Origin of the sequence: Phocaeicola dorei (assembly GCF_013009555.1) — a bacterium.
Classification (GTDB): Bacteria; Bacteroidota; Bacteroidia; order Bacteroidales; family Bacteroidaceae; genus Phocaeicola; species Phocaeicola dorei.
Genome location: NZ_CP046176.1, coordinates 346,028 through 403,698, shown reverse-complemented (window position 1 = coordinate 403,698; position 57,671 = coordinate 346,028). Strand labels below are relative to the sequence as shown.

Annotated in this window: 58 protein-coding genes and 3 pseudogenes (2 of these 61 running past the window's edge); 21 read left to right on the top strand and 40 right to left on the bottom strand. The window is 41.0% G+C overall.

Annotation, left to right across the window (positions count from 1 at the left end):
- The 4 genes from GKD17_RS01630 to gltX form a co-directional block, all read right to left on the bottom strand.
- Positions 1-81, bottom strand: partial view of a helix-turn-helix domain-containing protein gene (locus tag GKD17_RS01630; protein ID WP_007834935.1) — the beginning only. Its footprint begins 408 nt before the window's first position; only the first 81 of its 489 coding nucleotides appear in the window; it begins with the start codon at positions 79-81; the stop codon falls past the left edge of the window.
- Positions 82-624: 543 nt separating this feature from the next.
- Positions 625-702, bottom strand: coding sequence for a hypothetical protein (locus tag GKD17_RS23120; protein ID WP_227414158.1), 78 nt, complete (start codon positions 700-702; stop codon positions 625-627).
- 582 nt (positions 703-1,284) lie between these two features.
- Complete coding sequence (locus GKD17_RS01620; protein ID WP_007834932.1) at positions 1,285-2,505, bottom strand: 3-deoxy-D-manno-octulosonic acid transferase; 1,221 nt, start codon at positions 2,503-2,505, stop codon at positions 1,285-1,287.
- Between the two features lie 12 nt (positions 2,506-2,517).
- Positions 2,518-4,035 carry a glutamate--tRNA ligase gene (gene gltX / locus GKD17_RS01615; RefSeq protein WP_007834930.1) on the bottom strand — a complete coding sequence of 506 codons (1,518 nt, stop codon included), beginning with the start codon at positions 4,033-4,035 and terminating at the stop codon, positions 2,518-2,520.
- A gap of 81 nt (positions 4,036-4,116) precedes the next feature.
- On the opposite strand from gltX, the gene GKD17_RS01610 reads away from it, so the two are divergent.
- Positions 4,117-6,174, top strand: a complete 2,058-nt coding sequence (locus GKD17_RS01610) for an HD family phosphohydrolase (protein WP_007834928.1) — start codon at positions 4,117-4,119, stop codon at positions 6,172-6,174.
- On the opposite strand, the gene GKD17_RS01605 is transcribed toward GKD17_RS01610, so the two are convergent.
- From GKD17_RS01605 to GKD17_RS01550, 12 genes are all read right to left on the bottom strand, one after another.
- Entirely contained in the window at positions 6,149-6,619 is a 471-nt protein-coding gene (locus GKD17_RS01605; protein WP_007834926.1) for a low molecular weight protein-tyrosine-phosphatase, read from the bottom strand. The two genes, GKD17_RS01610 and GKD17_RS01605, sit on opposite strands and share 26 nt — an antisense overlap.
- Before the next feature lie 7 nt (positions 6,620-6,626).
- The gene (locus tag GKD17_RS01600) at positions 6,627-7,337 is read right to left on the bottom strand and encodes a phosphatase (RefSeq protein WP_007834924.1); all 711 of its coding nucleotides are present in this window, start codon (positions 7,335-7,337) and stop codon (positions 6,627-6,629) included.
- A gap of 47 nt (positions 7,338-7,384) precedes the next feature.
- Positions 7,385-9,847, bottom strand: coding sequence for a replication restart helicase PriA (gene priA, locus GKD17_RS01595; protein ID WP_007834922.1), 2,463 nt, complete (start codon positions 9,845-9,847; stop codon positions 7,385-7,387).
- A gap of 72 nt (positions 9,848-9,919) precedes the next feature.
- Positions 9,920-10,528: a porin family protein gene (locus GKD17_RS01590; protein WP_007834921.1), complete on the bottom strand. Its 609-nt coding sequence runs from the start codon at positions 10,526-10,528 to the stop codon at positions 9,920-9,922.
- A gap of 499 nt (positions 10,529-11,027) precedes the next feature.
- Positions 11,028-12,032 carry an AAA family ATPase gene (locus GKD17_RS01585; protein WP_007834919.1) on the bottom strand — a complete coding sequence of 335 codons (1,005 nt, stop codon included), beginning with the start codon at positions 12,030-12,032 and terminating at the stop codon, positions 11,028-11,030.
- 616 nt (positions 12,033-12,648) lie between these two features.
- The gene (locus GKD17_RS01580; protein WP_007834917.1) at positions 12,649-13,524 is read right to left on the bottom strand and encodes a hypothetical protein; all 876 of its coding nucleotides are present in this window, start codon (positions 13,522-13,524) and stop codon (positions 12,649-12,651) included.
- A 20-nt stretch (positions 13,525-13,544) separates the two neighbouring features.
- Positions 13,545-14,636: a hypothetical protein gene (locus GKD17_RS01575; protein WP_007834915.1), complete on the bottom strand. Its 1,092-nt coding sequence runs from the start codon at positions 14,634-14,636 to the stop codon at positions 13,545-13,547.
- A 130-nt stretch (positions 14,637-14,766) separates the two neighbouring features.
- Positions 14,767-15,261, bottom strand: coding sequence for a zinc ribbon domain-containing protein (locus GKD17_RS01570; protein WP_007834913.1), 495 nt, complete (start codon positions 15,259-15,261; stop codon positions 14,767-14,769).
- A 13-nt stretch (positions 15,262-15,274) separates the two neighbouring features.
- Positions 15,275-15,844 (bottom strand): zinc ribbon domain-containing protein, encoded by a 570-nt coding sequence (locus GKD17_RS01565; RefSeq protein WP_007834911.1) that lies wholly within the window; start codon positions 15,842-15,844, stop codon positions 15,275-15,277.
- A 373-nt stretch (positions 15,845-16,217) separates the two neighbouring features.
- A complete protein-coding gene (locus tag GKD17_RS01560) occupies positions 16,218-16,886 on the bottom strand; it encodes a recombinase family protein (protein ID WP_007834909.1) in 669 nt (222 codons plus the stop codon).
- 63 nt (positions 16,887-16,949) lie between these two features.
- Positions 16,950-17,282 (bottom strand): SH3 beta-barrel fold-containing protein, encoded by a 333-nt coding sequence (locus tag GKD17_RS01555; RefSeq protein ID WP_007834907.1) that lies wholly within the window; start codon positions 17,280-17,282, stop codon positions 16,950-16,952.
- Between the two features lie 35 nt (positions 17,283-17,317).
- On the bottom strand, positions 17,318-17,623 hold the full coding sequence (locus GKD17_RS01550; RefSeq protein ID WP_007834905.1) for a hypothetical protein: 306 nt from the start codon (positions 17,621-17,623) through the stop codon (positions 17,318-17,320).
- A gap of 143 nt (positions 17,624-17,766) precedes the next feature.
- On the opposite strand from GKD17_RS01550, the gene GKD17_RS01545 reads away from it, so the two are divergent.
- The 3 genes from GKD17_RS01545 (at position 17,767) to GKD17_RS01535 (ending at position 20,178) form a co-directional block, all read left to right on the top strand.
- Positions 17,767-18,009, top strand: coding sequence for a hypothetical protein (locus GKD17_RS01545; RefSeq protein ID WP_032936095.1), 243 nt, complete (start codon positions 17,767-17,769; stop codon positions 18,007-18,009).
- Positions 18,010-18,558: 549 nt separating this feature from the next.
- Positions 18,559-19,629: a hypothetical protein gene (locus tag GKD17_RS01540; RefSeq protein WP_007834901.1), complete on the top strand. Its 1,071-nt coding sequence runs from the start codon at positions 18,559-18,561 to the stop codon at positions 19,627-19,629.
- 258 nt (positions 19,630-19,887) lie between these two features.
- The gene (locus tag GKD17_RS01535; protein ID WP_007834899.1) at positions 19,888-20,178 is read left to right on the top strand and encodes a helix-turn-helix domain-containing protein; all 291 of its coding nucleotides are present in this window, start codon (positions 19,888-19,890) and stop codon (positions 20,176-20,178) included.
- Here the strand turns inward: GKD17_RS01535 and GKD17_RS01530 are convergent.
- The 4 genes from GKD17_RS01530 to GKD17_RS01515 form a co-directional block, all read right to left on the bottom strand.
- Complete coding sequence (locus GKD17_RS01530; protein WP_007834895.1) at positions 20,175-21,515, bottom strand: tyrosine-type recombinase/integrase; 1,341 nt, start codon at positions 21,513-21,515, stop codon at positions 20,175-20,177. The two genes, GKD17_RS01535 and GKD17_RS01530, sit on opposite strands and share 4 nt — an antisense overlap.
- 162 nt (positions 21,516-21,677) lie before the next feature.
- Complete coding sequence (locus GKD17_RS01525; protein WP_002558131.1) at positions 21,678-21,899, bottom strand: DUF2795 domain-containing protein; 222 nt, start codon at positions 21,897-21,899, stop codon at positions 21,678-21,680.
- A 71-nt stretch (positions 21,900-21,970) separates the two neighbouring features.
- On the bottom strand, positions 21,971-22,534 hold the full coding sequence (locus GKD17_RS01520; protein WP_007834893.1) for a cob(I)yrinic acid a,c-diamide adenosyltransferase: 564 nt from the start codon (positions 22,532-22,534) through the stop codon (positions 21,971-21,973).
- An 8-nt stretch (positions 22,535-22,542) separates the two neighbouring features.
- Positions 22,543-23,166 carry a hypothetical protein gene (locus GKD17_RS01515; protein ID WP_032936014.1) on the bottom strand — a complete coding sequence of 208 codons (624 nt, stop codon included), beginning with the start codon at positions 23,164-23,166 and terminating at the stop codon, positions 22,543-22,545.
- A 104-nt stretch (positions 23,167-23,270) separates the two neighbouring features.
- Here GKD17_RS01515 and GKD17_RS01510 point away from each other — a divergent pair, with 104 nt between their 5' ends.
- On the top strand, positions 23,271-24,581 hold the full coding sequence (locus tag GKD17_RS01510) for a S28 family serine protease (RefSeq protein ID WP_032936012.1): 1,311 nt from the start codon (positions 23,271-23,273) through the stop codon (positions 24,579-24,581).
- A gap of 132 nt (positions 24,582-24,713) precedes the next feature.
- Here the strand turns inward: GKD17_RS01510 and GKD17_RS01505 are convergent, their stop codons facing one another.
- From GKD17_RS01505 to GKD17_RS01485, 5 genes are all read right to left on the bottom strand, one after another.
- A complete protein-coding gene (locus tag GKD17_RS01505) occupies positions 24,714-26,246 on the bottom strand; it encodes an acyl-CoA carboxylase subunit beta (RefSeq protein WP_170272822.1) in 1,533 nt (510 codons plus the stop codon).
- Positions 26,247-26,248: 2 nt separating this feature from the next.
- A complete protein-coding gene (locus tag GKD17_RS01500) occupies positions 26,249-26,764 on the bottom strand; it encodes an acyl-CoA carboxylase biotin carboxyl carrier protein subunit (RefSeq protein ID WP_005845446.1) in 516 nt (171 codons plus the stop codon).
- A gap of 24 nt (positions 26,765-26,788) precedes the next feature.
- Entirely contained in the window at positions 26,789-28,300 is a 1,512-nt protein-coding gene (gene accC / locus GKD17_RS01495) for an acetyl-CoA carboxylase biotin carboxylase subunit (protein ID WP_007847111.1), read from the bottom strand.
- 176 nt (positions 28,301-28,476) lie between these two features.
- A complete protein-coding gene (locus tag GKD17_RS01490; protein ID WP_007834889.1) occupies positions 28,477-28,833 on the bottom strand; it encodes a DUF488 domain-containing protein in 357 nt (118 codons plus the stop codon).
- A gap of 73 nt (positions 28,834-28,906) precedes the next feature.
- The gene (locus GKD17_RS01485; protein WP_007834888.1) at positions 28,907-29,392 is read right to left on the bottom strand and encodes a GNAT family N-acetyltransferase; all 486 of its coding nucleotides are present in this window, start codon (positions 29,390-29,392) and stop codon (positions 28,907-28,909) included.
- Positions 29,393-29,496: 104 nt separating this feature from the next.
- On the opposite strand from GKD17_RS01485, the gene GKD17_RS01480 reads away from it, so the two are divergent.
- From GKD17_RS01480 to GKD17_RS01470, 3 genes are read left to right on the top strand one after another with little or no spacing between them, the layout of a single operon-like run.
- Positions 29,497-29,928 (top strand): GNAT family N-acetyltransferase, encoded by a 432-nt coding sequence (locus tag GKD17_RS01480; RefSeq protein WP_007834887.1) that lies wholly within the window; start codon positions 29,497-29,499, stop codon positions 29,926-29,928.
- Positions 29,929-29,945: 17 nt separating this feature from the next.
- The gene (locus GKD17_RS01475) at positions 29,946-30,467 is read left to right on the top strand and encodes a GNAT family N-acetyltransferase (RefSeq protein ID WP_007834886.1); all 522 of its coding nucleotides are present in this window, start codon (positions 29,946-29,948) and stop codon (positions 30,465-30,467) included.
- A gap of 15 nt (positions 30,468-30,482) precedes the next feature.
- On the top strand, positions 30,483-32,120 hold the full coding sequence (locus GKD17_RS01470; RefSeq protein WP_007834885.1) for a B12-binding domain-containing radical SAM protein: 1,638 nt from the start codon (positions 30,483-30,485) through the stop codon (positions 32,118-32,120).
- Between the two features lie 1,225 nt (positions 32,121-33,345).
- Here GKD17_RS01470 and GKD17_RS01465 read toward each other — a convergent pair.
- The 4 genes from GKD17_RS01465 to GKD17_RS01450 all read right to left on the bottom strand — a co-directional run bounded on the left by GKD17_RS01465 (position 33,346) and on the right by GKD17_RS01450 (position 39,815).
- Positions 33,346-33,651 (bottom strand): outer membrane beta-barrel protein, encoded by a 306-nt coding sequence (locus tag GKD17_RS01465; protein ID WP_007842099.1) that lies wholly within the window; start codon positions 33,649-33,651, stop codon positions 33,346-33,348.
- 1,214 nt (positions 33,652-34,865) lie between these two features.
- Positions 34,866-36,005 (bottom strand): PepSY-associated TM helix domain-containing protein, encoded by a 1,140-nt coding sequence (locus tag GKD17_RS01460; protein WP_007834868.1) that lies wholly within the window; start codon positions 36,003-36,005, stop codon positions 34,866-34,868.
- An 8-nt stretch (positions 36,006-36,013) separates the two neighbouring features.
- Positions 36,014-37,393, bottom strand: coding sequence for a DUF4374 domain-containing protein (locus GKD17_RS01455; RefSeq protein WP_007834866.1), 1,380 nt, complete (start codon positions 37,391-37,393; stop codon positions 36,014-36,016).
- Between the two features lie 34 nt (positions 37,394-37,427).
- Positions 37,428-39,815 carry a TonB-dependent receptor gene (locus GKD17_RS01450; protein WP_007834865.1) on the bottom strand — a complete coding sequence of 796 codons (2,388 nt, stop codon included), beginning with the start codon at positions 39,813-39,815 and terminating at the stop codon, positions 37,428-37,430.
- Positions 39,816-40,099: 284 nt separating this feature from the next.
- Here GKD17_RS01450 and GKD17_RS01445 point away from each other — a divergent pair, with 284 nt between their 5' ends.
- Positions 40,100-40,300, top strand: a complete 201-nt coding sequence (locus tag GKD17_RS01445) for a hypothetical protein (RefSeq protein ID WP_022185059.1) — start codon at positions 40,100-40,102, stop codon at positions 40,298-40,300.
- 395 nt (positions 40,301-40,695) lie between these two features.
- Here the strand turns inward: GKD17_RS01445 and GKD17_RS01440 are convergent, their stop codons facing one another.
- The 7 genes and pseudogenes from GKD17_RS01440 to GKD17_RS01410 form a co-directional block, all read right to left on the bottom strand.
- Complete coding sequence (locus tag GKD17_RS01440) at positions 40,696-41,544, bottom strand: permease (protein ID WP_007834859.1); 849 nt, start codon at positions 41,542-41,544, stop codon at positions 40,696-40,698.
- Entirely contained in the window at positions 41,493-42,035 is a 543-nt protein-coding gene (locus tag GKD17_RS01435; protein WP_007834856.1) for a permease, read from the bottom strand. The genes GKD17_RS01440 and GKD17_RS01435 overlap by 52 nt, the downstream gene beginning before the upstream one ends.
- Before the next feature lie 9 nt (positions 42,036-42,044).
- Positions 42,045-42,281 carry a thioredoxin family protein gene (locus GKD17_RS01430; RefSeq protein ID WP_007834855.1) on the bottom strand — a complete coding sequence of 79 codons (237 nt, stop codon included), beginning with the start codon at positions 42,279-42,281 and terminating at the stop codon, positions 42,045-42,047.
- 11 nt (positions 42,282-42,292) lie between these two features.
- A pseudogene (locus tag GKD17_RS01425) lies at positions 42,293-42,997 on the bottom strand (aromatic aminobenezylarsenical efflux permease ArsG family transporter).
- A gap of 6 nt (positions 42,998-43,003) precedes the next feature.
- Positions 43,004-43,453, bottom strand: coding sequence for a nitrophenyl compound nitroreductase subunit ArsF family protein (locus GKD17_RS01420; RefSeq protein WP_007834851.1), 450 nt, complete (start codon positions 43,451-43,453; stop codon positions 43,004-43,006).
- A 77-nt stretch (positions 43,454-43,530) separates the two neighbouring features.
- Complete coding sequence (locus GKD17_RS01415) at positions 43,531-43,857, bottom strand: ArsR/SmtB family transcription factor (RefSeq protein WP_007834850.1); 327 nt, start codon at positions 43,855-43,857, stop codon at positions 43,531-43,533.
- A gap of 287 nt (positions 43,858-44,144) precedes the next feature.
- Complete coding sequence (locus GKD17_RS01410) at positions 44,145-44,450, bottom strand: GNAT family N-acetyltransferase (protein WP_008655608.1); 306 nt, start codon at positions 44,448-44,450, stop codon at positions 44,145-44,147.
- A 288-nt stretch (positions 44,451-44,738) separates the two neighbouring features.
- Here GKD17_RS01410 and istA point away from each other — a divergent pair, with 288 nt between their 5' ends.
- From istA to GKD17_RS01360, 12 genes and pseudogenes are all read left to right on the top strand, one after another.
- Positions 44,739-46,298 carry an IS21 family transposase gene (istA, locus tag GKD17_RS01405; protein ID WP_007834840.1) on the top strand — a complete coding sequence of 520 codons (1,560 nt, stop codon included), beginning with the start codon at positions 44,739-44,741 and terminating at the stop codon, positions 46,296-46,298.
- Positions 46,285-46,904: pseudogene (locus GKD17_RS01400) on the top strand (ATP-binding protein). Before istA ends, GKD17_RS01400 begins: the two are co-directional and overlap by 14 nt.
- Before the next feature lie 122 nt (positions 46,905-47,026).
- Positions 47,027-47,152, top strand: a complete 126-nt coding sequence (locus GKD17_RS23115) for a recombinase family protein (protein WP_007834828.1) — start codon at positions 47,027-47,029, stop codon at positions 47,150-47,152.
- Between the two features lie 67 nt (positions 47,153-47,219).
- Positions 47,220-48,269, top strand: coding sequence for a recombinase family protein (locus tag GKD17_RS01395; RefSeq protein WP_257229926.1), 1,050 nt, complete (start codon positions 47,220-47,222; stop codon positions 48,267-48,269).
- Positions 48,270-48,325: 56 nt separating this feature from the next.
- Positions 48,326-48,667 (top strand): ISAon1 family transposase N-terminal region protein, encoded by a 342-nt coding sequence (locus tag GKD17_RS01390; protein ID WP_007843962.1) that lies wholly within the window; start codon positions 48,326-48,328, stop codon positions 48,665-48,667.
- Between the two features lie 25 nt (positions 48,668-48,692).
- Positions 48,693-49,646 carry an ISAon1 family transposase gene (locus GKD17_RS01385; protein WP_229103367.1) on the top strand — a complete coding sequence of 318 codons (954 nt, stop codon included), beginning with the start codon at positions 48,693-48,695 and terminating at the stop codon, positions 49,644-49,646.
- Between the two features lie 19 nt (positions 49,647-49,665).
- Positions 49,666-49,902 (top strand): annotated as a pseudogene (locus GKD17_RS23685) (hypothetical protein); the annotation flags it as partial.
- Between the two features lie 118 nt (positions 49,903-50,020).
- Positions 50,021-51,244, top strand: a complete 1,224-nt coding sequence (locus GKD17_RS01380) for a site-specific integrase (protein WP_005944350.1) — start codon at positions 50,021-50,023, stop codon at positions 51,242-51,244.
- A 25-nt stretch (positions 51,245-51,269) separates the two neighbouring features.
- Positions 51,270-52,388 carry a PDDEXK nuclease domain-containing protein gene (locus GKD17_RS01375; RefSeq protein ID WP_007834824.1) on the top strand — a complete coding sequence of 373 codons (1,119 nt, stop codon included), beginning with the start codon at positions 51,270-51,272 and terminating at the stop codon, positions 52,386-52,388.
- Between the two features lie 15 nt (positions 52,389-52,403).
- On the top strand, positions 52,404-53,405 hold the full coding sequence (locus tag GKD17_RS01370; protein ID WP_007834822.1) for a phospholipase D-like domain-containing protein: 1,002 nt from the start codon (positions 52,404-52,406) through the stop codon (positions 53,403-53,405).
- 24 nt (positions 53,406-53,429) lie between these two features.
- On the top strand, positions 53,430-53,603 hold the full coding sequence (locus GKD17_RS01365; protein WP_007834819.1) for a hypothetical protein: 174 nt from the start codon (positions 53,430-53,432) through the stop codon (positions 53,601-53,603).
- 106 nt (positions 53,604-53,709) lie between these two features.
- Entirely contained in the window at positions 53,710-53,928 is a 219-nt protein-coding gene (locus GKD17_RS01360) for a hypothetical protein (protein WP_007834817.1), read from the top strand.
- A gap of 40 nt (positions 53,929-53,968) precedes the next feature.
- Here the strand turns inward: GKD17_RS01360 and GKD17_RS01355 are convergent, their stop codons facing one another.
- The 4 genes from GKD17_RS01355 to GKD17_RS01340 all read right to left on the bottom strand — a co-directional run.
- A complete protein-coding gene (locus GKD17_RS01355) occupies positions 53,969-55,792 on the bottom strand; it encodes a WG repeat-containing protein (protein ID WP_032936092.1) in 1,824 nt (607 codons plus the stop codon).
- 175 nt (positions 55,793-55,967) lie between these two features.
- A complete protein-coding gene (locus GKD17_RS01350; RefSeq protein ID WP_007834813.1) occupies positions 55,968-56,690 on the bottom strand; it encodes a hypothetical protein in 723 nt (240 codons plus the stop codon).
- 4 nt (positions 56,691-56,694) lie between these two features.
- Positions 56,695-57,621, bottom strand: a complete 927-nt coding sequence (locus GKD17_RS01345; protein ID WP_007834811.1) for a relaxase/mobilization nuclease domain-containing protein — start codon at positions 57,619-57,621, stop codon at positions 56,695-56,697.
- On the bottom strand, positions 57,587-57,671 hold the end of the coding sequence (locus tag GKD17_RS01340; RefSeq protein WP_004310825.1) for a MobC family plasmid mobilization relaxosome protein. The gene runs 299 nt beyond the window's last position; the window shows 85 of its 384 coding nt (coding positions 300-384); the start codon falls outside the window, past its right edge; the stop codon is at positions 57,587-57,589. The genes GKD17_RS01345 and GKD17_RS01340 overlap by 35 nt, the downstream gene beginning before the upstream one ends.

Genomic DNA, 57,671 nt, shown 5'->3' with positions numbered 1-57,671 from the left:
CTCGGCGGCCTTGAAAAGCAAAGTTTTCTGCCGCTCGGAAGTAGCGGTCGTGCGTTTACGTCTCAGAAATAGATATTCCATCTGCTTTATGTTGTTTTCATTTAGTTATACCGCTTCAAAGACCAGGTATATTCTATATATAAAAAGGTCTTAAAAACGACATTTTTTGTAGATCTCTTGATAAGAGATCTACAAAAAGCATTAACACACATTATATCAACATATTACAGAGCTGTTGAAACGGAATAAAGAAGAATATAAATAAGTGAGAGAACTATTTTTTTATATAAATTCCTATTTTTTTTGCCAAAAATGTATTAGTTCTCAAAACTTTGCTTATTTTTGCACAGAAAATATATATCTCTTATCAAGAGATATATAAATCGGTTCATGTAAAAGCGAAGCATAACAAACTGAAAAACAGAAGATTTCCTCTTATAAAGAGTTCATGTTAGCTTTAAAAGAAGAAAAGTTCATCCTTTTAACTTTTTTTATTTCATCAAAGAGAAAACCGCCAACCAGTTTTTTTAAAAAGTTCTACTATAAAAGTCCGGGAGCATTTGGAATTATTATGGAAATGACAATAGATCGAACCCTGTTGCATAAACCTTTTCTATCTCCTGATTAAACCTTTTTATACGGATGTATTCTATCTCCATAGCCTTTGGAGCTATCTCCATAAGCTTTGGAGTTATCTCCCAAGGCTATGGAGTTAACTCCAAAGGCTTACGGAGATAGAACAAACAGGAAAAAAACCTTTAACCATACGGCGGGAAAGGTTTAGAAATATAGACAAGAGCTTTTAAGGATGAATCTGATTACAAAGCTACGCATTCCTTAAGCAGGGAGGAAAAGTCCCCAGACTGCCTTCTTATAAAAAAGCGAAACAACATATTGGCAGGAAGATATACATCTGACTACATGTATGTTATATAGCAACAAGTCGAAATGCTAAAGTGAGGGCATATATCCAATCCCAATCTTTACTTTTGCCTGTCATACAAACCATCCATAAAATTACGAACGCTCGTACAGGGGGGTATCACAAACAATTGCATGAAATAAATCCCCACTAAATTTCTGCTGACCCAAAAGCCGGATAAGCCCTCATTTCAGCAGGCTGAAGGATTTATATCCGGATGAAGGAAATAAAGTAAAAATGGTTCATCATAAACAACTGAGTAACAATATATTACCTTACAATGAAGGATTTGAAGGGAAAAAAACAGGTTATAGAGCCAAATCTTTCTATAACCTGCATATACTCAAATCACCTTGAAACAATCAGAGAGTGATATCTTTCATTATCTTTTCTAATGCTCCGGCATTATGGTTCACATAATTTCCGGCAGCTTTCCCGGCTTGTTGCAAGCAAGCCTTATCCGACAAAAATTTGTCCATCAGCCGTTTAAAATCATCATAGCCAGTCACTTCAAAACCGCCTTTCTGCTCCAACAAATGTTGCGCCTCGCGAAATTTCTTGTTGTTAGGTCCGAATATCACAGGAATACCATATACAGCCGCTTCCAGCACATTATGAATTCCAACTCCGAAACCACCCCCAATATACGAAATCTCACCATATCGGTAAATGGAGGACAGCAATCCGTAACAGTCGATAATCAAACAATCGGCCTGTGTCACATTTTCTTCCGTAGCCTCGGTATAGCGGATGCACGGACGTTTCACCTTATCTAAAATCTCTTTCAAATGACTGTCGCTCACCACATGAGGAGCAATAACCAGTTTCATCTCAGGATGCTCATTGAAATACTTGATAAAAATATCCTCATCCGGTCCCCATGAGCTGCCTGCAACAAAAGTCAACGAGCCACCTTTGAACTTCTCCACCAGCGGAAGCTGCTTGGCTTGATGGCAGATATCCAGCACGCGGTCAAAACGAGTATCGCCCACAACTGTCACATCGGTCACACCAATTGTTGCCAGTAATTTTTTGGAAACTTCATTCTGTACAAACAAATGAGCAAAAGTCCTCAGCACCTCACTATATCTCTTCCCATACCAACGGAAAAAAATCTGATTGGGACGGAAAATGGAAGATACGCTATAGGTGGGAATACCTCTCCTATGCAACTCATTCAAGTAATTCTGCCAAAATTCATACTTGATAAAAAACACCATACAGGGGTTAGCCAATTCTACAAACCGACGGACATTACGCGGAGTGTCGAAAGGCAGATAGCAGACAAGGTCTGCCCCCTGGTAGTTCTTTCTCACTTCATACCCTGAGGGAGAAAAGAATGTCTGCAATATTTTATATTCGGGATGCTCCTTACGGATACGTTCTATCAAAGGGCGTCCCTGTTCGAACTCACCCAATGAAGCTGCATGAAACCAAATATAACGGGCGTTTTTGTCTATCTTGTTACGCAAGATATCAAATACCTCCCGGTGTCCTTTTACCATTTTGGCAGGCTTGGCACTGAACAGGCCGACAACCTTCACCCCGAATAGATAAATATAGATGACTAAGTTATAAATCATAACTACCGGCTATTACTTGAGCACTTCCACAGCCCGACGAATGCGTCGCAATGTTTCTTCTTTCCCTAAAACGGCTGAAATATCAAACATATGCGGGCCTTTACCCTCACCTACCAAGGTTAAACGGAAAGCATTCATTATATTACCCAAGTGATAACCTTTATCTTCTATCCATTTCATGACCACAGCTTCCTGGTTCTCCAGCGAGAAGTCGTCCAAAGCCGCCAACACGTCCGCCAACTCCAGCATACGTTCGGGAGAGTCCTCTTTCCAACGTTTTTTACGGGTCTTCTCATCATATTCCGTAGGAGCGACGAAGAAGAATTTGCAAGTTTCCCACAAATCCTTGATAAAACTTACACGATCTTTCATCAAACCTACCACGGTCACTACTTTATCCATAGGAACTTCAATGCCGTGCTCTTTCAAGATCGGCATGAAAAGCCCGGCTACTTCCTCATTGCTTTTCTTCAATATATATTCATGGTTAAACCATTTTCCTTTTTCAAAGTCGAATTTCGCTCCGGCTTTGCTGCAACGGTGCAGGTCGAAAAGCTTCACCAGTTCATCCAAAGACATCAGTTCCTGGTCATTGCCCGGATTCCATCCCAACAGGGCAAGGAAATTGATAACAGCTTCGGGCAGGTAACCCGACTCACGATAACCGGAAGACACCTCACCGGTTTTGGGGTCGTGCCATTCCAACGGGAAAACAGGGAAGCCAAGACGGTCACCATCACGCTTGCTCAGTTTACCGTTACCATCCGGTTTCAACAACAAGGGAAGATGTGCGAACTCGGGCATGGTATCCGCCCAGCCGAAAGCCCGGTACAGCAGGACATGCAACGGAGCGGAAGGCAACCATTCCTCACCACGGATTACATGGGAAACTTCCATCAAATGGTCGTCCACAATGTTTGCCAAATGATAAGTAGGCAGTTCATCCGCCGATTTATATAAAACTTTATCATCTAAAATGGAAGAATTGATCACTACCTCGCCACGGATAATATCATGTACGTGTACATCTTCATTCGGTTCAATCTTGAAACGTACCACATATTGCTTCCCATCGGCAATCAGTGCATCCACTTCTTCTTTTGGCAGAGTCAAAGAGTTACGCATAGACATACGGGTAGAAGCATCGTACTGGAAATTAGAGATTTCCTGACGTTTGGCATCCAACTCTGCCGGAGTATCGAAAGCAATATACGCCTTATCGCTGTCAAGCAACACCTGTACATATTTCTTATAAATATCACGACGTTCAGACTGACGGTAGGGACCGTAGTTACCACCAAAGCTGACTCCTTCATCAAAGTTTATCCCCAACCACTTAAACGACTCAATGATATATTCTTCCGCACCCGGAACAAAGCGATTTGAGTCGGTATCTTCTATACGGAAAATTAAATCTCCACCATGCTGGCGAGCAAACAGATAGTTATACAAGGCTGTGCGCACACCGCCGATATGCAACGCTCCCGTCGGGCTCGGAGCAAAACGAACTCTTACTTTTCTTTCTGACATTGTTGTTTTATATAAAATACGCTGCAAAATTAATCTAAATTTCCCGATTTTTTCGTATTTTGCGCGCAAAAATATACGATTATGAGAAGTTTCAAGACCAGCAAACGGTTTTCATATAAAAATTTGATTTATAAAAGCCTTATTTTCATTGCCACAGTATCGGTAATAGTCTACTTTTTGCCCAATGAAGGAAAGTTCAACTATCAATTTGATATAAACAAGCCTTGGAAATACGGACTGTTACAGGCATCTTTTGATTTTCCGATTTACAAAAACGATCTGCAAGTACAAAAGGAACAGGACAGCATCCTGGCAGACTATCAACCTTATTTCCAAATAGACAAGGAAGCCGAAAAAAATGTCCTTTCCAAATTAAGGGAGGATTACAACAAGACCTTACGCCATTCACTGCCGGGCACGGACTATGTGCGTTATATTGAACGCACATTAAAGGCACTGTATGAGGACGGAATCATTGCCGGAAATGACTTGAAGCGTATGGAGGAAGACAGCATCATTGCCATACGGCTGGTAGACAAGAATGTAGCTACGAGCCGTTTTATCGACCAATTGTACACCGTGAAGGAAGCCTATGAATATTTGCTGAATGCGGATACCGCCCACTACAAAAAGAAGATATTACAACAATGTAATCTGAATGATTACATTACACCTAATCTGGTTTATGATGAAGAAAAGTCCGAAGCCGCGCAAAAAGATCTGCTCTCTAATATTTCATGGGCAAACGGCTTTGTGCTGAACGGACAAAAGATTATTGACCGTGGAGAAATTGTTGATGAGCAAACTTACAATATATTGGAATCCTTACGCAAGGAATGGGAAAAACGCAGCGACTCGGTACAAGAGAAAAGACTGACATTGGCCGGACAAATATTATATGTAGGAATCTTCCTGTTCTGCTTCATGGCCTATCTGGAGTTGTTCCGGGCAGATTATTATGAACGAAAAGGAACACTCACCTTGCTATTTGCGCTGATTGTATTCTTCCCCGTCCTGTCTTCCATTATGGTGGAACAGAACTTGTCAAGTATTTACGTGGTTCCATTTGCCATGATTCCGATTATAGTCCGTGTTTTCCTTGACTCAAGAACGGCATTCATGGCACATGTCACTATCATTTTGCTTTGCTCCATCACTTTACGTTTTCCACATGAGTTTATATTGTTACAGGTAGTGGCAGGAATGGTGGCGATCTATAGTTTGAGAGAATTGTCCCAACGGTCGCAATTGTTACGGACGGCTTTGGTTGTATTTATCAGTTACGCTTTATTATATTTTGCTTTCGAGCTGATTCATGAAGATGATTTGACCAAGCTGAATACGCGCATGTACATCTATTTTATGATCAACGGTATTTTACTGCTGTTCGCCTATCCGTTACTATTCCTTTTAGAGAAAATATTCGGTTTTACTTCAGATGTGACTTTGGTGGAATTGTCAAATATCAACAATAGCTTGCTTCGGGAAATGTCCGAAGTAGCTCCGGGCACTTTCCAACACTCATTGCAGATGGCAAACCTGGCTGCGGCGGCGGCAAACAAGATTGGAGGTAAAAGCCAGCTGGTACGTACAGGAGCATTATATCATGATATCGGTAAAATGGTGAATCCGGCTTTTTTCACAGAAAACCAGTCGGGAGTCAACCCACACAAGAGTTTAAGTTATGAACAAAGCGCCCAGGTTATCATCAGTCATATTACCGACGGACTGAAACTGGCGGAGAAGCATAATCTGCCCAAAGTGATCAAAGACTTCATTAGTACCCATCATGGACGGGGACTGACGAAGTATTTCTACATTTCATATAAAAACGAACATCCTGACGAAGAAGTGGACCAGGAAAAGTTCCGCTACCCCGGTCCGAACCCGTTCACCAAAGAACAGGCCGTCCTGATGATGGCAGACTCTGTAGAAGCGGCTTCACGCAGCCTGCCGGAGTACACGGAAGAAAGCATCAGCACACTGGTAGATAAGATTATTGACACACAGGTATCTGAAGGGTATTTCAAAGAATGCCCTATTACGTTCAAGGATATAGCAACAGTTAAAGCGCTGTTTAAAGAAAAGCTGAAAACGATGTATCATACTCGTATCAGTTATCCGGAACTAAAGAAGTAAGTAATCCAGCACAAGCATCTTCCAATATATCAAGCACGTTCTCGAACCCTTGCGCACCGCCATAGTAAGGGTCGGGAACATAGTCTGCCACCTTGACGCGACAATAATCCGTCATGCGATGGATTTTCTTTTCCGTTTCCAGGTCGGGGGCACGTTCCATCAAGTCCTCTATATTACGGTCGTCCATACCAATGATCATATCAAAATGATAGAAATCCTCCGTACAGACAGGACGGGAACGATGGGTCAGATTGTAACCGCGACGGGAAGCATGCATCCGCATACGGCTGTCGGGCAATTCCCCTCTATGATAACTCAGGATTCCGGCAGAATCCACCTCTATCTCGTGTTCCAGTCCTTCTTTCTTTATGAGAGTACGCATCACTTCTTCTGCCGAAGAAGACCTGCAAATATTACCAAGGCAGACAAAAAGTATTCTTTTCATATATAATCTACAAATGGAGATATTCTTTAAATGATTTCACATCACGGTTCATGATCAGCTCTTCAGGAAACCCGGTAAGCTGCAACAATTCATACAAATTATCGTAACGGGCTATATCAAACGAAATATGCGCGTCACTTCCCAAGATGACCGGAACTTCATATTTCTTGCATAAACGGAGAATGGTGAGGTTGTTCTCACGGGCATCGGGCTTGTTACGGGTGGGCTTTAAAGAACTGTTATTTATTTCCAATAAAGTATGGTGTTCTTTGGCTGCCAATACCATCGGTTCAAAATGCAACGCTGCCGTACCGTCTCCGGGGTGACTGATAATATGAATAAAAGGATTACTGATAGCCTGCACCATTCCATGAGTGTTTTCTTCTATCGTTCCATATTCATAACACAAAGAGTGGATACCCGCGATACGGATATCAAGCATCTTCATATAGTCCTCGTCCAAATCGAGGTTTCCTTTACCATCCAGAATATTAATCTCAGCCCCCAGCAACAGCTCCACCCCATACATCCGGCGGGGAACCACATGCAAGTTTCTAAAATAAATAGGATGGCAAGTACCGGGAATACCGGGCGAATGTTCCGTTATCCCTAAAACTTTCAATCCCTTACCGGCGGCAGCTTGCGCCATTTCTTGTAAAGTACTGAATGCATGCCCGCTGGCAATGGTATGGGTATGTACGTCTAATTCTATCTTCATCTTTATTTTCGTTTATCTTTTCTATTATCATCCAGTGCATGGACCAGTTACTGTGGATCTACATCATAATATACTAACAACGAACGGAAACGTTCATCTTCCAATATGGCACGTTGCACGGCAAGCAGATAATCACGCACTTTCTTTATAGAAGCATTCTGCTCCACTTTCACAATCATTTTCTTTATAAATAAGGTCTGGATACGGGCCACCGGCGGTTTGTCCGGGCCCAATACCCTGTCGCCCAATCCGGAACGGAGCTGTGCTGCCATGGTATCCGCCGCCAGATCCAGAACGTCTTCTTTGCGATGTTTCAAATATACATAAATCAAACGATAGTAAGGCGGATACTTAAACATCTGCCGTTCTGCCAATTGATCGTAGTATAATTGTTCATAATCATTATGTATCACTTGATGAATAACAGGCAAATCCGGCGATTTGGTCTGAAGGATGACCAGTCCTTGCTTATTTTTACGCCCGGCACGTCCTGCCACTTGGGCCATCAGTTGGAAAGCACGCTCATAGCTCCGGAAGTCCGGGAAGTTCAACATCGTATCCGCATTCAGAATCCCCACCACACTGACATGATCAAAGTCCAATCCTTTGGATACCATCTGAGTACCAATCAGAATGTCCGTCTTGCCCAGTTCAAAATTCGTGATAATTTTCTCGTATGCGGTACGGGTACGGGTGGTATCCAAGTCCATCCGGGCGACTTTCGCCTCGGGGAATATCAGTTTTATATCATCTTCTATACGCTCTGTACCGAAACCGCGATGCATCAATTCCACTCCACCGCACGCCGGGCAGGAACGGGGAACTTGATAGGTATATCCGCAGTAATGGCAAGTCAGCTGGTTCAGCCCCTTATGATACGTCAGACTCACATCACAGTTCTTGCATTTAGGAACCCAGCCGCAGGTATGACATTCTATCATTGGAGCGAAACCGCGACGGTTCTGAAACAGGATAACCTGCTCCTTACGCTCCAATGCCTCTTTTATCTGCTTGACCAGCACCGGTGAGAAAGGCCCCTGCATCCGCTTTTGATGCGCCAGTTCCTTAATGTCAACCAGTTCTATATGAGGAAGCCGGATATCTTTATATCTTTCTTTCAATTCTACCAAGCCATACTTTCCCGAGGTAGCATTAAAGTAAGTTTCCACACCAGGAGTAGCCGTTCCCAACAGCACTTTCGCCTTGAACATAGAAGCCAGCATGATGGCTGAACTACGGGCATGGTAACGTGGGGCGGGGTCTTGCTGTTTATACGTATTCTCGTGTTCCTCATCTATGATGACCAGCCCCAAATTACGAAAAGGCAGAAAAATAGAGGAACGGACTCCGAGAATCACGTCATAGCTCTTCTCTCCCAACTGTTTCTGCCATATCTCCACCCGCTCAGCGTCCGGAAACTTGGAATGATAAATACCCAGCCGATGTCCGAACACCCTTTTCAAACGCTCAGTTATCTGAGTGGTCAGTGCAATTTCCGGAAGCAAATATAAGACTTGCTTTCCTGTTTTCAGCACCTCCTGAATGAGGTGGATATAAATTTCCGTCTTGCCACTGGATGTAACACCATGCAGAAGACACACATTTTTCTCTCTGAAGCATTGAAGAATGTTGCTATAGGCCTGTTGCTGCGCAATATTCAGCGGATTAATATCACCGGTATCCAAAATTCCTTTATCCAAACGTCCTATCTCCTGATGATAGACCTCAAAGACTTTCTTTTCGACCAATCCGTTAAAAACGGCAACAGAACCTCCTGACTTTTCAAGCAGCTCTTTCTTTGTTACTTCCTTTAAAGCATACCCTTTGGTTACCCAACCGGACAATTCCACATACTTCATTAATATCATCAATTGTTTAGGAGCACGTGACAATTCATTGAACAGCCGTTGTAAGTAAGCCTCATCCGCTTCTCCGTTCACCAATCTCACCCTCGCCTCAGTACGCGGTTTGTAATTACGTTTCAGTTCCTCCTTGACAAAGATGGCTTCTTTGTCCAACAAAGACTTGATGACAGTCAACACATTTTTCAGTCCGCTGTTTTTTTCCAACTGGGTTACACACTGTTCTGTATCCCGACTCAACAAATCTAGAATTTTCTGCTCTTTCTCCGGTAACGGTGCGGTGGTCTCAAAATCGGGATTATATTCCACCAACGTTTCGCTTTCCAGTTTCATACCCGAAGGGATAGCCGCCTTGTACACATCTCCTAATGTACAAAGATAATATTCCGCCAGCCATTGCCAGAACTCATATTGTTTCGGTAACAGTACCGGAGATGAATCTAGCACTTCAGCTATATCCTTCGTTTCATACCCCTCCGGGGCCGCATAATGTACATTTGTCACTATTGCCGTATAGAACTTTTTCTTTCCAAACGGAACAATCACCCGACAACCAATCTGTACCATCTCTTCCATCTCCTGAGGAAGGGAATAAGTGTATTGGTTGGCAATAGGTAATGGAACTATGACATCTACGAATTTTTTCATGGTGCAAAATTACAAAAAAGGAGGCATTCTTTACTGAATGCCTCCTTTTTATCTTTTATTAAATAAGGTTGTCTAGAACAAGTATGCCAAAGAAACTTGCCAAGTGTTGTTCTTTATCTTCACATCCTGAGTAAGTGGTTTACCATCAAGGATTATATTAGGGTCAGCATAAAGAGTGGCAGTATGCCCCAAAGCAAAATTATAATTCACGCCAAGCTGTAAATGGCGGATCAGTTTCACACCTGCCCCCACATTGAAGCTGGTGTTGTTCTTCTTCAGATCATAATTCATAAATCCTTTCTTATTACCAATATTGAAACCGAACTGAGGCCCGGCAGCAATATAAGCACCCAACATACTTCCAAGTCCGAAAGACCATTTCAAATTTACCGGAATCTCAATCGTTTTCAGTTTTGCATCGGTGGAATATCCCTTTGCAGCCAGTTCTGTCTGTGAATACAAAGCCGCAACATCCGCACCAATCCCAATAATGGGCAGGGTGAATTCAGCCATCGGACCAATGAACCAACCGGTTTTATTATCTCCTTTTAAATCTGATTTCGAGAAACTAACCTTTGACAGGTTCAAGCCACCTTTTACTCCAAAGTGCAACTGAGCCTGAGCAGGAGCAGCCATCATCAAACATACAGCTACCATTAATACACTAATAATCTTTTTCATGTTTGTCTATTTTTAGTTTACGCCACAAAGATAAACACTTTTTCCATGTATAATGTTCAATCTCTCAGGAAAGTTACATTACGCTTTCCAATACCCCCTTCCAAGAAGAAATATCAAACAAAAAACGGACAGAATTTTTTATTCTGTCCGCTATGTTCTCTTTCTAATATTCTTCTTCGTTAAAGAAAAATTTGAAGTATGAATATCAGCTAATTACATAAAAAGATGTAGTTTTTGGAAAACCTATTTGGCACTGAAACGCTGTAAAACGCCATTTCATGCCCGAATACGTAAAATAGACCACAATATCGATAATCAGCCATAAATATACGATTTATATTATTTTAATCAAACAATCTCCCCCTCTAGCATTCCATAACAGAACATCAAGGAGAGACGCTGCAAAGATACGGTGAATTAACTTTTGCGCAAACATTTACGCACTTTATTTACGCAATCACAGTTACGCACCTTTTTACGCACCAAATCTTACGCACCCTTATGCTACTTCCTCATATTCCACATATTCGGCTTCCGATTCCTCTTGTACCATTGAAGATGGTTCAGTAGATACATTGACAACCTCTTCCAATTCTTTCAGCCAATTCCGTACCGTACCCTCGGCTATCCCCAACTCTTTAGCAATCGCCCTATTGCTCAGACCTTCCTCGTGCAGTATCTTCATCTTAGCCTTTAAAATACCCTTGTCCTCACTCTTGGACGGCTTCAATAGTTTCTCCTCTTCCGAACAACCTTCTTCTACAAACCGTGGGAAGTTATCATCTTTAACTATCCGATACAGAATTACATTATCCTTGCCATGTTTGTTCTCTCCTTGACGGACTTTTATTTGTTTCAAGTAGATGGTTTTACTATCCTCACGTGATTTTCCCAAAGCAAAACTGCTATCACAGAAGTTCATCAGCCGTTTGGACCCCGCCAAATCATCCGCTTCAATTTCCTTTTTGGAGTTTCGCTTCTTCGTATGGGCTATTACCAACAAACTCAGCCCGTATGTATGCTTCATTGCGGACAATCGTTTCATTATCCGTGTCGCTTCAATCCCTTGGTCAAGTTTACCACACAAATAAGTTATATTATCCACTACGTAAGTTTTAATACCCATCCTCACACCTTCTTCTATCTTCTTGAACAACCGTTCTTCTACCTCTCTATCATCCGAAACCTGTTCTATCCTCAGACTTGGACGAAAGAGATTATCAGAGAACTGGTAAGGCACTCCCGTTTCATCATTGGTGTAACGTGAACGGAATTGGCTCAAAGACAGCTCATAATCCAAGTACATCACCTTACGCTCTTGGGCTATATGTTCTGCCATCTGCATAGCATACAAGGACTTACCAACGTTAGCTTCTGCAAAGAAGATACAGAGTTCATTCTCATACCAAAATGTTTCATACAAAGCCTTTATAGGCGGTAAAGCCAAAGCCTTCTCCATTGCCTGATTAGCGGTCAAGCATCCGCATAACATATTGTTGTTCATTTCAAACTCTTAATAAATTTAACACTTAGTTTAATAGAGACAAAACGCCCTATCCCAATGACATTATACGTCATTGGCTACTCACATCATCCTACCATGCCATTTCACCAAGCATGATAAAGAATACATATTAATAGATAAATCCAGAACCGAACACTTGGGTTAATGTCGCTCTTCCGCTCTGTGGCTATGTGAAGAGTAATAGCCATACTCTACAAGTGAAGTACCCACCCTCATTTGAAAAGCAATGCAAATATAAGCAAAATTATGTATATACCCCAAATATAAAAAGTTAAAATAATACAATATACCACCAATTAATTTTGATATTACATTTATTTTGCTATAAGATTCTTTAACTCAAAAAAAGGAGCATAACAAAAAAGGAGTAACCCTAAAACAAGGTTACTCCTAAAAGGAACAAAATGAGGTATCACCATACCTCTACTTAAAGAATCATCTTATTTATAAATATCTCATTTCTCTTTATATTACGCATATTTTATTTAAAATCACACTTTTATATATGACTTGCAGAAGGTAAATTACATTTCTCGGTCATATATTATTTATAAGTATTTATCCATTTATAAAATTCATATTAGAGCATTGATAATTAATGCACATATTCCAAAGTCAGTGTTCCATAAACATAGTTATGTTCTTTTCCTACTCTTGGAGCTATATATCTAAGTTTTGTGATTAAATCCCCATTCTTCTCGTATTCGTAATGTCCACGAAATTCAGGTTGAAGATGTTTATACCTATCCAATTCATCTTTATCTCCTTTCAATATAAGATTGGTATTCTTTCCACACCATTCAGTTCCAAATACAATATCTGACATGTAATCCCTGCCATAACTATAAAATATAAGAAAGTTGAAATTCAGATTTGTATTATTTCTTACCTCTGATTCAGGATAATAGACAAAGTTTGCTTCACCACCATATTCTTCACCCACATCAATCGTTTTATCTGAAACTATATTGTTGTTATCCCAATTGATTGTTGTAATTGTCGTGCTACTCCAATCTTCATCCATATTTTCACTTGTCGTTTTTATTAACTTTACAAGCTCCCTATTTTCATTGTAGGACATTTGAAATGTTTGCACTAATCTATTTTTAGATGGTGCATACCAATTGATATTAGAAATCAGATTATTTTCATTGAAATTATACAAGGCTTTTGCACTAAAATTTTGTTTTCCATTCACATATCGAACGAATTTCAGTATTCTTTCTCCTTTGGAATTATAGGAGATAGAATATGTGTCTCTGTATTTCTTACCGTTAAGTTCGTAATTTTTTGTAACTTCTTTTAGATTTCCATTTAGATAATATCCTAAATCCATTTTAAATGAACTCTGTCCACCATACGATTTCCACGTAGCTGTTTTTACCATATATTGTCCGTGGGCATTAGTTCTTTGAGCAAACACACTGATATTGATATTTAGTAGAAAAAGCGTGATTAAAATATTTTTCATATTCCTATTTTAAATGTTTATTAATGACTATCGTTTATCACTTCACTTGAAATCTGTTTTAGTTTGACCTCTAATGAATTGTCACCCATTTTTCCATATCCTTCTAAATGTTCGGGAGAAGAAAAAGAAAGTTCAAATACAATTTTCTCATTTTGATTCTCGCCAACTAACTGTAATGATTTATCAGATGTCAGTCGTCCCGTTAACTCTAATACTGTACCATATTTCACATTTTGGTATTCACCATTTATCACCCCATTTGACAAAACACCAAAATCCACCTTTATGGGAAAGCCTTTCATGTCACCCTCATAGCGATAAAAATATCCTTCCGACAATCCTATATTTTCGCTTTTTCGCTCTATTTGAGGATTTTCTTGTTCATCAACAAGCCTTTTAGTTCCACCTAAATCGACTAACTTATCACCATCAAATCTGAAAATATGACTATCTTTTATAGCTGTTTTTTGCCCATCATTCACCCTTTTCATATATTCGATACGATGGGCGTGTATTTCCTCATTTTCTATGTTATCGACAAAGAACATTGCATATAATTTTGTAGCAGCAACAAGTTTGCAATGCTCGCCATCATTCAGGAAACAAAAAATATATGATTTATTTTCCGTCTTGTCATTGGCTACCTCTTCCGAACTTGGAGTGACATAAGCATTCACCACCGCGTCATTTATACCATCACCATCCAAGTCACCCATGAAAACCTTATATCCTTCACTACATCCTTCTATTGAAACAAGTTCCCTATCTCCTTTATAGTGCTGCCAATGCCGTAGAAATGCCTCTTTAATGTCTGTTTCCGTTAATTCTCGCGGTAACTCCTCTGTATTCTTTTGGAGAATTTCATATTTAAAAGAACTGTTCTGTTCATCATTAATTACTTGTTCACTTGTATGTAAATCTTGCCTATTTTCTTCCAAATGTTTATCTACATTATTTCCTACACTCCTGAGCAAAACGAACATAATTAGTGAAATCAGTACAATAGGGACAAGAACTATTACCCATTTCTTTTTAACAAATGAAAATACATTTGTTACATCAGAAACTTGTCGAAAATCCTCGTTCTTCATGTATTTATCTTCATCCATCATTGATGGTGATTTGAAGACTTCAATAGTCGTTGAGGGGTTAAGGCAACCACATTTTGGACATTTTCGTGATTTATCCGAAACAGAATGTCCACATTGTTTACAATTAACTAATGCCATAATCAATTAATCATCATTCAATTTCAACTTTCCCGATATATTGCTCTGCCCAATATAAATTCATTTCAGACAAATCAATAACTAAAAATGAAAGGTCAGGTTTTTGTTCCACTCTAACAAATACACCTATTTTTTTCTTTTTATTAGAAATAAATTCTTTTACTTCATAAGTACCTTTGGCTACTCGGAGCCATTCATCTGCATAGTGCATCTTTACTTCATAATAAAATGTATTATCATATAGTGTTATTTTATGGTCTCCCTCTGCATCGGCTTTACATATAAAGCTGTGATATTGTGCATTTTTAGTAGTCAAACTAACAGTAGAAAATTTAAAAAATTTATCATAAACAATGCAAACACCACTAAGACCAAAGAATATTACGAATATCCATATTGCTATTTTGGCACTCTTTGTTGAGTACTGTGTGGTTTTACCACATTTAGGACAAACAGTTGCCTTATCCGACACTGTTGCTTTACAATTCGGGCATTTAATTAAACTCATGATATTTTTATTATTAATTTGAACAACTTTTAAACATAAAGTATAGTGCAACTAATCCTGCTGCAAATTGAAGAAAGCCAACTACAACATCAATACGATTATTACTATATTCTTCTTCTATTTTTTCATCTGATTTTTGACCGCAATGCGGACAAATCTCAGCCTCTTTTGATATTGCTTTACCACACGCTTTACAATTAATTAAGAGTGATTCTTGGTTTTCATTTGTTTCTAATGGATAGCCACATTCAGGGCAATTTTTAGACTGTTCACTTATTTCCTTACCACATTCAGGACATCTAATTGGTTCTTTGGAAGAAATAAAAGGAAAACCGCATTCAGGACATTCTTCTACTCCTTCATTTATTTCCTTACCACATTCAGGACATTCCAACTGCTTTTTAGGAATAAAGGGAAAACCACATTTTGTGCATTTTTCAGCCGTTTCTTCTATTAATGTCCCACATTCGGGGCAAGGTATTAATGTTTTTAATGAAATTGATATAGGTGAGCCACAATAGATACAATTTTCTGATTTGTCAGAAATCATATTACCACATTCACTACATTTAATAAGTGCCATACGGAATTTAGAATATCCCCCACAAGCTCAAAGGGAAATTTACAAAAAAGAAAGCGTTGAGCCTGATTAGTTTACCCTACTAAGAGGCTCTCGACTGCCCGTATAATGGATAAAAAACAGCTCAACGCCTTTGGCTTATATATGTGGAGTACATATACGACAACCAAAGGAGAACGCTTTTAATTATCCCAATTATACTAATCAATTGTCGAGATTTCTTAGTATGGAATAAAGCTAAAACGCTTCCTACAAATTATTATGTCTGCCATAGCATCGCAATGACAATGCAAATATAAATATAAAAAGCGAACTTAGCAACGTTCTGTGAGCTGTTTATTTTGCAAAGGTAATGCTTTAGAGTTATATTAAATCATTATGCCACATATCTTTGAATTAGTCTTTGAACTTGAACAATCTGAAATTTACAACCTTTTGAAGAAACAAAACCTTGTTCATTTAATTGCTTTGTCATTTGCGAAATTGTCAGTCCTTCTTTTATCATTGACCGCAACAATGCAACCGCACGCATATTATTAGCATTATTTTGTGCTTTTATTCGATTGGTCTGATTACTATGGGCAATTGCTTCATTATGCTTGTCCATTAAATTTTCCGATTTGCCAAGTTTTACACCCCGTTCCTTCTTGGCTTTCAATGATTGTCGGGTACGTTGGCTTATCAGATTGGCTTCGTACTCTGCAATAGATGAAATAATATGTAATATCAGCCTATTTGCTTGCGGAAAGTCACAGAATATAATTTCAACGTCACTTTCCAATAACTTTGAAGTGAAAGCTACATTACGACTTAATCGGTCAAGTTTCGCCACAATAAGGATAGAATTTGTTTTTCGGCACAGAGCCAATGCTTCATGCAACTTGGGACGGTCTGACTTTCTACCACTTTCAGTTTCTACGTATTCAGCCAATATTACACCTTCTTTTACAAAAGAACTAATAATATCCCTTTGTGCTTCGATGCCTAAACCACTTCTTTCCTGCTTGGTGGTAGATTGTCTCAAATATGCCACATAGTTACCCATACTTCTATCTTTAGCTAATTACTTACAGTTGCTAAACGACCATTCAACAACTGTAAGTGACTATTAGAATACAGCAATTAAGTTCTCCCAACGAAACGAACGCCAACCACATTTTTCTAAGTCGAAATAAGCAGTAGTAGCATAATTTTCACGACTTGCGCCCCACCCATAAACCTTATCCTTTACGAAATCGTGATTGGTTGTGCCAAATGCAATACGAACTTCACCATTACTTTTCAAATAGGCGAATTTGACAATTTTTCCACTTTTCAATTTTTCTTTCAGTTGTTCAACTAAAACAGCTTTGGAAATCCCATCAATTTTACGTGCATTAGTACGAAGAGTAATAACTTCTGCTCTAATTGCAGTATTGGAACTTAAAATAATTGCTTGCATATCTTTATTGTTTTATTAGTTAATATTCTATTTAATTAGTCACCACAGTAGAAACCATTGCCACGATTATATCCCATTGCCCAGGAAACCGCATCAGCAGATAAGCCCTCAAACTCATTTTTATGAACACTCTCATTTTTACGTGCATTATGCGTTGCCCAACTTGCTGCAATCATCGCATCGAGTTTTACGGCTTTTTCTTCACGTGTGCGAACAGCATCCCGTTCCCAACTCCAAGCCGCCTTTAGGCACTCCGACCAAGAACGTCCTCTACGCTGAAAATCATTGTTATAAAGTCTGTGAGCGTCTTTCATCACTTGTTGTTTATTATACCGTTTCATATCGTCTTTGTTTTAATTACAATGCAAATATATGACATATACTTAATACATGCAATTTATTTGCGCTAGAAATAGTTAAAAATATGACATTTATTCATTTTATGCCATATAATTCCTATTTTTGCAATAAAACTATTGTAATTATGACTGAAAAAGAGAAAAAAGAACGAACAGTTATTCATCTTTACATAAAAGAGAATGACACTCATCACTATTTTGGCAGTATAGCCAATATATTTGAATACTTTTCACCCGAAGAACTTGGAATAACTTACGGCTCGTTAAGAAATTATGGACTTTCTTATAAAAATCCATACCAAAACAGCAAATGTATCATTAGGAAAGGAATACTTTTGTCAAAATCAGGGAATAGGGGTAAAAAATAGATAGCTAACTGTTATCACACCTATAAATCCACACTATTAAGTCCACATAAATAAGCAATAAGTTATTAATTATAAGACATATAAGATGAATTACATAATCTAAAAAAGAAAACATATTCTATATACCGTACTTGCGTATTTTTCTTTAACTCAAAAAGACTTTTTTGTCAATTATAACTAAAAAAGTGGTAGTAATATGTTCTAAGTTGTATATTTGCATTGAAAAAACTTGAATAGGAATCCTTTCAAGTCAGCGTATAGATAAAAAGCTATTACGCACATAATAAAATGTTTAAAAACAACAAAAAGAAAATCACACTTGGCGTTAGTGTGCAGAAATTTGAGAACAAACCTGATAATTGAAAAATACTAACTTACCAACGCCACACAATAACGATAGAGAAACTTATAAACCTTATTTGCGAAGGGTATTGCATTTGTCAAAACTTTAAAACAACAAGTAAAACATTTGGACTACGAGAAAAAACGATTGCCAATTTTGACTTTGCTGATTGCGTAATATTGGATATTGACGATACGTTTCTATCTATGAACGACTTCTATTTATCATTAAAAGATGAACATAAGCCGACCATCATTTATACTACTTATAGTAATATTGATAATATAAATAATAGATTTAGACTGATTTATGTTTTTAACGAACCAATAAGAAGCAATGAATATTATAGGGGCATAGCTAATACTATTGTTTATAATATCCAAAAAGAGATTGAAGGTTTTGATTTAAAGGACAAAACATGTTTGAATGCTTCGCAGCAATTCGCAGGTAATGGCAATGATAATGTTGTATATTATTATAATGATAATATATTTTGTTTTACGGATTTTGGATTTGATGAAAATTATCTTTCCAACTCAGATAGTATATTAAAAAAAGAGAGGAAGAACAACATACAAACTGACTTGAAAAGTCCGATTGGCAATACTGAATTTATGAAGGACTTTTGGGGTATGAGCTACAAAAGGAATGAAGAAATTTTCATACGTAAGTATGCCGAAATATACCCATTTATTGAAGCCACCCCATTACCTGAAACAGATTCAGATACACCTTATATATTACTGCCCGACAATTATGTAAAGATTGCCCGATATTGGTACAAAGAACCACTAACCAAAGGTGACGGGACAATTGTCTATAAAAGCCATGCAGTTAAATTAAAATCAGGACACAGAAGGAAGTTACTATATGACGGTTGTCTGCTTCGCAAGATTATGTTACCTGAAATTACAATGGAACATCTGTTGTATTGTCTTGTATGTGAACGTAGATACTACGTGGATAACCAAGACAAAGTTATAACCAATAAGATTCTGTACCAAATTGCCAAAGACGCTTGGAATGACACTAAACGAAGTATTAAGCCGAAAAAAGAAGAAAGGCAGTTTGTTGTCAATCCCAAGTATTGCGAAAAATACGGAGTAAACAAACAAGCAGCCCGAAACATAGCCACTAAAATGTTATTGGACTTACAACTCAAACAATTATACGATACGAATTTATCGGTTAAAGAGAATTTGGAATCGCTAAAAAATCAGGGAATCAAAATCGGCAAAAGTAGTCTCTATAATTGGGTGAAATCACAAAAAATATAGCAAAAATTTGGGACTCCACAAAGCAAACCACATGCAAAATATCCCCCATAGGGAGGGCTTCCTCCACCCTGAGTGAGGGGTTACGGCAGTAGGACTACGTTAAATATATTAAAAAATAGGGGTTGTGTCTCTAAAAAGTGGTAAATGACTATTCCAAGTCGTATATTTGCAATGTAACGGTATTCCCATATCATTACATAATAATAACCACCTTGTCTATAACTCTAAGACCTGAGTGGAGAATAATATATTAAAACCATGAGTTACGAATTAATTGATAATGAAACAATGAACAAATTATTTTTAAATATAGAAGTTCTAAGCAGACAAGTAAAAGAGCTATCTGAAAAATCAAAATTTACAGAAAAAGAAATTTACACAAATAGTGAAATCAGAGAATTACTTGGGGTACAAGACAAGTTAATACGAAAGTACCGAGACGAGAGAAAATTAGGATTCCATAAAGAAGGGGATAAATTTTGGTATACCCGAAAAGATATACTCCAATTTTTATCCCACAATCATTATGAAGCCTATGCTTACAATTAATCAACAGCAGTATTATAATCAGGGGTGAAATCAAAGTTCAGCTTTGTTTCCACCTCTTTTTGTAATGTTTCGGGTAAGAATTTCGCATACACTTTTTCTGTTACCATCACACTACTATGAGCCAACAAACAACTAACCTTATGCACATCAACCCCATTATTCAAAGCGAACACTGCAAATGTATGTCTTGCAACGTGCATCGTCAAGTTGAATGACAAACCACCGATTTTATGCCCTAATGCTTTTAACGACACCTTTATAGGAGTGTTTTTATTAATCCGCATTCGATTAAGCTCTTCTTCATCAGCCAAATTAAAATCATCAGGCAGCAAAGCAAAGACAAAACGGTTACTTCTATTTTTCATTTTCCATTGCTCCAAGATTTTTAATGCCGCATCATTCAAAGCAATTTCATGTGGCACTTTTCCTTTATATAATTTTTTCTTCAACTTATGCTTTTCCAAATCAACGTGCATCCATTGAAGGGTGAGTATATCGGAGAAGCGTAAACCGCAAGCATGAAAGGCAAATAAGAACATATCCATATATTCCCTTGTGCGTGGATATTTCACTACATTATACAACGCAACAAACTTACTCAACTGTTCTTTAGTCAAGTAGCGGACATCTTCATCTTCCGCATCTTCATCCGATAATTTCGTTTTAATCGGCAAATACTTTTCTGAAATTGCATCAGCAACAGAAGCTTCCATCAACCCTTTTCTAGCCGCAAGTTTTGCAGCCTTCATCAACGGGGTTAATGTCTTATTGATAGTGGCATTTATATTATTACGTTTATTTTTTCGCCATATAATATAAGAATCTACTATATCTTCCGTCATATCAGCAACACTAATACTATCCTCGCCTAACTCTTCCAAAAGAAAAGTACGAAACAGTTTCAAACCATTTAAACCATTATCACGAACACTTATACCTATCTTTTCTGTTTTATATAATGCCTCCAAATTATCAACAGCCAACTGCACAAAATCCTGGTTTTTCTCCTCATTCACATTATATTCACCTCTAACCATTGAGCGCAACACATCAATTGTTAAACGTTTCTCAGAAGGAAAATCCAATATCAGAGCATCAATATCATTTTTCTTCTTATCAAGTATCTTATTCAATCGGACACTTTGAGGATGGACGGAACGAACCTTCTGCGCCTTATCGTTCCACTCCTTTTCCTTTACCCATACATCTGTTTTATCTTTGGCTATTTTCCTATCCAATGAATATTGAATATAAACCTGATACTCACCTTTAGCATTTTGATTGTCTTTTCGCAATACAAAGCTGCCTGAATTACTTAATGACTTAACTCGTCCCATATACTTACTATTTTAAATTTAGGAATATGGAGCAAAAATAATGTAATTTTTGGGAAACATATTTGGCATTAAAACGCCTTAAAACGAAAAATGGACGATTTTTGAATCGCCCATTTTATTGATTTTCAGCTTGATTTTCAAGTCCTTTTACCGATTTCTGCATTAATACTCCTCTTCGTTGAAAAAGAAATCCTCTTTGCTCGGATAATCCGGCCAAATATCTTCTATACTTTCATAGATTTCGCCTTCATCTTCCATCTCCTGCAAGTTTTCGATTACTTCCAACGGAGCGCCCGAACGCATTGCATAGTCAATCAACTCATCCTTTGTAGCAGGCCAGGGAGCATCCTCTAACTTCGAGGCCAATTCTAATGTCCAGTACATAGTTTTCTTATTTTTTAAGTAAATACTTTTCTTTTGTTCTCTAATTAGCCGCAAAAGTATAATAAATTATTTCATTTGCAACTTTTATCCCAAAAAATTTCATCTGTTTTAGTTAAATGATTTAACTTTCGGGTCAAAATGAATAAATAATCAGATAAACGGTTGACAAATGCTGTTACACGGGCATCTATGTCACATTCTTCAGCCAATGCAAGAATACGTCGCTCGGCACGGCGACACACCGTCCGGCAAATATGTCCAACGGCTGCTCCACGGTCACCTCCCGGCAGAATAAAAGCATTCAAAGGAGGAAGCTCATTGTCAATTACGTCAATTGCCTGCTCCAACATCCGGATGTCTTCATCCTCTATACGACTTTCCATACGCAAATCGATTTGTGTCTGATCCGTTGCCAGATACGAACCGACAGAGAATAATTTATTTTGTACACGAAAAATGATTTGCTTATCCTCCTCATCCGTCAAATACGTTTGCAACAATCCCAAATACGAGTTCAACTCATCCACTGTGCCATAGGCTTCAAGCCGTATATGTGTTTTCGGCACCCGAGTACCACCTACCAATGATGTGGTTCCCTTATCACCTGTTTTGGTGTATATCATGCTTTTCTTCATGGTTCTGGTTATAAAAAATTTACAATATAATGCTGTTTATATCTTGCTTTATCAAAAAAGACCAATCCTATGTCATACAAATCAAAAGTGATACCCGTCGACTCACTGGTTACAATTTGCTCCCACCATTTCCGTTTTTCCCTCGATTCATGAATTCCTCCGACAATAAAACAACTACGAGGTCCGGCATAAGGAAGTACCAGTTCAAAAACTTCTTTATAAAAAGGAGTATGCCCTATATGCAGACAATCTAATGTATGCACCTCCGACAGTTTCTCCTCCAGTTGTCGAGAAGTCTTTGTCCAATCCCTGCCTTTCAAGGTGACGGAATTCATGGTATGACACGCAGCCCGCATATATCCTATGGATGCCCCATTACCAATTCCCACTTCAATCAATGACTTTGGTCTGAAATAATTAACCAACCGGAATAGTAAACGGTTCACTTTTCTTCGATAATGTGGCAAATAAGCAGGAAATCCTCTTTCCTTCAATACCCGATAAGCATAATAGTGATATTTTTCATAAACGACAGAAGTAATCAGAAAAAAATCAGACGGAGAGTGTACTCCGTAACCACAACGGTGACGGAAGCGACTGCACCAATTCCATATACGATGAAGAAAAAACATATTTCTCGGCTTTATTAAGTAACACAAAGATAAAAGATTACCCGACAATATCGAAATAAAATGCTATTTTTGTTGCCAATTAGTTATTAAACCATTTATAAACAATGAAACACACACACTCTTTTATGTTATGGGCAATACTGGCCGTCTTGTTGCCTTTACAAATGACCCAGGCCGCAGCTCCTCCCACTGAATTACAGAAAAGACTTCAAAATCTTCCGGACATCAGTGACATTAAACCAATGCAAAGTGATGCCTATCCGGAGAAATATGTATTCTTCATTAATCAACTATTGGATCCGCATCACCCCGAAGCAGGGAATTTTAAGCAAAGGGTTATTCTCTCGCATGTAGGTTTTGACCGCCCCACTGTACTGGTTACCGAAGGCTATGCCGCCCATTATGCCACCCATCCGCGTTATCAAGAAGAGTTATCCAAATTATTCAACGCCAATCTGGTATTCGTGGAATACCGTTACTTTGGTGAGTCCATGCCGAAGCCCTGCAACTGGGATTATCTCACGGTTGAAAATTCACTGTATGATTTGCATCATGTAACCACGACTTTGAAACAACTATACGATCAGAAATGGATAGCTACTGGAATCAGCAAAGGCGGACAGACTACGATGTTCTATCGCACTTACTTTCCCGATGATGTGGATATCTCCGTACCTTACGTAGCCCCCCTCAACAAATCATTGGAGGACGGCCGTCACGAACCGTTCATTGCCAATAAAGTTTCGACTCCCGAAAACCGGAAACGAGTTGAAAACTTTCAACTGGAAGTACTTAAACGCAAAAACCAGCTGTTGCCGATGTTCGAAAAATATTGCTCAGATAAAGGATATACCTTCCGCATTCCTATAGCCGAAGTATACGACTTCAATGTATTGGAATACTCATTTGCCCTATGGCAATGGGGAACTCCTGTAAATAAAATTCCGGAAACAGATGCCGATGATCACACTCTATTCAAGCATTTCATGGCTATTTGTGAGCCGGATTATTTCTCCGAACAATCTCCCTACCCTTCTTTCAATGTGCAAGCAGCCAAAGAACTGGGGTATTACGGATATGACATCAAACCTTTCAAAAAGTATCTGACGATAAAGAGTAGCCGTAACTATCTTCATAAGGTAATGTTACCGCCCGAACTGTCAAATCTCAAATTTGACAAGACACTATATAATAAGGTAGTAAAATTCCTGAAAGAGAATGATCCCGAAATGATCTATATTTATGGCGGCAATGATCCTTGGACAGCTTCGGGCGTTACTTGGCTGAAGAACAAGAAAAACATAAAAGTTTATGTGTTACCCGGCGGCAGCCATACCACCCGTATCGGCAGCTTTGACACCGACACACAAGAAGAAATCAAGACACAGATCAATGCATGGCTGAATAAAGAATAGCAAAGAGACGAGGTAAAAAGCTTTTCCGCCACAGGCTACGCAGATTTTCACCGGTTATTTCCATTGAGAACCAACTGTTTAATATTGGGCTGGTGTCAATCTGAATAATCTGTGGCAGAATCTTGATTTTTATCATAAAGGCATATTGCCGTGCTTTTTAGGCGGATTGCTTTGGTTTTTGTTGTGACACATTTCCAAAGCCTGAATGAGTTTATAGCGGGTGTCACGGGGCATAATCACTTCATCAATCAAGCCGCGTTCTGCCGCACAATAAGGGTTAGAGAATTTATCTTCGTAATCTTTGATTATTTCTTGTTTTTCTTCAGGAGTGGATTTCCGATAGAGGATATTTACAGCTCCCGCAGCTCCCATAACGGCTATTTCCGCCTGTGGATAAGCCAGGTTCACATCGGCTCCCGTCGGTTTGCTGGACATGACAATGTAGGCACCTCCGTAAGCTTTACGGGTAATTAAAGTTACCTTGGGCACTGTAGCTTCGGCGTATGCATAAACTATCTTCGCACCGTGGCGGATGATGCCGTTGTGTTCCTGTATTGTTCCGGGCAGGAAGCCGGGAACATCCTCGAAAGTGATCAGAGGAATGTTAAAGCAGTCGCAGAAACGGATAAAACGGGCAGCCTTGTCACTGGCGTCAATGTCAAGGACGCCAGCCAGCCAGGCGGGCTGATTGGCAACAATACCTACGGAACGACCTCCCAGGCGACCGAACCCCACCACCACATTTTTAGCAAAGTGAGGCATCACCTCGAAGAAATACTGGTTATCCAGCACCGGTTCGATGATATCCTTTATATCATAAGGCATATTCGGATCTTCGGGAATGACAGTCTGCAACGCCTCCACCTGACGATGGATGTCATCGTTGCAGGGAACCAACGGCGCATCCTCCATATTGTTGGAAGGCAGGAAACTCAGCAATTCGCGGATACTCATCAGCGTTTCCTCCTCATTGTCGCACATAAAATGGGTCACACCGCTTTTGCTGCTGTGGGTATAGGCACCGCCCAGTTCTTCCTTGCCCACCTCCTCGTTAGTCACAGTCTTCACCACATCCGGGCCGGTGATGAACATGTGGCTCTTCTCTTTTACCATAAAGATAAAATCGGTTAGTGCTGGTGAGTAGCAGGCTCCTCCGGCACAAGGACCCAAGATGGCGGAAATCTGCGGGATAACACCTGAGGCGATAGTGTTCTGATAGAAAATAGAGGCATATCCGGCAAGGCTGTTCACCCCTTCTTGGATGCGTGCGCCTCCCGAATCGTTCAAAGCGATAACGGGAGCTCCCGTCTTCAAAGCCAGTTGTTGCACCTTCACGATTTTGGCAGCATTGGTCTCGCTCAGCGAGCCGCCATGTGCGGTAAAATCATATGCATAGACAAACACCGGACGGCCGTCTATCTTTCCGTAACCGGTGACCATACCATCTCCGGCAATCTGCTTCTTCTCCATGCCGAAGTTGGTACAACGGTGGTTCACCAGCTTGTCCAGTTCATTGAACGTACCTTTGTCCAGCAACATTCCGATACGCTCGCGAGCGGTCATCTTCCCTTGGGCGTGTTGTTTCTCGATCTTGTCCACACCGCCGCCCAGCGACGCGCGTTTGTCCAGCTCTTTAAACCGGCTGTATATTTCTTCTCTTGTCATGATCAATCTTCTTTTATTATATCCAATACTATTAATACCTGGTTAGCATTGACGGAATCCCCTTCATTGACCAGGATATCCCTTACCGTGCAGTCCGAGGTCACTTTGTAGTTGCTCTGCATCTTCATGGCCTCCAGCACTACCACAATATCCCCGGATGACAGACGGTCTCCTTTCCGGACGGGAATTTTTACAACCTTTCCGGGCATGGGAGCTACAATCTTGTCATCCTGTCTCTCCTCGCCGCCCTTTTTCATACGCAGATACTTGGTCTGGGTGTCCACTATGTCCACATGATAGGAACGGTAGAACATATTCACATCATAACTCTTTCCACCCTCCCCACGGATCAGTTCGGCATTGAAGGAATTGCCATCGTGCAGGATAGAACAGCTTCCGTTCTCGGCCATAACGATATCCACATCATACGGTTTTCCGTCAATCATAAACTGTACCTTGTTTCCTTCCTTGCTCACCAACGTCACATCGGCTACGCGGTCTCCAATATGTATTTCCATACTTTTGCTTAATTAAATGAAGAATCAGATTCTCAATACTCCTTTCTGCAAGCCGAACTCACGCCAGCGGCTGATGGGACGGGCATCAGACAGCTGGGGACTCTTGTTCTCTTCCAGATTCATCAGATAGTCAATATAAGAGGCGATCATGGCGATATTCTCAATCTCCTCATTATTACCGTTGCCACGGAGCAGCATACGCGAGTTCTTCTCTATGAACAAGGTATTATACTCACCCTTTACAAAGTCGGGGGTATGCATGATGCGTTTCAGATAACTGAGGTTGGTCTTCAGCCCCGTAATCTTGTACTCGTAAAGTACCCGGCGCATACGTTCTATGGCATATTGGCGGGTCGTAGCCCATACAATCAGCTTGCCTATCATCGGGTCGTAATAGATGGGAATCTCGTAACCTTCGTAAACGTAGCTGTCAATGCGTACGCCGATGCCGTTAGGCTCCGTCAGCTGTTTGATGATACCCGGCGAAGGCATGAAGTTGTTCTCCGTGTCTTCCGCACAGATACGACATTCGATGGCATGACCGCGCTGGAAAAGTTCTTCTTGCTTCAGGTGCAGCACCTCGTTATTGGCTATACGGATTTGTTCTTTTACCAGATCCACGCCCACCACTTCTTCGGTGATGGGATGCTCCACCTGCAAACGGGTGTTCATCTCCAGAAAATAGAAATCGCGGTTCTTGTCCACCAGAAACTCGATAGTTCCGGCTCCCGAATAGTTCACCGCCCTGGCGGCAGCCACTGCCTTTTCCCCCATCTCCTGGCGGAGTTCCGGAGTAAGGAACGGAGACGGGCTCTCCTCTACAATCTTCTGGTTGCGACGCTGGACAGAACACTCGCGGTCAAACAGATGGATTACATTGCCATGATTGTCACCCAGAATTTGAAATTCTATATGATGGGGTTCCTCCACAAATTTTTCCAGATAAACCGTATCATCCCCGAAAGAAGACATGGACTCGGAACGGGCGGTGTTATATGCCTCCACCACTTCGTCTTCACTGTGTATCAGCCTCATCCCTTTACCGCCGCCTCCCATAGAAGCCTTCAGCATGACAGGATAGCCTATTGCATTACAGATACGTACCGCCTCTTCGGCACTTTGCAACGGTTGTTCCGTACCGGGGACCACGGGAACGCCTGCGGCAATCATACGCTTACGGGCGGCAATCTTGTCACCCATCGCTTCCATCGTCTCGGCGGAAGGGCCGATAAAGATGATCCCCTCCTCTTTGCATCGGCGGGCAAAATCAGCATTCTCGGACAAAAAACCATAACCGGGATGAATGGCATCGGCATGATGTTGCCTTGCAGCTTTAATGATATTATCTATATTCAGATAACTTTCTTTGGAAGCGGCAGGCCCTATCAGGCAGGCTTCGTCTGCATACATCACATGACGCGCCGTACGGTCGGCTTCCGAAAAAACAGCCACAGTGCGGATACCCATCTCTTTACAAGAGCGCATAACGCGCACGGCTATCTCGCCACGGTTGGCAATTAGAACCTTTTGTATCATAATCTTTCTCTTTTTACCCGAAATGTCACACAAAATTACAGATGCATTCATTATACATGAACACACCTTACATGGGTGGCATCTCTCATTAGTATTGATTATTTAACGAAAACTCCCTATTTTTTAGAAGCGGGAGCCATAATTGCCTGCAAAGATACTTGTTTTTTGCACAAAAACTACAAATGTGTGTCTAAATAATGTTTTAATACGTTGGCATGATTTCGTTCTTGTTCTTTTGAAGCGTAAAGTAATGTTACCTTCGAATAAGCTTTTATCTTATCAATGAACGCTTTAGCGGCATCCGATTCTTTCAATTCTTTTTGATACATATCCGCAAAAGCCCCCCATCTTTTTTCTACATCCGCATGAAACCATTTCCTTAAATCATTGGATGGAGTGACCTCTTTTGCCCAATAATCGTATTTCAAATATTCCCTCTTCATGCCACGGGGCCACAGACGATCTACCAAAACACGATAGCCGTCTTGTTCAGAAGGTTCATCATAAACCCTCTTAATGTTTACTTGAGTCATAGTTGGTTATTTTAATTTAGGTACAAGCTTATAACTCCATACAGTCCTAAAAAGTTCATTCCGGACAGCGGATTCAAGACAACAGCAACTCATAATCCACTACATCCAACCATCGTCCAAATTTCAATCCTACCTTCTTAAAATGGGAAACTTTTTTAAATCCCAGCCTCAAATGCAAAGCATCACTGGCAGCATTGCCCTCTGTGACACAGGCTATCAGTGCACGGTACCCATCCCTACGACATTCTTCAATCAATCTTTCCATTAATTCCCTGCCTATGCCCTTCCCCTCGTATCCAGGAGCTAAATAGACCGTTGTTTCCAACGTATACCTGTAAGCAGTCCTCTCCTTCCACAGATGGGCATAACAATAACCCACTACTTTCCCTTCTTCCTCATACACAAAATAGGGAAAGCGGACGGCAATTCCGGCAATACGGCTACGCATATCTTCCTCTCTCAAAGGTTCCGTTTCAAATGTAGCCACACTGTGCTCGACATATTCATTGTATATTGTCGTGATGGCTTTGGCATCCTGAAGTTCCACTCGTCTAATCATAATATCATATCTATTATTAAAACGTAAGCAAGATATAAAAAAATAATCAGTTATCTAGAGAATAATCACTATATTTACAGCCGATTCTAATTTCAGCTATAAAAATGACAGAAATAGTAGAACTAAAAGACTTTATCCCAGCCTACACCAATGCAGTACAAAAACTGCTGGAGCAGCTCACAAACCGCCCGGTAAAACTGACCGAGACAACCCTCAAAGAGATCATATCCCAAGAGAACACCCATCTGTTTTTCTTACTGGCAGATCAGGAAATTGCGGGAATGCTGACTGTAGGCATCTATCACAGCCCCACAGGCGGCAAAGCGTGGATTGAAGATGTCGTAATGGATGAAAAATACCGGGGACAAGGATTCAGCAAACAGCTGGTCACCCACGCTGTCCGGTTTGTGAAGGAACAAGGCATACCTCTTATTATGCTTACTTCAAACCCCACACGGATAGCAGCCAACAAGCTATATCAAAAATTAGGCTTCGAACAAAAGCAGACCAATGTGTACAGAATGAATTTAGAATAACCCATTCCTATTTCAATATGATAACAATCAGACATTCATTACCCAAAGATTTAGATGCAATTATAGAAATATTCCATTATGCCCGTCAGTTCATGAAAGAACATGGCAACCCCAATCAATGGATAAACGGTTATCCTTCCGCTGAATTGATTCTGCGAGAAATAACCAACGGCACCAACTATGTTTGCGAAAATGAAAACGGAGAAATAATAGGCACATTCTGTTTTATTCCCGGAGAGGACCCTACGTATGCCCGCATTGATGACGGCAACTGGCTGAACAACGAACCATATTACGTCATTCACCGCATGGCTACCAACGGCAAACAGAAGGGAATAGCTGACGCCTGCTTCAAATGGTGTTTCGAGCATTGCAACAATATCCGGGTAGATACCCACCACGACAACCTTGTGATGCAGAATATCCTGAAAAAGTACGGTTTCCGGCGTTGTGGCATCATTTATACCCACAACGGCACATCCCGCATCGCCTACCAGCGGACATTGACCGAAAAAGAGTTATCTTTGCCGACCGAATAAACAAGAAAAAGAAATATGAAGATTCTCTGGATAGACCTGAACAGTTCATATGCCCATTCCTCATTGGCACTGCCAGCCCTACATGCACAAATCATGACAGACCCTTCTATAGAATGGGAAATCGTATCTGCCACCATCAACGAAAATGCAGGAATGATTGTCGACGAGATCTACCACCATCAACCCGACATCCTTGCCGCAACCACCTGGCTTTTCAACCATGAGCAACTGATACATGTCGCTTCCAGAGTAAAAGCATTGCTCCCCAAAACCTGCCTGGTGCTGGGCGGTCCGGAATTTCTGGGAAACAATGAAGAATTCCTCCGCAAAAATCCATTTGTGGATTGCGTTTTCAGAGGAGAAGGAGAAGAAGTCTTTCCACAATGGTTAACCTGCTGGAACCATCCGGAACAATGGCACACCGTGCCCGGACTCTGTTACCTCACTCCTTACAAAGAATATAAAGACAACGGCATAGCACGCGTACTGAATTTCGCCGGACTCGTCCCTCCTGAACAAAGCCGTTTTTTTAACTGGAGTAAACCCTTTGTCCAACTGGAAACAACACGCGGATGTTTCAACACCTGCGCCTTCTGTGTCAGCGGCGGTGAAAAACCGGTACGCACCCTTTCCATCGAAAGCATCCGCAGAAGGCTACAACTCATCCATGCACATGGCATCAAAAATGTACGTGTATTAGACCGTACTTTTAATTACAACCCTCGAAGAGCCAAAGAACTACTCCGACTCTTTCTGGAATTCCATCCCGATATCCGCTTCCATCTGGAAATACATCCCGCCCTGTTGTCAGAAGAGTTAAAAGAAGAACTCAGCCTGCTGCCCAAAGGACTGCTTCATCTGGAAGCCGGCATCCAAAGCCTGCGCGAACCTGTACTTGAGAAAAGCCGCCGGATGGGCAAACTATCCGATGCACTGGATGGTCTGAGATTCCTGTGCGCTTTACCCAACATGGAAACCCATGCCGACCTTATTGCCGGACTGCCTCTTTATCATCTTCATGAAATATTTGAAGATGTCCGTACCCTGGCCGAATATGCTGCAGGAGAAATCCAACTGGAGTCACTCAAACTGCTTCCCGGAACCGAAATGCGCCGGAGGGCGGAAGAATCAGGTATCAAATATTCCCCTCTGCCACCATACGAAGTATTACAAACCCACGAGATCAATGTCAGTGAATTGCAGACAGCCCGCCAGCTTTCACGCTTGTTGGACGGATTCTACAACACACCGGCATGGCAGGCACTGACACGTGAACTCATTTTGAATGACGAACAATTCCTCCATCGTTTTCTTACATATTTAACAAAAGCCAATCTGATAGACCAGCCCATGAGTCTGGAAAAACGAGGCTTGATACTCTATGAGTTCTGCAAACAAAACTACCCCGAATACCAGATACAGGCTAGTATTGCCTGGATAGAGGCAGGCATGTCACTGAAAAAGCTTCCCGCCGAGAAAGTATGGACCAAACGACAAATTCCTCCTGCTACTTGGAATATCATTTATGGAGAATACAAAGAAAGCCTTCGTCTGTGTTTCCTTCCTGCCGATGAAAAGGGAGAACATGGCTACTGGTTTGGCTTTGAGTCGGAGATACAAAAAGCAAGTCCTGTATTCAAGGCAAGAACGTAAAACGTTACTACATCAGGAGAAGCTGTTGGTTTCAAAAAGTGATGCTCAATTTTGATTTAGTATCACTTTATAGAAGTGAAACCAAGCGGCTGAAAGAGTCCAACAAGAGTAATCCGGGTAAGAACCAAAGGAAAAGGTGATTTCGTCTTACGTAAAACATAAAATCCTTCCGTCACATCATTCCACTCATTATCAGCAATTTGCTGTGTAAAAAACATCCATAATATCCCTGAACTGGTATGCAGGTGATGGGGATGGGAACATTCGCCCATTATTTGTAAAAGAGCCGCAGATATCAGATTAGATCTGACAGGACATGCCGTACTTTCATTTAATTAAATAGGATGTCATTGTGTTAACTTCCGATATATACTGTTGCTCCATCTATGTGAAGCAGTAGTTCCACTTTAGTGACAACAGCTCTTCACACAGATGCAAAGCCCTCTTCACCCAAGTAAAATATCGAATTCCACCATCCTCGCATACGGATTCTAACGGGACTATGCAGTAAGTGCAACGCAAAATCGCACATCAAATGCAAAAATCCCTGTCGCTTCATCTGCGGTGTAGATAGAAGAGATGCGTCTGCAAGGGTAAAAATTAAACGGGTCAGTTTGAAAACTTGGGGAATTAGTTAAAGTGGTTATCTTTGAGGCATGAAATAGAAATGCCCCCCCCTTACTCCTATGGAAATGTTGAGCTTGTTCCTTCCTGCAGACATGCTTGATTATTTTGACCTAGTTAACCATGTTTCTCAAGAGACTTGCTTCATTCTTTTTCTTGAAGAAAAGCCTTCCATTCCTCAAGAGTATTCTCATTTGCACCTACATTCCAAAGGTTTCTTCCCGGATTTCCTATTCGCAGTAAAGCTGTATACCTACGCGTCAAGCGCCATCGTTAGGGAAACTCGGAAACAGGACAAACTTATAGTCGCGATTGGAACTGTGAGTCTGTTTTGGATACTATTTTTTCTTCAGGTAACAGTCCTATTCCGTCTAGTATGGCTTGAATGTCCATGCTTGTTATTTTCTAAGTTAAAGGCCATTACCCACACATTTTTTTCTCTCTACACACGGATTTTCGCAGGACCTTCTTCTGTTCTTTCCACAAGTTCTTTTAAACATCCTGCTCCCGGTGGTGACCATAATATAAGGTTGACCACAATATATCTTTTGGCTTTCCTCACAGGACTTTACTTTGACAACCTTTGATACATCTTGCACATTCAATACCTATTCCATCCTATACCACAATCAAATCTTTTGAGATAATCTTTAAAGATATTTTCAGCAATAGTGGTATCCTTATCACCCGATGTCATCGTATATTTACCAAACAATCCTACTCCCCAATATGGTCCGGCATTCATGAATAGCGAAATTTTTTTTGATACAGGCATCATATACCCTATGTGAATAGGTATATTAAGATAATGAAGATTTGCACTCCACATGTTTCCCAATTTGTCTTTATCTCCGATATGGGCATAATACGGTGTTTCCCAATTTTTATTGGTCAGCATAACTCCCATATCAAGATAAAACCCTTTATCTTCTTTGAAGAAATATTCGTCTTTAAATTATAATCTACCTTGTTCCTCTCATTTGTGATAGAATTCAAGTTCATTCCGCCCGTTATTCCAAATCTGAAATCTTGCGCATTTAACGAGATAATGCCAGTTAACGCAATTAATAAAGATATATGCTTCTTCATACCACCATCCTATCAATGATATTAATTATTCAGACCACTATTCTTACTGTCATAGGATACCAATCCTAATAATAAAACTCCTATTGCAGCATAAGAAAATTTTGCTTTTCTATTCGTTCCATTTTTGTATTTTTGTATTTTGATTTGATGCAATTAATACGAAGTAAATAGCTTCGGTTTGTATATAGCTTGTTTTTGGAGAATTCAAACTAATAATACTCTAATAATCAATATATCATGATATAAGTATTTGTAATAAAGTTCGAGTGGGTTGGAACACAAAATTTTGCATCGAAAAATAATAAGAATCACTGTTTGCGGAGACTTCTGAAAATATATTGCCAGTAGATTGGACGTTACGAACGGTAAACAAAGTGTAGTTGAAATACGGAAATTATATACTGTCCGTAACCTGGTGTATCCAAGTTGGACAAGTTATTTTCAGCCATCCTTTTAATAAATGGCATCACTTCTATCTTATTTTCAGATTCCACCCTATTGTGTGGATAGAGAGTTCTTTTCGGACATCTAGCTACAAAAGACTTGTAAAATGCCTCGAGTACTATGGTCTCTACTAATTTCTTGCAGCAAACTTTACATGACTCGTAAAAAACTGACCTTCATGTTTGTGTGACCTCCTTGGATAAAGATCTTGTCTTTTCATCTTATACTTATTTTATTTGCACCAACCGTTCTGAATAGCTATGAGGCTTTGGTCTGTTTGGTAACCTTGTCCACGATTAAATACCTTGTATGAAGTTTTTGTCCGTCAAGCCAAATGTTTGCTGCCAACTTCTTTCAGAAGCCATCTCACGATAGACACCCTTGCCATTGGTTATGCGATTCCTGCTATTAGGATTCACTCGGGACTTGCATCCGTCAGGCAATACCAACAAACGGAGAGTGCCGATAAACCGCCACTCCCCGTTTTCTTTTCACGACAGGAATTACACGCTATTTCTACTTTCCTTCCTCCTAGATTTTGGAAAGAAATTATTCATAAAAAAATCTGACTGACATTTGTTAGGATTTTTATATACATTTTGTTTCAAAGATAGTTCTAAAGACTTTTTTCTTTGATAAACGTTTCTTTTTCAACCACAGATAATAACCGCTCAAAGGCAAGATTCCTCCGATGAAAGCGGCCAGAAAATAAAGGACCTTTGTCGTCATTCCGCCCCATGACCCGGTGTGGAAAGCATAGAACCACCCTTTCATCTTCTGTGCTCTGGGAACATCGCTATAAGCCGTAACGGTCGTGATTTCTCCTGTTTGGGTATCAAACGCCGCCGTGTCACTGCTTCGCATGTTACCGGGCTTGCTTATCTGTGCTTTTCCGGCCGTCAGCGAAATGGAGGCATACGAAGGATAAAGGGCCTGCAGTTCGGAAACCACATTATCCCATATCCCATAATCGAACTCTGCCTTTTCTTTCTTTTCATCCTTATTTTGCTGCTGCGGAGCGGACATGGCGGGACGGGCTGTCGATACACCGAACAGTCCATAGGCTGCCGTGCGGTACCATTGGAACGACCATGTAAGCCCTGTCAGAGCCATGACCAGCAAAAACAGGGTAACATATATGCCCAGCGAGACATGACTGTCGTACCAAAAACGCCACCAACCTTTCGTACACGATACGACAAGACGGTTTCTCAGCGCCTTACGGGTACGCGGTATCCATATCACAATACCGGAAACGAGGATAACAACCATTACAAAGGTAGTAATACCCACGATAACCTTGCCGGCAGATTTTGCCCCCTTATAGGCAGGCGGGTCCATCAGCCACCGATGCAGTTTACGCATGGTCTGGAAGAAAGGGTAACTCTTGGTCCAACCGTTCACCTCTCCAGTGTATGGATTCACGCTTAACGAACGCTTTCCCGCACCTTTGAATGTTGCCATGCAGGCGACGTCCCGTTCACCCGACAGTTGCAGGGAGAGCAATTCCAACGAATCCGGAACCTGCTGGCGGATAGAGGCGACCAGTTCGGACGGCGGCAGAGGAGTGTCCCCTTCCGTATATGCGACCTTATAAATTTTAGGATTGAGGCTTTCCGTTATGTCCCGCTCGAAAACAAGGGCCGCCCCCGTAAGGCAGATAACCGTGATTATCAACCCGACGGGGACAGACAGCCATAAATGTATTTTTCGGAATACTTTATTCATACAAAGGCCTATTTTTGTTTCAACAGACTTGCTCCCTTGATGACTTCAGCTTCCACTTTCGTGCCAGGCGTGGCCACGCCATTGCGGTTGATGGTGTACAGGACTGCACCCGACGTAGTCATCAATTCGAAAGTCACTGTACCCTTGTCCGTGTCAGAAGCATAAGCAAGCGCAATGTCATTGATGTCGCCGGCTTCAGGCATACCGGTCACAGGCGTGTAATTTTGCGTTTCTACGTCGAAGATGCCGAATGTCTTGTGTGTGCCTTCCGTGTACCCATCCATTCCGGGGTTGGTGAAGAGTTGCAGGCAGAACTTGTTGTCACCCAGATAGTAACATCTCCACAAATAGCGGTCGCCTGTCTTATCGTTTAGGTCTACGTAGTAATCACTGTCGATATCTACGGGCTTGCCACTCTGAATATTGCTACCGCTGATGCGCAGCACAGCAGAAGGTACTCTTAGGCTGTTCGTTTGGAAGTTCTTGCCGCCTTGGCAGAACAGGTAGATTTTATCACCAACGACTTCGATACCCGTTTCCGTGCGCGACCTAGAGTTGCCTTTGATCTGTCCGGCTTCTTTTCCCGGATGGTCTTCGCTCTTGCGGACAATCATGCTTTGGTATTTCAAATATTCTTTATCCGCATCTGTCGGGTCGAACTTGTAAACACCCAAATAGAAGTTGTTGTCCAAGTCTGTACCATAGGAAGCCTTCGCACGGGTGCTTGCTGCTTTTGAGGTGTAGTTACCATCCTGCACCAGATGTTTGGTGGTATAGGCCAGCAGCACGTAGTCGCCGTACTGGGCTATGTCACCAACCCCCCATGCCTCATTGCCCATCTGGCTGGCCGGTTCTTTGCTGTGGTCCTGACAGTTTATTTTTCCATCTACGACCACACTGCTGAACTCAGTCACCTTGACGTATTTCACGCGTGTATAGTGATTGTTGTCCTCGGCTTGGTCAGACAGACCGAGCAAGTAGTCATTGAAAAAGCCACGTGCTTTCACGTCGCCATCCAGCATTATACCATTGCCATGTTGAACTAGTTGCCCGTCAATGAGCTTCCAAGCATAGGAGTAGCCACCTGTACCTCCCTGTGAGGGATAGTTCATGCCAATCAGCAGTTCGTTGTTGTAGTTGACAAAATCTGGGTTGCTTGCATCGAAAGATATACGCCCGTTCGCTTCAGTCGGGTCAATCGTACCTTTGGTGGGGTCGCTGGCCAACTGCAAATAGTTGGCCGTTCCGTCCGATGTGGCACTCATCACTACATATTGCACGGGGGATTTGTCACCGTCACCGGGTCCATCAACTCCTTCATTGTCATTACAAGCTGCAAATGCACATGCGCATAGAGCCATGCTGAATAATTTGAATCTGTCTTTCATTTTTACTTTATCGTTTTTAATTGTTATATAATGGTCACTTCATAAAGCTATAGCCGAACTTGATAGCGAAGGCGCGTCCCGGCTTCTGCATCTTGAAATTGTCGTACAGGCGGGCATTGAAGATGTTGGTACACTCGGCCGATACGGTAAACTCCGATTTTTTTCCGAAGTTGTAGCTGACGAAGAGGTCGTGAGAGAATTGGGTAGGTATATCAAGTTCCGCATTCTGGTACACATTCCACTCGTAACTGAACTTCTGGACATAGTTCATCATATAATGTATGTCCAGCACTGTTCCCTTCACAAACACATCGCGCAGGGTAAGCCCGGCTTCTCCGTTACCATACATATAGGGGATAGCAGGTACGCGTTCTTTGTAGTTCTTGCTCTCCTGCTGTGTGCCCGTCACGTACCTGGTCAAGCTCCGCATGTCGATGTAGCTGAAGTTGCCGCCCACGAAGAAGGCATCCTTAAAAGTGTAGCGGATGCTCAAGTCCGTACCCAAATTGCGTACACGACCATCGTTCTGTGAACTGGCACGCCCACTGTCGTTGTTGGTCGTGCGGCGAATATAGTCCTTGATTTCTCTGTATTGAAAAGCTGCATCGATGGTCAGCCGGTGGTCGGTCAAATCCACAGCATTGGCTGTGACACTGATATTGACGTTATTGCTTGATTCCGGTTTCAGATTGGAGTTGCCTCGCTCAATGTCGTCGCCAGAACCGAACAACTCACGGCTGGTAGGCAGACGCAGGGCGTATTCATACGACAACCGCAGTTGTGTGTGCCGCCCCCAAAAGTAGGTACTGGCCCAACCTCCTCCCCAATAGGAAGTGGTGTTGCTGAAATCCTGATAATTGATTCCGCCTTCCGGATCGAGGTAGGCCTCCAGATGGTTCATATAGTGCTTCACAAAGGCAGATGTGTTCCACTTGCCCTTGTAGTCATACTTATAACTCAATCCGGTAACGATTTTCATACTCTGCGATGGATGCTCATAGGTGGGTTTGTAGGCCGTTTCGTCCTTGCCGGAGCGGGAGAAGGTGGTGAGCGTACTGCTCAGCGACACGGACTGCCCGTCTGCGGGAAAGAGTGCCATGCGGAAGTTGGCCGCCCCATTATGGTCCCGGTAACGGTACTTCATGTACGACAACTCGCCCGGTACGCCTTTCGGTTGACTCTGACCCAGCCAGTTGTAGTTACAACTGGCCGTATCGGCAGAATAGGACTTGCCGAAGTTGTAGTTACCGTTCAGCGACACGTGCAGCCCCTTCAACACTTTGAATCTCTTTTCGTAAGTCAGTTGCGGCATCAGCGTATTGGCCGTGGTGTAGCGTGCACCATACACCCAGTCCATAGTGGAGGCATTCTGGGTCTGTTTATACTCGTAACCTCCCATGAAGCCTAACAACAGACGATCGGCAAACGTTTTGTCCACTATCCCAATCTTCAGAATGGCTACCTCGTTGTGATACTTGGCATGAAAGCGGCGCACGGTGAGATTTTCTTTGACCTCCTGGTTACTGCCATCCTCGTTGAACTTCGTGTAACTGTCGATATTGACTTTATAATCGTTATCCGAGTAGTTCTGATAGGCATTCAGAGAAACATAAAAACCTTTCTTTGTGGTATGTTCCGCATAGACATTGGTTTTGTGGGTGTTAAACGAACCGAACGAATAGGAGGCATTCACACGGGTACACCGGCTGTTGTCCGTAACGATATTGATAGCCCCGCCGAGTGCGTCACCGCCCAGTTCGATAGGTACGACACCTTTGTACACCTCCACACGTTTGGCGAGACCTACCGGAATATTGTTCAGCCCGAAAGCGGAACTCATACCGTCCATCGGTACACCGTCGATGAAGATTTTCACATGCCGACCGGAAAAGCCGTTCAAAGTGACGTTGGCTTCGGAACCCACGCCTCCCGTGGAACGGATTTTCACCCCGCTGATTTTGTCAATGACATTGGACAGGTCCATCGTCGTGCTTTTCAACTTGGCCGTTTCCACCAATGATACATTATAGGCCAACCGCTGCACTTTTTCCGCAGGACTCAATCCTTTCACCACGACCTCGTTCAAGGTCTGCGAGTCCTCCTGCATCTCGAATTTGAGGTAACTGTACTCCGTAGCGGGGGCATATACTTTTTGTATTGTCTTATATCCCAAGAAAGAAACTGTGATACGAATTTTGGGATACCTCCCTTTCAGATGAAACTCAAACTCTCCTTTTTCATTGGTGGAGCTTCCTCCTATATAAACATCATCCTCGAAAGAACGTATTTCCACGGCGGCATAACTTAACGCTTCGTTTGTGGTACTATCGGTTACTCTTCCCTTTATTACTTGGGCACTTACATTCACACAAGATAAAAATAATAATATGGCAAAAATTAATACCATTTTGACCTGATTCATTCTTTCATTTATTTATTAAAAACGACTGCAAAATTAATTTTCATCAAAAATATCTGCAATACCTTTTTTTAGGTATAAATTTTACATAATCGCTGCGATTCAGGCGGGGAATATACCTATTTTTAATGAGTCTTCTTTTAGCCGATAGACACAGACCGTGTATAGGCAGCATAATTTGTAACCTGAAAAATGCCTATATACGGACAATGAAGATAGCATAAAAAAGCAAACGGAGAGTACCGATAAACCGACACTCTCCGTCCGCTTTTTGAATGGGAAATTACATGCTATTCTTGTTTTCTCTCAATTCAGAAGAACAAATCAAGATAGGCAATGAAACGAAGGACTACAACCTTTCCAAACTCCCACAGACCACATCCGAAGGACAGGATATCAAGCGTTTGGAAGGTGACAAGCAATTAGTCATAGAACTGAATATCAATAAAAACGGTATCAGCGTCAGCGGTGTAACCATTCAGGGCTGAGAAACACAAGGCAACGGTGTCGGGCGACATCACCATCGGATAACAAAGTCCAAAGGACAAACCTGTCTCATCACGAGACGTAATACCTATCTGATAGAAAAAGGATTGCATGTAAACCCATTTTGCTGGTACCATAAAACCAACAATTATGAAAATAAAACATTTTATTTTAGATTTTTCTCGGTTTAACTTAACCAATTGGGGAATAAACTTTTAGCGAATTATTTGAGAAATAGAGGTAACGATTTAGCAACTGTACGAATTTCAACATTTTGCATTGCTATGCTGTCAAATAACTCTTTCTGAATACAAATATAAAGCAATTATTTGAATACACAAAACAGACACGAGCAATAATTTTTGTTCGTGTCTGTTTAACAATATAAACGGGAAACTTAAAAGAAATTTCCGAATACAAAACCCGATATTGTTGCCATGATGATAACCAAAGCTACATAAACAATGGTTTTCTTTGTCCCCATAACACCTTGAATAACCAACATATTCGGTAGCGACAGCGACGGGCCGGCCAGCAGTAACGCAAGCGCAGGGCCTTTTCCCATGCCTGAAGCCAACAACCCTTGAATAATCGGCACTTCGGTCAGGGCGGCAAAATACATGAACACTCCCGTGAAACTTGCGAAGAAGTTGGATAGCAGCGAATTTCCACCGACTGCCCATTCAATCCACTCGTTAAAAATAACTCCGGCAATCGACGTGTTATCATGCGTCGAACCCAGAAGAAATCCGGCTGTCACTACGCCGACGGCCAACAAGGGTAATATCTGCTTGGCGAATCCCCATGATGATAATGCCCATTCTCTATTTTCCTCGTTTCGTTTATCAAACAGCAAGATGATGGAAAGTGAAGCTATACCCACAACCATCGGAACGAGCGGTACTAATTTGGCTTTAGCAATAAGGGCGTCTGCAAGGAAAACAGAAACAATCGTTATCACGACTCCGGCACATACCCATAATGGACGCAATTTCAATATTCGGACAAGCGACCAACAGAGCATCAGAGCAAGAACTCCCGTAATATACCATTTATAGGTGAAGATGAAAGTCCACAAACCTTTGTCTAAAGCAAAGGGCGCACCCCAATTTACAAAGACGAGAATCAGTACCAATGTAAAAAAGTGAAACGAGGTTTGCCACATCGGGCGTCTTTCCAGCAGTGGAACAATAATCATCTGTTCCTCTTGTTTGGCTTTCTCTTCCTTACGGAAAATAAATGCCATAGCAAGGCTATCACTACGGAGAATCCGATAGCTCCAACCGTTCGTGCAACACCCATCTCTACACCCAAAATACGGGCTGTCAAAATGATGGATAAAATACTGATGGCTGGGCCGGAATAGAGAAAGGCTATAGCAGGGCCTAACCCTGCGCCCCGTTTGTAAATACTCGTAAACAACAGCAGAATCGTGCAGGAACAGACTGCCAATATACTACCCGAAACAGCAGCTGCCGTATAGGATAACCACTTCTTGGCATTTGCTCCGAAATATTTGAGAACCGAACCCTGACTGACGAAAACGGCAATCACACCTGCGATGAAAAAGGTGGGAAGCAGACATAACATAACGTGTTCCTGCGCATACCATTTAGCAAGGTCGAGGGTTGCATCGACAGCCGTCATGAACCTCTCATTGCCGAGTGGCATGAAAAATACGGCTGCATAAACCACAATCATCCAAAAGAGGATTTTCAACTCTTTTTTAGTATCCATAACTGTACCTTAAATACCGAGTATTTGTTTTACCTCTTTTTCGGACGGGACGTGTCCCTTGACTTTAACGGCTCCATCCACCACAACGGCAGGTGTGGCCATAATGCCGGAATTGAGTATTTCCACAATATCCTCTACTTTCGTAAGTTTCACGTCTTCGAGATTGTTCTCGCTAATTACTTTCTCGATTGTCTGATAGGTTGTCTTGCATTTGGCGCAACCCGTTCCCAATACTTTGATTTCCATGTTTTTGTTTTTTATAAATACATAATCACACAATAATACAAACCGATAATCGCAAATATGTCCCGACAATCCGGGTCAGCCATTTCTGTACAGTCTGCATTTTACCGTAAAAACTGCCGATATGTTGTACACTGAATGCCAATATCCAAGCGACAATCAAAACCGGCAACGCAGTAGCTATGGCAAAAGGACGGGCAGCAGATAGCCTGCAACAGTCGTTGCCGACATCGGAATCAATATGCCGAAATAGAAAACTCCGCTGGTGGGACAAAATGCCATAGCGAACAACACGCCGAGCAAAAACGCTCCCCATCCTCCTTTACGGGCTAAGCCCTCGCCATTTCCCTTAAAACCGAAAGAGGGTAATTTCAGTTTGCCTCCGAACAGTATGAATAAACCTATCAATAACAAGGCAGGGCCGAGTACGAGTTCTCCGTATTTGCCGATAAACTTCTGAATACCGAAAAGACTTGAACCCTCTTTGAGTATTAGTATCAATACGATACCCAGCAATGTATAGATAATTACACGACCGAGCGTTATAGTAAGCCATTGAGGAATATCCGACGGCGGGTTTCAATGTCCTTACCTATAAATCCGATAGCAGCGATACTCGTAGCCAATGGGCAGGGCGAAACCGCCGTAAGCAATCCCAAAAGAAAAGCCGTAAGTGCAGGAGCCGTGCTGCTGTCCAATAATGTCTGTAACCACTCCATAGAACTTTATTTCAATAAGGTACGGACTTTTTCAGCTACTCCGTTCTTGAAAGTGGCGGGAGCAGTTCTGGCGTTGGCAAAAGCATATTCGGTCAGATTTTCATACGTTTCTTTGCCGGCTTTCCATTTGCTGATGAAAAGCGAAGACCATGTAACCTCGTATTTCTCGGCGATAGCTTCGTTCTTCGGTTCGGAAATGTCGATAGTTCTGAAAACGAGTGTTCCGTTTTTCAGTTCGTCAGCAAATTCTGCCTCTACCGCTTCTTTGGCGTTCTTTTCTATTGCCATGCAGGTAGCGCATCGCTGTTTGCTATGAAAATACAACACCTCCACACGGTCTTTCTGTTCTTGTGGCTGGGTTTGCTCCACATCAGTAGAAGCACTCTTCTTTGTCCCATTGTTACTGCAAGCAGTCAATCCGCAGCTGATAATCAAGGCTAAAATCAATCTGTTCATACGCTTTTGTTTTTATTGGTTGTTATTTGTGTTTGTTATTCGCAAAACAACGAACAATAATCCTAAAAAAATTGTCCCTATTCGCAACAACTCTCCTTTTTACATACACATTGTCCGAAGAATTTAGAAAAAAGCATCGAAGCTATTTTCCAATTCTCTCGATTGATACAATATTTCACTTTCGGCGTTTCTATCTCTCCTTGTATCAAACCTGCTTCTTTCAACTCTTTCAGATGTTGTGAAACCGTCGCTTTCGCGATGGGGAGTTCTTCGTGAATATCTCCGAAAAAACAGCAATCCTGCTTGGCTAAGAATTCAAGAATAGCCATTCTTGCCGGATGCCCCATCGCTTTGGCAAAGCGGGCTATCTGCTCTTGTTCCAATGTATATTTCTTGGATTCCATAGTCTTCTTATTTTTATGTTCGCAAATATACGAACAACTTTATTCTTTCTAAATAAAACCGATGAAAAATATTATTCTTTCTTTCAGCGGTTTTATGAAAAAAGTTCCCAATACGATTGAGAACACTGGATTGAGGACTAAGAATAATATCATACAATGTCATACCGTTATATTCTAATGCGAGGAGAGTGCCGCAAAAGGTAAAACTAACATTCCTATCACGATAACACATAAACAAATAAACGTATTCCTTATCATGATGTCCCATACAGATATGGTTTACGTCCTCACATTGGCTTTATTGCTTTGAATTGTACATGAGGTACACCGTCAATCGTCATAGGCTTATCTTCGTGGAATCCTACTTTCTCTAAAACACGCCTTGATTTCAAATTGTCGGCTTCAATGAGGGCATAGACACACGGAATCTTCAGTTTATTGAAAGCATAATCCATCAAAGCGGCAGAAGCTTCTGTGGCATATCCTTTGCCCCAATATTTCTGTGTAAACCTATAGCCCAAATCATAATAGTAAGGAAGAGCCTCCATCGGAAGAATCATAGTTATCCATCGTGTAGAGGTACTTGAACCCATAGGGCGGATTGACTTTTTGGGCTTCTCCGTTGCGCACGATGTCGAAACTCATTGGTATAAGGCCACAAAGTGGTCTTTCGGCGGCTGGGCACGCTGTGGTTGGAGGTTATCTTCACCTTCACCGGGAGGAGTTTTTCGGGATAGCCTTCCGGGATGCTGTACTGCACCTCGTATATTTTTCCTTTCTGTATGTAATTTATAACTTTATCAGCAGGAAAATGGAAAATGCGAATACCGCACTTTTCCGGGGATGTCTATCTTTGCCGGCTCAAAAAGACAGACATCATTATGATAACAACGAGCCGATTTTTTAAAGAGAAACAGTATATGTGGTACAAGGTTAGAGAGCTTCAGTCGAAAGGATTAAACAAGACACAGATCGGGAAGCACCTGGGAGTGGACAGAAGCACCGTGCGGAAATATCTGCAGATGTCCCAGGAAGATTTTGTAAGGAGGCGGAATTCGCATCGCAAATACACGCTGAAACTGGCAGGATACGAGGAGTATGTGCGGGGGACTCTGGAGGAATATCCGTACATATCGGCCGCACGGATGCATGACTGGCTTAGAGAATGCTATCCGGATTTCCCGAAAGTGTGCGACAAGACCGTATTCAATTTTGTAGAAAAGGTGCGCTGCAAATATGGCATCGGAAAGAAGTCGGAGGCCAGGATACGCAGGGACTATGAGAAACTGCCGGATACCCCCTATGGGAAGTATGCGCAGGCAGATCTCGGGGAGAAATGGATGTCCGCGGAAAACGGCAGAAGCACGAAAGTCTATTTTTTTGCGATCGTCCTGGCACGTTCACGCTACAAGTTCACCTGTTTCAGCCGTCGCCCTTTCGACACGGAGCTCGCCATCTATGCACACGAGCGCGCCTTTGAGTATTTCGGAGGGAAACCGGAAAAGATCCTTTATGACCAGGACAGGGTGCTGATTTCCCGGGAGAACCTGGGAGACCTGGTGCTGACAAGGAAGTTCCAGACGTTTGTCAGGGAGCAGCATTTCCAGCCGGTGTTCTGCCATAAGGCCGACCCCGAGTCAAAAGGCAAGGTCGAGAACGTAGTGAAATATGTGAAGGAGAACTTTCTGGTGGCACGTGTGTTCCGTGATATCGACAGTCTGAACAGGGAGGCCCTCGAATGGCTCGAAAGGACGGGGAACGGGAAGGTGCACGGGACCGCCCGTCTTGTCCCACGGGAAGAGTTTGCCGTGGAGAAAAGTTTTCTCATACCCTATCATGGGACGCCACAGCCACCGCAGGAGGAGATGAGGGAATACCATGTCCGCAAGGACAATACAGTGCAGTACAGGGGGAATTATTACAGCCTGCCATGCGGAACTTACCGGAGCGGGCAGACAACTGTCTGGCTGCAGGAGACGGAAGGGAATGTGGAGCTGTACAACAAGGATACGGGGAAGCTCATCTGCCGGCATGTGCTCTGTACCCGGAAGGGAAGGACCGTTTATGACGACTCCCACAGGAAACCGAGAAACGCCGGAGTGAAAATAGCCGAACGCATCCTTTTTCATGTGTCCGACAACAGGGAGGTAGCCATGTGGATGGATAATCTGAAAAGGAGGAAAAAACGTTACTACAGGGATAATCCGGAGGTGATCCTGCGCATAATTTCCGGATATGACAAGAACACGCTGATAGAGACCATACGCATATGCCTTGACAAAGGCATCTATAACGGGGACTCGGTTAAAAGCCTGTGTGAATATGTGTGCAGGGGGAAGGACAATGGAACGGAAACATACGGACTGGAGGATTGCCTGCCCCGACAAGGCAGCTTGATACAGTCTTATAACGAAATACTTAGGGAATATGACAAGACATAAGCAAGGAACTCATGGAATGTGCACGTATGCTCAAGCTGGGCAATCTGGCCGAACATCTGGAGGAACTGCTGCATCAGGCCCAGGAAAAGCAGCTGACCTATCCGGAGTTTCTGCTCGCCTGTCTCAGGGAGGAGATCCGGAACAGGAAAGACCTATATCGCCGCCAGGCTTGTCCATGAGGCGGTGAAAAACGGATACAGGGCGTATATGGTTACGCTGGAAGATCTTCTGACCTGCCTGAAGACAAGGGATGTTTCCCGGCATGCGATGAAAACTTACAAACGGATCACGAAGGCACAGCTGCTGGCCATTGACAATGCCACACTCTTTCCCTTGAAAAGAGAAAATGTCATGTTGCTGTTCAAACTGGTGAATGAGTTTCAGGAAAAGACATCGCTTATCGTTACAGCCAACTACTCCCTTACAGAATGACTGGTAACACCGGGAGAGGAAGCTGTCGCAGCGGCATTGCTTGACAGACTGCTCTACTGTTGTGAGATTATACAGCTGTCGGGAAACAGTTATCGGATGGAAAATAGGAAAACAATTTTTAGCAATCGGAATGAAGATACGGACACTTTAAAAGAGTTAACAACTGTAAAGTAATATCTTGCTAAAAGTAGAATATGTCAAATTACATAAAAATGAGGTATGTAAATCTGCAAGGTACAATTAGCAAAATTGCAGATAGAGAATGAAAAAATAGCATTAACTAAAAAACAAGAATTATGAATGCAAATGTAATAATATATTATAGAGTAAGTTCAAATGAACAAACATTAGGAGCCAGCTTAGACGTACAAGAAGAACGTCTACGGAAGTATTGTAACCAAATGGGATATAAATATCATTGACAATATCCCATACAGAGAGGATGAGAGTGCTAAAACATTTGAAAAGCGTCCTGTCATACAAGGAATAATGAATTATATACGTAAAAACAAAAGTAGAGTAAACAAATTACTATTCTTGCAGTGGGATAGATATTCACGAGACATTATCAGTGCCAGTGAGAACCTAAAAGAATTACTTAAATCGGGAGTTGAACCAAATGCAATTGAAGCACCTTTAGACTTCAATTCAGACACCTGGCCCCTATTATTGGAGTACAGGCACAATGCGACAACATCAAAAGGTCAAAAGACACAATGGACGGTATTCATGGAACATTGGCAAAAGGAAAATGTGCTAATAAAACACCAAGAAGGATATAAGAATGTACGTATTAGCAAACATGAAACCCATGTAGAAATAGATACCAATACAGCACCATTTATACAAGCCATGTTTAAAGAAGTGGCTAAAGATATTGAAACACCTTGCTATATCCGTAGGAAATTTGCAAGAAAAGGATATAATATACCTGAAAGTTCATTTCTTGAAATGTTGCGTAATAAATTCTACATTGGCAAAATACGTATGCCAGCATACAAAGGAGAACCCGAATATTATGTAAACGGTGAACATGAAGCAATTATAGACGAAGAAACATTCTATAAAGTTCAAGAGATTTTGGACGGTAAAAGAAAGAAAACACCCAAACTATCCAAAGCCATAAATCTCGATTTGTATTTGCGGAAGTTTTTAATCTGCCCCGTATGTGGTTGTGCCTTAACTGGTGCGACAAGTTCGGGCAATGGCGGCAAATACACCTACTACTTTTGTTGTAACAATCAAAAACATATAAGGGTGAGATCAGAAAACGTAAATGAAGAGTTCGCTCGATACACAGCCCAATTAAAGCCCAATAAAACGGTATTGGACTTGTATAACGAAATTCTAAAGGATTTGCAAAGTGAACGCAAAGGAGAAAGTAAAAAAGAAGTAGCAGCACTGCAAAATGAACTTTCTACCGTCCAAAAACGCATCAACAGCATTGAGGATAAATACCTGGACGGAGATTTAACCAAAGAAGAATATAACAGAATGTTGGAGAGATACACCAAAGAAGGGGTCAACGTAAAATCCTGAGGGGTATATCCGATAAAATCCTATCTTTGTGTGAAACAAACGAATCATCAGCGATTATGGAAACTAACGGTTACCGTCTCCTTCTTCCCGAAGGTACCTTGGATTATTTCAACATTTCCGATGTAAAGGAAAGCAGTAGTGAAATCGTGATTTACCTGGAAGAGAAAAATGAGCTTCCCGGTGAATATTCGACTGTCAAAGTGGAAAGCAAAGGCTTCTACGACCCTGTAGTAGTCCGGGACTTCCCCATCCGTGGCAAGAATCTTTTCCTGAATATCCGCCGGCGCCGGTGGATTTTGAAAGACGAGGGGCGTTACGTAAGCCGTAACTGGAAACTGGTAGCGGAAGGCAGCCGTATGACGCATGAGTTTGCGTCTTTTTTAAAAGAATTATATTGATACGCTTCCTGTCAGTTGTAAGCTGCTGGGAACCCTGTTCGGTGTGGACGGTGAGCTTCTTGAACGTCAATACCGCAACCACTTGAGCGGTTATCTGAAATGGGAGTCTCTTCCTCATGCCGGGGACTGGCTTCTCTTTGAGAAGAATATAGGGGCCTATGTGGGTATAGATGAAGTCTGCCTTTCGCGTGGTGAGCTCTATACTATCCTCATAAACAAGGAAAAGACAGGCCGTTCAGGCAGCATCATCGCCATTGTAAAAGGTACAGATGTAAGGAGTGTCACCTCCGTATTGCTCCGTCTCTCCCGGCGCAGACGGTTTCAGGTAAGGGAAATCACTATGGATATGGCTCCTAATATGGAACAGATCGCCCGTGTCTGCTTTCCTGCGGCACGCCGTGTTACTGACCGTTTCCATGTGCAGAAGCTGGCTTTTGAAGCTTTACAGGAAATGCGCGTGAAGGCACGCTGGGAGGCTTTGGACAAGGAATCAATACAGATCGCATACGCAAAGGCGTGCGGGAAGATATACCATGCCCCGACCTTTGAGAACGGGGATTCGCGCAAGCAATTGCTCGCCCGCAGTATCTATCTGCTGTATAAAAAAGAGTCATTATGGACTGAATCCCAACGCATACGTGCCGGTATCCTCTTCAGGGAATATCCCGACCTGAAGAAGGCATACTATCTTTCCATGAGGCTCGGGTTGATATATCACCAGTGCAAGCACAAGGACACCGCTCTGACAAGACTTGCCAGATGGTATGACGAAGTTGAAAAGTCCGGCTTTCTTGCGTTCGGAAGGGTAATACGTTCCATACAGACACATTATCTGGAAATCGTCAACTTTTTCGACAGGCGTTCCACCAACGCAGCTTCCGAATCGTTCAATGCCAAAATCAAGGACTTCAGAACACAGTTCAGAGGAGTAAAGGACAGGACTTTCTTTCTATTCAGACTGACTAAAATTTATGCTTAATCTATGAATCCCTCAGGTTTTTACGTTGACCCTTGATTTAATCTATCAGCAAACCAACGAGTTACGGGGAGTAGAAAAGAAAAGCGGAGAGAGTTTTTCAACTTTCTCCGCTTCAGTACCCAGACCCGGTACAAGCCATAGAAATAATAGGAAAACAAAAGAATTTATTTTCCTTATTATCAGTTATTTGCATATTTCCTATTTTCTCCATTTTTGCCCTATTTTGCCCGTTTTCTGTTATTCAGTACACTTTTAGTACACTTTGAAATATCATTTTCTTTTGTACCTTTGCAATATCGGAAAACAAAAGAAAATCAACTGTTTAGCGTAATCGCCCGGTTATGGTACCTAAATCGGGATAAAACCTCTAAACAATGGCAAAGTTAGAAAATAAAACGAAAGAAAACCCCAAGTTAGAGCAAAATAAGCTCTCGGATGGTAGAATCAGCCTTTACTTAGAGTATTATTTAGGTAGAGAGGAAAAGCCCGTATTAGATGAAAACGGCAATCAAGTGTACTATGATAGTGGAAAGATGCAAGGTAAGCCCAAGTTTGCAGTAAAGCACAACAGGCGAAAAGAAAACCTTAGTCTGTATCTGATAGATAAGCCCCGTACCCCTGCGGAACGCCAGCAGAACAAAGAAACATTGGAGCTTGCCACAAAGATACGTGCGGAGCGTGAGCAAGAATTTAAAGAAAGTATGTTGGGCTATCGGTTGAAAAAAGATAGAACGGTCAATTTCTTAGACTATTTCCAAGCCTATATCAACAGTTATACCAAGAAAGATATTCGCATGGTACAAATTGCGCTTAGCCGTTTTAAGGACTTCTTAAAAGAGCAATACCCCATGAATGAGTTTAGTATCAAACCGGAACTTATCACCAAAGAAATGATGGAGCAGTTTGTAGCCTATTTGCAATCCCGAAGTGTGGGTGAAGGTGCTAAAAGCATTTACCAGCGTTTCAAGAAAGTTATTCGATATGCGATTGACCACGATGTAATGTTGAAAGACCCATGTAAAAGTGTTACCTGTAAAGTGGATAGCCAAATGCTTCGAAAAGATGTTCTTTCTCCCGAAGAAATACAAAAGTTGGCGGCTTGCCATTATGACAACGAGAACCCGAATGTCAGACGAGCTTTTATCTTCTGTTTATACAGTGGTTTGCGTTTCTGTGATGTAAAAGACCTTACCTATAAAAATGTAGATTACGCTAATCGGTTATTAAAGTTTGAACAAAGCAAGACAAAGGGACATTCTGCCAGTAGTGGTGTGGTTATTCCCCTGAATGATGGTCTATTGTCTATCATTGGTGAAGCTCCGGCAGATAAAAACTGTTTGATATTCGATTTACCTACTTACGAAAGTTGCTGTAAATCAGTAAAGCGTTGGGTAAAGAGAGCCGGGATAGACAAACATATAAGCTGGCATTGTGCCCGGCATTCGTTTGCCGTGAACATCCTGAACAATGGGGCTAATATCAAAACCGTAGCCAGCCTTTTAGGGCATAGCGGATTGAAGCATACGGAGAAGTACACCCGTGCGGTGGATAAATTGAAAGAGGAAGCAATAAACAGCTTGCCGGAACTAAAGTTTTAACCATAAAAGACTTATCTTTGTAACTATGAACTTTGAAGCATTAGTAAAACATATCAGCACGATACAGAACACGTTGCAGGCACAAGCCGCACACGCTGTAAACCTTGCCCTTACTTCCCGTAACTGGCTTATGGGGTGCTATATCGTAGAATTTGAGCAGAACGGAGAAGACCGTGCCGCCTACGGTGAACAACTGTTGAAGAAGCTGGAACAACAACTGAAAACAAAAGGTCTGAATGAACGTAGATTCCGTGAATTTAGGCGGTTATATCTTGTTTATCCACAGCTAAAAGAACAGATATTGCACTACATAATGTCAGGAAATGAAATTCGGCACACACTGTCCGCCGAATTCACAGAACCAATTCGGCACACGGTGTGTGCCGAATTACATACAGCAGACAATCAGATTAATAACTGGAATATACCTGCCGAAAAGTTGTTTAACAGGCTACCATATTCTCACTTAAAATTTATATCCAAAATTGAAAACCCAGTTAAACGTGCTTTTTATGAAATGGAAACAATGAGGGGCTGTTGGTCTGCAAGAGAATTGGAGCGACAAATCGCATCTTTATATTACGAACGTTGCGGACTATCCAATAACAAAGAAGCCCTCTCCGCCTTAGTCCAGCAACAAGCAACCCTATTGCAACCCAAAGATATTATCAACACCCCTGTTACTTTGGAGTTCTTAGGACTAAACGACCGTGCACTAGTAACGGAAAACGATTTGGAACAATCTATTCTTGACAACCTGCAACACTTTCTATTAGAAATGGGACATGGCTTTTGCTTTGAAGCCCGGCAAAAACGCATCTTGATTGATGAAGATTATTTTTTTGCCGACCTTGTGTTCTATCACCGTATTTTGAAATGTCATGTTATTGTGGAATTAAAGATAGACAAGTTCCGCCATGAGTATGCTTCGCAACTAAATATGTATCTGAACTATTTCAAAGCGGAAGTAATGCAACCGGATGATAATCCGCCTATCGGTATTCTGCTTTGTACTGAAAAGGGTGATACATTAGTGAAGTATGCCACTGCTGGATTAGACCCGAATATCTTTGTACAGAAATACATGATAGAGCTTCCAACCGAAGAAGAAATACAGGAATTTATTTCTTGTCAGAACTATTAAAAAGAATATCCACATATGATACAAGCTTATTTTTCAAATATAAGAAACATAATTCTTAATGAAATACACAACTCTAAAAGAGATATATCAATAGCCGTTGCATGGTTTACTCAACGAGATTTATTTAACGCTATAATTGGAGCTATAGATAGAGGTGTAAATGTTTCGCTTATCCTCATTAATGATATTATCAATCGCAATGAATATGGTCTTGATTTTTCATTATATCTTCAAAAGGGGGGTAAATTATGTTTTGTTGATAGCAAAAAAGTTCTAATGCACAACAAGTTCTGTTTGTTCGATGGTCATCTTTTAATAACAGGATCGTATAATTGGACATATGCAGCAGAACAAAGAAATGCAGAAAATATAATAACCACGGATGAATTAAATGTATGTAATGATTACACAAATTACTTTACTAATCTTTGGAATGGGCTAACAGAAGTAACTGAATATTCTCGCATACGTTTATCAGATATAGTGGAAGATAATTTTCTTCAAGAATATGACGACATTATCGAAGAGTATAAAAGCATGGAAAATAGCAATCTTATTTCACCAGAAACTTTAAAGACCGTTTATGATTTAAAAAATAATATTGCTATAACTAAATTAGCAACAGTCGTATCACAAGACAAACGCCATAACCCAACATTAAAATTGAACGTAGGAATGAGGTGTCGCATTAATAATATTGATAATAGGACATTAAACATTATAAAACAAGGTCAAACTTTACCGTTTACAAATACAGTTGATACTTGTACTGTAGTAGACAATCAAGAATGTATTGTTTGCGATATTTTATTTGGCAATAATGATAATGCAGACAACAATAAACCATTATTAAAGATTCGATTAGAGAACTTACCAAAACTGAAAGCTGGTCAAGTAAAACTCAAGACCAAAGTTACGATAGATACCAATGGGTATATGCATGTCGAATTCGTTTGTATCAATACAGGAATAGCAAAAGAAGCAGTATATAACTTCCCTGACATAATCAATTATTAAAGTTATAAGGGAATAATAACTTCAATGTTATTTTTGAAAGACCATGCATTAGTGACGGGAAACAACTTGGAACAATCTATTTTTGAGGGGAATGTGTCAAAACTGGCACATTCCCCTCAAACGACTAAGCATAGCATACACTTTATCATCAAAAGTACACTGGCAAAAAGAAAAGCAGAAATCAGTTTCTCTTCGTAAGCATATATATCACTGTCAATAGAAATAGGTTTAGTCCATTTTGGATATATAGACAAAGGTATGAACTAAATGTACTGCCAAGCCAGCTATCCAAACATTCAATCCTATGCAAATTGAAGCATTTCCTTCATGGTCTGTGGTAGAAAAAAGGAATCATAAATATGAATTTGCAGAAAAAATTGAGCCTTCTTGCTCTATCATATATATTGAAAATCCTAGCTTCAATAAAGAGCAGTCTCAAAAATATGCTATAGAAATATTGCAAGATTTTATCCAAAACAAACTTCAATATACATCCAAGAATGGAATGCCAACCACTACTTGATAAATATAAAATATTTTTAGTATAAGGTAAATCAGTATTTTTAAAAATTCCAGAAACGTTCATCTTGCTGATCCATATCCAAGCCATCATTATAATACCTCCAATCGTATGAATCTGCCGAATCATCGGACATACCCTCTCTTACTTCTTCATAATGTTCATCCTCCCAAAGATATTTAAAATCTTTATAATATGGATACCAAAAACGATTAGTATCATTGTTATCATGAGAAATGTGCTTCCAATACTGTGCTATCAATATTTTATGTTCCTCGCTTGTCACAAGAGTTTCCCAACCATCTAATGATTCAAAAGTTGGACATAACAATTCATACAACTGAGACCCAGTTATTTTCACCACATCCTCTTGACAAATAGCATCTTTGTTAAATTTCAACAAACAGCATTGGCATTGATATATATCATCTTCTTCTACATATTTAATTTTAAATCCTATAGCTATATTATTATACGGATTAATTATCAAACTAAATTGTGGTTCCAGCAATTCTTTTGTAACATTTCTTATACCAACTAAGCCTCTTTCATTTTGAATAAAAAGCAACTCACTATTTATTGATTTTACATCTATATATGTTGGAGCAATAACCATTCGCTCATTGCAAAAAACAATTCCTTTCAATCCCCCTATTGAGCCATCATTCATTACATTTTTATTACTTATACTGTACATTACAACGGTGTCATTTATAGAAGAAGCCGAACAGACACTAATCCCCTTTATTATCTTATCATCTTCACTATATCTTTTTCCTTTGCACAATTTGGGAGATTCCCCTATAAGCAGACCTTCACCCACAGGTAGATTGTTACATAAAAAATCAAATTCATATTCTATTTCTTCACGAGCTTCATTTATTAAATGCCTAGGAATAAATGATTTCAAATCTTTATCAACAATAATAGAATACATTTTATCACAATTTAACTCTTTTACTAATTCGTCACCACATTCAATTTCAGTATTTCCCCAATAAGTTGTTTTCCAATAAGATTTAACAACTATCCCAAAATTAAGAATAAAATAATTAGTTCCAATTTGACAATTGTTAAATCCACCTATGACCATAGTACCTTCTAAATCGTATAAATCATATGTTCCATAATATCTATCCACGAACACGCCACCACATTCATATTCATCGTCTCCAGCTATAAAATACTCATTAATATAATGGATAGCATGATACTTTACGGGAATAATCTCTTTACCTTGCCAATTGCAGCATCCCCATACTCCATTCCACGTACAATCAGGATCAGTTTCCTCCATAGCTCCAAAATTCACATAAACATAGTCCCAATTCCCACTCCGTTCTATTTTAGAATATATTGTAGGGATGATTTCCCGTCCATCAAAATCCACCAATCCCTTACGGTGAGTATCAGCATCTTCTACAAGTATAGTCCTCCTACACAACATATCATCAGAAACTCTTCTTGGAAACTCTAATATTGGAATAGGGTTACTATATTTTATCCGGAAAAACTCCTTTCCCGATGAATCAATAACTCCCCACCTATTACCCAATAAAACATCATACATATTTCCATTAGTTTCCGCTCTTTTCTCAAATTTATCATAAACAAAAGGAATAATATCCCAACCTTCTGAATTTACTACACCATATTTTCCTTTATGTCTACAAAGCAATCTATCATTCTCCAAAAGAACAATTTGCACCTCAGACCAAATATCATAATTATCACAATCATAATCATCTACCACTATATACTCATTTTCATCCATCTTGGCTGAGTAAAAATTCATATTATCAACATCCTTAAATAGATAATTATATTCTAATGCGTTATGACATTCAACAAACAAAGGCTTATCCATAGCTATTCTCATTTTATCATTTAACAAAAGTAACAAAGAGTTTGCAATTGAGCTCATCAATCCATTAAAATCTTCCTAAAAACACTCTATTTATTTAATACCCAATTTAATAAGCTGTTAGATTATGATAAACGAGCCAAAACAATGAGTATCATTTGCTCTGGCTCTCTATTCTTTATGGATTTCCTAACTTATCTGCTTTCTTCCTTAGCTGTTCAGCTTGTTCATTCAAAAGCCTTACTCGTTCCAACGCTTCTGCTTGCTTCTTACTGCGATATTCAAAACCAACCACCGAATCAGTCAGACTTTGGATAAAAGCGTTATCTCGTTCCCGGTTGAAATTCACCTCCAGCAAATTAATGTCGCTTCCCTCAGCCTTTCCTTTCATCAAGAGATAACGATACTTTATATCGTTGTCCTGTAGTTTCTGCATACGTTCCGCAAAACGGATGTTCAACGCCAGCGATACAAGGCAAATGATTACTCCTGCCAAAAGAAGAAAGAACTTGGGCTGCAGGTAGGAAGTTACCCGATTGAGGATTTTATCCTGCCAAGAAACAGGTTTTGTTTCTTCATCTTTCCGTGTACCGTAAGCAGCCAACGCATCCATCAAAGATTTTAGGCAAGCATAAGAAGCCGTCACATATTTTTTGACGTATTCAAGGGATTTCCGTTGTTCCTGTTCCCCTTTCCTTATAGCAGCAAGCAGGGTTGAAATGGCTTGTAGTTCGTTTCCGGGAATAGTCGGATTGTTCCGCAATTCCAAAAGACACTGCTCTATTGCATCAAACCGTTTCATCGTTTCTTCCCGACTAGCTGGCGTTATCTGCTGTTCCTGCTTCTCTTTCAGTTCTGTAACCATAGAGAGAAGTCCCTCCAAAATCAAATTATTCTCCATATGCTTATAATTTTAGTTGTTTTTTCTTCTTTTTCTTCTTCTTTCTCAAAAAGGAATCATCAGGCATTTCATCAACTGGGGCTGACAAGCCGGAAAACAGACCGCCTACACCTGTAATAAATGAATTATCCGCTTTGTCGGGTGCTGGTACTGATTTCTGAATAGGTGCAGTAACCGTTTGCTTATTGCTTCCGGCTGTCGTTTGCCCTACATCCCCAAAACATTTATCCAGTTTGGAGAAAGTGAAATTGCGGTCTATCTCCGAACCCTTGAACGTGTATTCGCCTTTGGAAAAGGAAACGCCTTGTATCTCGCTTGTCTGCCCCTTATACTTGAACCGGATAGTGATACCCTTTTCCGCTAACCGCTCCTGTAACTGCTGCCAGTTCTTGGACTTCCCGATTTCATTCTTTACAGCGTTGTAAATCTCGTATTTCGATTTGTCCGGTTCTTTCAAGCGGTGCTGCTTTACCTGTTCTTTTCCACCAGCGAAATAAAGCCCGTGCTTGGTTTTCAGCTTCTTGCATACCTGCTCGTTACGGTACATATCGTTCTTGTCCGAAATGGTCTTGCCGTTATTGTCTATGCGGTTGAACACGATATGCACGTGTGGATGCTCCCGGTCTTGATGGCGTACGATGATATACTGCGTATCGGTGATTTTCATTTCACGCATATATTCCTGCGCAAGCTGTATCATTTTCTCGTCTGACAATTTGGGCGCATCCACTGCCGAATAGCTTAGCGCAATATGTCCGACTGGCTTTTTCAAGTCGGGATTCATCCCGGTCTGCATACAGAAGCTGCGGATTATATCTCCCCGGCTTTCTGTCAGTACCCCGTCCGCATAGAGCAAAGCCGCCTGTTCCTTGCCCAGCACATAGTTCACGCAGCCCTTAAACCCGCTTCCCTTTTTTATTTTTCCAATCATCCGACAACTGGTTTATAATTTCGACAATTCTGTTTTTGAGTTTCACCAAT

Coding starts and splice junctions, on each gene's coding strand:
- GKD17_RS01565 (WP_007834911.1), bottom strand. CDS start 15,844: ATGGCACTTATTAAATGTAGTGAATGTGGTAATATGATTTCTGACAAA.
- GKD17_RS01620 (WP_007834932.1), bottom strand. CDS start 2,505: ATGATTTATAACTTAGTCATCTATATTTATCTATTCGGGGTGAAGGTT.
- GKD17_RS01455 (WP_007834866.1), bottom strand. CDS start 37,393: ATGAAAGACAGATTCAAATTATTCAGCATGGCTCTATGCGCATGTGCA.
- GKD17_RS01515 (WP_032936014.1), bottom strand. CDS start 23,166: ATGTTTTTTCTTCATCGTATATGGAATTGGTGCAGTCGCTTCCGTCAC.
- GKD17_RS01575 (WP_007834915.1), bottom strand. CDS start 14,636: ATGATGGATGAAGATAAATACATGAAGAACGAGGATTTTCGACAAGTT.
- GKD17_RS01480 (WP_007834887.1), top strand. CDS start 29,497: ATGACAGAAATAGTAGAACTAAAAGACTTTATCCCAGCCTACACCAAT.
- GKD17_RS01465 (WP_007842099.1), bottom strand. CDS start 33,651: ATGGGAGTTATGCTGACCAATAAAAATTGGGAAACACCGTATTATGCC.
- GKD17_RS01345 (WP_007834811.1), bottom strand. CDS start 57,621: ATGATTGGAAAAATAAAAAAGGGAAGCGGGTTTAAGGGCTGCGTGAAC.
- GKD17_RS01450 (WP_007834865.1), bottom strand. CDS start 39,815: ATGAATCAGGTCAAAATGGTATTAATTTTTGCCATATTATTATTTTTA.
- GKD17_RS01410 (WP_008655608.1), bottom strand. CDS start 44,450: ATGGGTTCAAGTACCTCTACACGATGGATAACTATGATTCTTCCGATG.
- gltX (WP_007834930.1), bottom strand. CDS start 4,035: ATGTCAGAAAGAAAAGTAAGAGTTCGTTTTGCTCCGAGCCCGACGGGA.
- GKD17_RS01540 (WP_007834901.1), top strand. CDS start 18,559: ATGAACGACTTCTATTTATCATTAAAAGATGAACATAAGCCGACCATC.
- GKD17_RS01355 (WP_032936092.1), bottom strand. CDS start 55,792: ATGGATAAGCCTTTGTTTGTTGAATGTCATAACGCATTAGAATATAAT.
- GKD17_RS01570 (WP_007834913.1), bottom strand. CDS start 15,261: ATGAGTTTAATTAAATGCCCGAATTGTAAAGCAACAGTGTCGGATAAG.
- GKD17_RS01485 (WP_007834888.1), bottom strand. CDS start 29,392: ATGATTAGACGAGTGGAACTTCAGGATGCCAAAGCCATCACGACAATA.
- GKD17_RS01520 (WP_007834893.1), bottom strand. CDS start 22,534: ATGAAGAAAAGCATGATATACACCAAAACAGGTGATAAGGGAACCACA.
- GKD17_RS01535 (WP_007834899.1), top strand. CDS start 19,888: ATGAGTTACGAATTAATTGATAATGAAACAATGAACAAATTATTTTTA.
- priA (WP_007834922.1), bottom strand. CDS start 9,847: ATGAAAAAATTCGTAGATGTCATAGTTCCATTACCTATTGCCAACCAA.
- GKD17_RS01500 (WP_005845446.1), bottom strand. CDS start 26,764: ATGGAAATACATATTGGAGACCGCGTAGCCGATGTGACGTTGGTGAGC.
- GKD17_RS01560 (WP_007834909.1), bottom strand. CDS start 16,886: ATGGGTAACTATGTGGCATATTTGAGACAATCTACCACCAAGCAGGAA.
- GKD17_RS01440 (WP_007834859.1), bottom strand. CDS start 41,544: ATGGCATTTATTTTCCGTAAGGAAGAGAAAGCCAAACAAGAGGAACAG.
- GKD17_RS01580 (WP_007834917.1), bottom strand. CDS start 13,524: ATGAAAAATATTTTAATCACGCTTTTTCTACTAAATATCAATATCAGT.
- GKD17_RS01590 (WP_007834921.1), bottom strand. CDS start 10,528: ATGAAAAAGATTATTAGTGTATTAATGGTAGCTGTATGTTTGATGATG.
- GKD17_RS01390 (WP_007843962.1), top strand. CDS start 48,326: ATGGAAACTAACGGTTACCGTCTCCTTCTTCCCGAAGGTACCTTGGAT.
- GKD17_RS01610 (WP_007834928.1), top strand. CDS start 4,117: ATGAGAAGTTTCAAGACCAGCAAACGGTTTTCATATAAAAATTTGATT.
- GKD17_RS01490 (WP_007834889.1), bottom strand. CDS start 28,833: ATGACTCAAGTAAACATTAAGAGGGTTTATGATGAACCTTCTGAACAA.
- GKD17_RS01445 (WP_022185059.1), top strand. CDS start 40,100: ATGCTATTCTTGTTTTCTCTCAATTCAGAAGAACAAATCAAGATAGGC.
- GKD17_RS01460 (WP_007834868.1), bottom strand. CDS start 36,005: ATGAATAAAGTATTCCGAAAAATACATTTATGGCTGTCTGTCCCCGTC.
- GKD17_RS01415 (WP_007834850.1), bottom strand. CDS start 43,857: ATGGAATCCAAGAAATATACATTGGAACAAGAGCAGATAGCCCGCTTT.
- GKD17_RS01365 (WP_007834819.1), top strand. CDS start 53,430: ATGTTATTTTTGAAAGACCATGCATTAGTGACGGGAAACAACTTGGAA.
- GKD17_RS01395 (WP_257229926.1), top strand. CDS start 47,220: ATGAATTATATACGTAAAAACAAAAGTAGAGTAAACAAATTACTATTC.
- GKD17_RS01470 (WP_007834885.1), top strand. CDS start 30,483: ATGAAGATTCTCTGGATAGACCTGAACAGTTCATATGCCCATTCCTCA.
- GKD17_RS01380 (WP_005944350.1), top strand. CDS start 50,021: ATGGCAAAGTTAGAAAATAAAACGAAAGAAAACCCCAAGTTAGAGCAA.
- GKD17_RS01510 (WP_032936012.1), top strand. CDS start 23,271: ATGAAACACACACACTCTTTTATGTTATGGGCAATACTGGCCGTCTTG.
- GKD17_RS01600 (WP_007834924.1), bottom strand. CDS start 7,337: ATGAAGATAGAATTAGACGTACATACCCATACCATTGCCAGCGGGCAT.
- GKD17_RS01545 (WP_032936095.1), top strand. CDS start 17,767: ATGACTGAAAAAGAGAAAAAAGAACGAACAGTTATTCATCTTTACATA.
- accC (WP_007847111.1), bottom strand. CDS start 28,300: ATGATACAAAAGGTTCTAATTGCCAACCGTGGCGAGATAGCCGTGCGC.
- istA (WP_007834840.1), top strand. CDS start 44,739: ATGATAACAACGAGCCGATTTTTTAAAGAGAAACAGTATATGTGGTAC.
- GKD17_RS01525 (WP_002558131.1), bottom strand. CDS start 21,899: ATGTACTGGACATTAGAATTGGCCTCGAAGTTAGAGGATGCTCCCTGG.
- GKD17_RS01585 (WP_007834919.1), bottom strand. CDS start 12,032: ATGAACAACAATATGTTATGCGGATGCTTGACCGCTAATCAGGCAATG.
- GKD17_RS01550 (WP_007834905.1), bottom strand. CDS start 17,623: ATGAAACGGTATAATAAACAACAAGTGATGAAAGACGCTCACAGACTT.
- GKD17_RS01350 (WP_007834813.1), bottom strand. CDS start 56,690: ATGGAGAATAATTTGATTTTGGAGGGACTTCTCTCTATGGTTACAGAA.
- GKD17_RS01505 (WP_170272822.1), bottom strand. CDS start 26,246: ATGACAAGAGAAGAAATATACAGCCGGTTTAAAGAGCTGGACAAACGC.
- GKD17_RS01360 (WP_007834817.1), top strand. CDS start 53,710: ATGCAAATTGAAGCATTTCCTTCATGGTCTGTGGTAGAAAAAAGGAAT.
- GKD17_RS01435 (WP_007834856.1), bottom strand. CDS start 42,035: ATGGATACTAAAAAAGAGTTGAAAATCCTCTTTTGGATGATTGTGGTT.
- GKD17_RS01370 (WP_007834822.1), top strand. CDS start 52,404: ATGATACAAGCTTATTTTTCAAATATAAGAAACATAATTCTTAATGAA.
- GKD17_RS01375 (WP_007834824.1), top strand. CDS start 51,270: ATGAACTTTGAAGCATTAGTAAAACATATCAGCACGATACAGAACACG.
- GKD17_RS01430 (WP_007834855.1), bottom strand. CDS start 42,281: ATGGAAATCAAAGTATTGGGAACGGGTTGCGCCAAATGCAAGACAACC.
- GKD17_RS01530 (WP_007834895.1), bottom strand. CDS start 21,515: ATGGGACGAGTTAAGTCATTAAGTAATTCAGGCAGCTTTGTATTGCGA.
- GKD17_RS01420 (WP_007834851.1), bottom strand. CDS start 43,453: ATGAACAGATTGATTTTAGCCTTGATTATCAGCTGCGGATTGACTGCT.
- GKD17_RS01475 (WP_007834886.1), top strand. CDS start 29,946: ATGATAACAATCAGACATTCATTACCCAAAGATTTAGATGCAATTATA.
- GKD17_RS01605 (WP_007834926.1), bottom strand. CDS start 6,619: ATGAAAAGAATACTTTTTGTCTGCCTTGGTAATATTTGCAGGTCTTCT.
- GKD17_RS23115 (WP_007834828.1), top strand. CDS start 47,027: ATGAATGCAAATGTAATAATATATTATAGAGTAAGTTCAAATGAACAA.
- GKD17_RS01555 (WP_007834907.1), bottom strand. CDS start 17,282: ATGCAAGCAATTATTTTAAGTTCCAATACTGCAATTAGAGCAGAAGTT.